This is a genomic window from Flavobacterium sp. HSC-32F16 (assembly GCF_024171645.1).
In the GTDB taxonomy this organism is placed as follows: Bacteria; Bacteroidota; Bacteroidia; order Flavobacteriales; family Flavobacteriaceae; genus Flavobacterium.
Map to the genome: position 1 here is coordinate 1 of NZ_JALKAC010000012.1, position 57,671 is coordinate 57,671.

The following is a 57,671-nucleotide window of genomic DNA, read 5'->3' on the forward strand; positions in this document are numbered from 1 at the left end:
TAATTTGTTTTAGTGATCTTTATTGTGTCAAACTGTTGCGGGCACGGATTGCAAATCCGCGCGATCGTTGCGGAGATAAATCTGCGCGATCGGGATTAAGTATAAACATGTAAACTTTTTTTTAGGACAAGACAGGGATTCATTTAAATTTTAAATTGCTTTCTGCATCAAATTGTTGTTGTTCTTTTTTACTCATTTGGCTTCTTAGGAGCTTAAGCGTATATCCTCCTTTAACAACATCGTTGTCTAAATACATCCAATCGGCCACATCATCCTTGTTTATTTCAATAAAATCGCCATTCTGAACTGCTTTGGTATATAAGGGTTCATTAGCCACAATGCCTACATAATTATTATTTGCTTTATTAATCAAAATATTTCTCACCCATAAATATTCATCTCCATTTGGGGTTTCGAATCCTTTTTTAAGCAAAAAATTTTTAAAATTTGGATTATCACTTTTTATTGCAATCTCAAATTCATTAAAAGAGGCTTTCGCCTGTCTAATGGCTTTTTTCATTTTTGTATCTTCACTTTCAACTCTATAAACGGCTGATGCTTTACTTGTGCCAGATTTTTCAACTTTATTTTTTGTCTGTGCATGTATTGCAATGCAAAACAATAAAATTAAAACTGTTATATTTTTTTTCATGATTATTTTGAATAGGGATTTAATTCTTTATAAGGATTTTTATATATGAAATTTCAATCTAAATATATCTAGTACTAACTAAATTAGGTTGATGAACTAACTTTAATTTGTATTTTCATCTGAAAGAGACATTTAATAATATTTAGTCTGCTATTATTTGGACTTCATAATTATTATAAATGCTATTTTTTTTTATAACTCCTTTAAATTTTGGTTCATAAATTAGAATAAAATTTATTGTATGTGTCTTTGATGTTTTTTTCTTTTTAAAATTTAATTTTTTAGTTCCGACATACATTTTATTAATAAAAATAGTATCTTCTTTTACTTTTCCCTCAGTAATTATCTCTTTATCGATAACTGTTATCTCCCTTTTCGCAGCTCGAGGAGCTGGAAGTGGAAATGTAAATACAATACTTTCAAGAAAATTACGATTGCTTACTTTTACTTTCTTTTCAATATCTTGTTGTATCTTAATAATGTTGTCTTCAATTTCATATTCTCCATAAACAGATATTTTTAGTATAGGCTTGTTTACTTTATTAAGAGTGTCATTTATTTTAAATTTTGAAAAATATACTGTATTATTTTCTGAATTAAAAAAATAAAGATTACGATAGTTATTTTTTGTTAATTCTGAGTATACACCATTTATTTTGAAATAACTTTGAGTTATTTTTTCTTTATTTTTTATTATTTCTTTAGAAGAATTGCAGGCGCTTATAATTAAAAATATTAATATAATTATCTGAGTTTTCATGCCATCTTTTATTTGTTCATATTGTTTAATCTTTTTTAATAGTTTAATAATAATTTTCTTCATGGCTAATACTAAGTATACTTAAAAGTTTCTGGAAATAAAATGCATCTAATATATCAATAAAAAAAAACTCCGCATTCTATAGAATACTTGGTCTTGAGATTACTTGCTTTTTTCTTCTAATAAATAAAACTCTTTTAATAATTTCCCTTCTTCAGACTGTCCTGCAAATAGGTATTTTTTAAGTCTTTCTAAGCTAACTTTATTATTTTCATCATAAACTACGTACAAGTGATGAAAAGTTGGTTTTGACTTTAATTGTATACTTATGTTATAATTTATTAAATCACGTTTATACTTGTTAAGATTTTCATCATATTTTTTCTTTTCTTCATTATATTCATTCTTATTTTGAAATTCTGAACTTAATGGTTTCTTGGGTTCTTTAGGTTTTTCAGGAAAAGCAATACTATCATGCATAGCATTAGTTGGCCAAAATGTACCAAAACCGTGTCTTGTTTCTGTAGTTAGATTTCCGTAGCTATTTGTTAAAGAAAAAGTTTCTTGTCCACGGTTTAACAACACATCAAACAATTGCTGGTAATCGTAGTTTTGAGTGCCTATTATTATATCTTCATTAAATGGATTTTTCTCGCTTGCTTTTCCATAATACATATCAACGGAGTATGCGGCATGAATAGAATTTGGCAATTTTACCTGCATATTAATTCCTGCAGACCAATATTGGTCTGAACTGTCCCGATAGCGCGGATTTGCAATCCGTGCCCTCAAAGATTGGTTTATAATTTGTTTTAGTGATCTTTATTGTGTCAAACTGTTGCGAGCACGGATTGCAAATCCGCGCTATCGTTGCGGAGATAAATCTGCGCTATCGGGTAAATTGCCTTTGAAATCAAGCCACGCATCAGAGTTGTCTTTATAATAAAAATGAATATATTGCACAGATTGTATTAAATCAGTGTGCACCTATTTCCAAACAAATTTTTGTTTTTTTTGTTGAATTTTCAGACATTCATTTATTGTGTAATTTATTGGGCAATCAAAACAGATATTCTTTATGTCTTCCTTTTCAAAAAGATTGGAAAAACTAATTTCTGTTTTTATTATGGATTTTAGCGATTGACTACAAATCAATGTAGATGGAAAAGACTCTATATCATCCCTACCTATTTTTTTGTTATATATATTATTAGAATATTTGAATTTTTTTGTTATATATAATTGTCCGTTAATTTTAGAAATAAAGAGCCAATAACTATTGCCATTATATATACTGTTAAATTTAATTATTACAGTGTTTTTATTTTTTCTTATTGTTTCTATAGTACAAATACTTTTTAAATAGTTTTGTTCTGTTTTACCATTTTGTATTCCATTTATTTGAACAGGAATCTTTATTAAAACATTTTGATCAAAGATCTTATCTCTATATATAGAATAGCAATCATCACATTCTCTACTTGTTATCTCATTAATGTTTCCTATTTTTTTTTTGTTTTCATAGACGGGAATTTTGTATTGACTTTGTGAATAAAGCTGAATAGTAAAAAGGTATAGAAAACAACACACTACTTGTTTACACATTTCTTATCATAGTTTAAAAAGTTTTTTGTCCATATAGTAAAGTTAATCCTTTCTTTCAATCCATTATCTCCGCCATTAATTGCTTTTGTAACTTCTTTGATTATTTCATCGGAAAATCCCTTATCCATAGCTGCCAAAGTTTTCTTTTGAAAAATTGTAGAATACCAGCCTGCTGAATTAAATGCATGAAATAAATCTTCAGATAATTTTTTAGCAAATATTTTTAATTTTTCATAGTAAGCCTCATCTAAACCTTTATTTCTTACTTCTAAATTATTTTTTATACAGTATTCTACACTTTCATTTATATTACCATTAGAATCTTTAGAACTATACTTTTCATATATTTGATAATAATTGGTTTCATTTATATAATCATAATATTTTAAATAATTAGAGTCATGAGTAATCTGTTTCATACCTCTTCCTTGAAAAGCTACACCTCCTCTATAATTGCTAGGAACTACAGATCTACTTTCGTATGTATATCTAAAGTAAATTGTCTCTAAATACATTTGACCAAGGAAATGAATTTTTCGTTTACATGAAGTTATTTTAAATTTTTCAAACATTTTATTCAACTCAACTGTAAATAATTTAATCTTGTTTCTGTTTTTTTCTTCATCTATTTTCCCTTCAGTAATTCTAAGAATAGAAATAAATTCCGATCCAGCATCAAAAAAAGCTTCTTTTCTTTTTTCCATCTTTTGATTGGTTCTCAGATTATATATAATTCCAATTATATCTTCTTCCGTAAAATCTCGATTACAATAGCAGGTAGAACCTGCTCCAATAGTAACCCTCCCACAATGTTCCCAGCTATCGGGCAAATTGCCTTTTAGATCAAGCCACGCATCAGAATTGTCTTTGTAATAGAAATCAATATATTTTACAGACTGCATTAAGTTTTTACTAAATACAATCTCAACAATATCGTCGTATCTTTTGACTCCTAAATCGTGTTCAACTTCTTTTTTATTATGGTTCGAAACAAAAACTTGCCCGTTTACAGCAGTTAGTTTGTATCTTAAATAACCGTCGGGATCACTTGCATACTGATGTGCTTGCTGGAGTTTAAACTTTAAAATCGTTTTTTCTTTTTTGATTGTTTCAGGTTTAAATTCAATTGTTACTTCAGATTTCTTTTTGTAAATCTCTTTTATTGCAGTAGATATCAAACTTGATTGATTTGAAGAAATTACTTTAAAATCTTCACTGCTTTGTAACTCTGCAAAAGGTACAAAGTCATAACTGCTTACATAATCATAAAAATTAATCGCCATTGCTATTTGCTTTTAATAGTTTTGCTGCAATCATTTGTATATCTCCAACTGTAGTTTTTAAAACTATTTTTGATGCACTTTTTGATATAGTTTCCTTTACTATAATATCACTGTCAGACTGCACTTTAATTGTAATATTTTTTGCTTGTTTTAGTATTGCCATAGTTTTTAATTAAAGCTTGAATTTTCTCCTGAATGTCCGTGTATGTTTTTTGCGCTGTGTATATTAACATCGTCCTGAGTTGTGCTAATATTCATTTTTCCCGCTATTTCTCCTGCTGTTCCACCTACCTCTCTTGAATAGTTTTCATCTGCAATTTCTGTGCGGTTGTCAGACTTTTCAAAAAGGTTTCCACTAGCACTTATAGTGATGTTATTTCCTGCGGTTTGTATTATATTATTGTCAGCATTAATAATAATGTCATAGCCCGCTTTTACCGTAATACTTTCCGTAGCCTCAAAAACAATATTTTTCGCTCTAATGGTAAAAGTTTCCGGCGTTGTGGCATTTATGTTTTTGTTCTCTTCGTCTAAATGAATTTCATTTCCGCTTGGGTCAGAAAGCCAGATCCCTGCTTTTTCAACGAATTTGAGCATTTGCCCAAATTTCATTTTTAAGCCTTTAATTAAATTTTTGGGATCAAAAAAATCTGGTTTTTCCATTCCGTTATAGAAACAGGCAGATACGTACGGACAGTCGGTATTACTGCCTTCAAAACTTACCTGAACTTCTTCGCCAATTTCGGGTCTGAAATAATTTCCTTTTCCTGAACCTCCATACGATTGTGCAACGCGCATCCATTCGCTTTTAGAAGCATAAGTATACCAATTGTACTGTACTTTTACACGTCCGAGTTTTTCGGGATCGTTGTTATCAATTACTTTGGCCGACTGACTTTCGGCAGCAGCAAATGCATTTACATTAGTATAATGCGGCGCCGCAACATCGGCAGGAATGGCTTTGAATTCGCAGGTGTAATTTCCGTTTACTTCAGAACGATGTACAATTTCAATTGCCAGTAAATGATGTTCTACCGTTTTGTTTTCTATGGTAAAAGTCTGGCCTAAACCTATAGGCAGGTAGGAGGTGCCGCTGTAAAATATGCTGTTGGCATCGTGCCCGGCTGTCTGCATTTTTACCATTTCTTCAATATCTTGTTTGTTTTGGGCATTGTTGGTATAAGCACCGTTTTCTAATCCCGGACGAACAATATAAGGTTGTTTAAAATTGGCAATAGAAGCAAACCTGTCCCTGCTTCCTTGTGAAGTTTTTTCGGCACCGTTTTTTAAATTAGACGCAGTAGTATAGTCGTAACCGCTAAACGAAGTTTTTTGCGAAACCAAATTGGCTTCGATACTAAAGTTATGAAGCGAGGATTCGTTTATAAGCCTGATATTGGTATTTTTTATTTTTCCGAACTGCATGCGCATTCCGTCAAAATAAAACCATTGCGCATAACGTTGAGAAAGACGTTTAAGGAAATCAAAATTGGTTTCGTTATACTGGGTTTTAAATTTAAATTCTTTTGTATAAGTAGGAACAATAGATTCACGCTGATAGAATTCTCCAGAACTTTCCTCGGCAAAAATTTCGAGCCCAATTTGCTGTAGATTTTTTTCAAGGAATATTCGGGATTTTGGCATATCGTCAAGCGTAATGGTATGACTGATTCCCGAAACCTGAAGTCCGGCCGGACTTCCGTCTTGGTCAAGAGAACCTAATTTTGTAATTCTTCCTTTTGACATGAGTCTGATGCCATTTACTTTGAAGGTAAAAATTACTTCACTGCCTATATAATTACTAAATGCTTTTTCCTGATCCTGAGGTTCTATAATAGGTTTTCCGGTGTACTGCCAAAAGAAAGAAAAATGGTGATGATCTGCCATTTTTTGAGACAGTTGAAGATTGTAATAAATAACATTTTGAGAAAAACCTTCTATCGTAATTTGTACTTGTTCTGAAAAATGTGACATGGTTTGGTGTATAAAATAAGTTTGATTTAGTTAAGTGAAATCCATTTTTTAGAAAAGTCGGCATCTCCAAAAACCAGTTGCTTAGCCGTTAATTCCATTGAAATAAGCATTGGGGTATGGGTTGTGCTCTTAAATTCTTCGTTATAAGAAATGCAGTAGGCTTTATCAAAAGTTAATTCCCTCATTTTGCTCATGGCATCTCTTCTAAAAAAAATAATTTTGCCGCTTTTGGTTAAATCACCGCTTAACATCCAGGATAAAAAACTGGTGCTTTGGCTGGCCTCGATACTTATTTTTATTGTACCTCCTTTGGCGTTTCCAACGGGTTTATTTAATCCGTCAATTTTCTGCCAGAATTTTATATTAAAATCAAGCACATTAAATTCTTCTCCGTCAATTTCTAGTTTTGCTAAAAAGCTCATTATTTATTTTTTTGATTTGATACAATAGATTGTCATTCCGGATTCGTTTTCAGAAAGGAATTAGAATATTTCTTAATAATTGCAGTTGGATTTTCTACGAAATTGGTATTCGCAGAATTTGTTATGCAGTATTGGTTATAAAATTATAGGGAAGTCAGTTATAAAATATCCCTCTAAACGGCATAAAAATATCAGAATAAGCTTTTTTTAATTTTTCAGTTACGGAAGATTTGAAAATAGACGGTTTTTAACAAAAAAACAAAACCCTCAATCTTTTTAAGATCAAGGGTTTTTAATTTTTAAAACAGCAAAATTTTATTCTACATCCAAATAAGGATTCAAAATTTCAGCCAGTTCATTGAGCCAGTAAAAGCTGTTTTCTAGTTTTAGTATTTCTTGTTGAAGTGTTTCGTTTTCTCTTATCAAACTTAACGAAACAACAAAGTTTACCTGTCTTAAGGCTTTTGCCATTTGTTCTGGCGTTACGGTTTGATTGAAAAAATTGGTAAGCCTGATTTCGGCTTCTTTTGAAAGGGTTTTGGTACTCATAATCTGTGTGTTAGGAAAAAAACCCGTGCAGCTAAGGTGTCCTACGCCACAGAGTGCGTTACGGTTGTTTCCAATACCGCCACCATACCACACGGGCAAAAACTTTTTTGATATCATTTTCTCTGGGTTTAGGACTGTAAAGATATCAAAAAATAATTTTAATTGTAAGAAAAATATTTCTTTTTAAATATTTAGTTCTAGCTCTAATTTCACAAAATCTTCTAATGAAAATGAGTGTCCTAGCCCTGATCGAAGCGGCATCCTTTTGTGTCTCGTTTCTTTAACGAGACATAAAAGATACAGCGGAGAGCAGGAATCAGCTCCTAAATAGTATTACGAATATATGAAATGAAAACTTAAGCTTCGATAATACTCAAAATTGTCTTTGGAATTTCGGCGAAAGCCTCAAAAGAATAGGGTTTTATAAGATAGGCTTTTACACCCAGATCGTCGCATTTTTCTTTGTATGACGGATTTATACTTGTGGAATACACAAAGCAGGGAATGTTTTTTAAGTCTGAATTGTTTAAAATTTGCTGTAAGGCTTCGATGCCGTCGACAATGGGCATGTTGATATCGGTCAGGATTACGTCTGGGTTTTCGTTTGCCGTGTTTTTTAGGTAATTGAGCAGTTCTTCGCCATTAGCTACAAGGCTTATTTTCCCGAAATTTGGGTTTTGATTGAATGTTTCGAAGATTACATCAGCATCATCATTATCATCTTCGGCAATTATGATATGCAGGTTGTTTTTTTGTGGCATTTTATAAAATTGGGAAGTAAAGATTAAATGTCGTTCCTTCATTCAGCGTACTTTCAACGGTAATGTTTCCGGAGTGATTTTCCATAATCTTTTTACAAATCGCAAGGCCAATTCCGTTTCCTGAATATTCGTTTCGGGCATGAAGGCGCTGAAAAATGGTAAAGATTTTAAGAAGATGGCTCGACTCCATGCCAATCCCGTTGTCTTTAATTTGAATCTTTACAAATTTAGCATTTTGATTTGGCATTTCGGCATTTAAATTTTCGGCCTGATAAATTTCTATCAACGGAGCAACGGCTTCTTTACTGTATTTTATGGCGTTGGTAATGAGATTGCCAAAAAGCTGACGGATTTGGACTTTTGAGGCTTTTATGGCCGGTAGTTTTCCTATTTGAATATCGGCTTTTTTATCGGTAATAATAATTTCGAGATCTTCGATAACTTCGGCAATTACGGATTTCAAGTCAATTTCGGTTCGTTCTTCCTGCGCCGTGTGCGACGAATACTTAACCAAATCATCAACAAGGGAATTCAATCGCAAGGCCGATGATTTTAAAACATTCATTGATTTGGCATCGGTTTCAGAAAGGTAACTTCCGTCGATTCGGTCATTGTGCATGACAATTTTCCGAAGCGGTTCTTTTAAATCGTGCGAGATTACGTGAATAAATTCTTCGAGATTGGTATTGATTCGGTTTAACTCCTTGATTTTTTCTTCTAATTCCTGCTGATGATGGAGGAGGGCTTCTTCGTGTTTTTTCTTTTCGGTTAAATCGGTAATTACAATTCCTATGGCTTCTACGGAGGGTTCCAGATCGGTTAAAGCAATGTAAGCCGGAAAAGTTTTTTTATCATTATTCGATTTAAAAAGGATTTCATGGGTTGTGATTCCGTATCGTAATGCCTGAATAAGCTGAACAAATTGCGTGGGATTATCAAAATATTCATTTAAATACGTCCCGATAATTTGTTCTGAAGGAAGTCCAACCAATTCAGAAAAATAGTCGTTGCAATATAATATTAGTCCGTTTCGGGAAATACTAAGCGCACCCTGGCCAAATTTTTCTATTAGAAGTCGATACGTATAATCGGCCGTTTCTAGGGAATAAAGTTCCGGAACTCCGTTGCTGGTTACGACCAATGCGTCAACGTCTCCTTGTTTTATGGCGTTGACAATGCTGTTAGATTCAAAAAGTTCTTCTCTTAATGATTCTATTTCTGCTAATAATGATTCTATATTTAGTTTTTTACTCTTCAAATTATTCGCCTATATTTAGTATATATAAAACCTTTGCTTTATCTGATAAATCGCCCAGAATAATTCTTCTTGGTTCTGGATAAATTTTAATTAATGTAGGAATGGCCACAATTTGATGAATTACGGCTTGTTCCTTATCACGACTGATATCTATAATTTCTAATTCGTAATTATTGTTGAGATAAGTGTCGCAGATTTTGCGTAAATTTTCGATTGCATGCCCTGATTTAACAGACATACCTGAAACAAAAAGTAAAAACTTATGTTTGGTTGTACTTGTGCCATCAGCTAAATCTTCCATAATTTAGCTGTTTATAGGTTTAATATTAAGTCCAACAAGTACTCTTTCTTCATTAGAAAGATCACCTATAATTTTACGTATAGGCTCAGGAAATTTTCTCACCAGGGTTGGTACAGCCAAAATTTGATCGCCTTCTGCCAATTGCGGATTCTTCAGCAAATCGATAATCTCGATGCTGTATTTTCCTTTTAAATGTTCTTCGGCGTATTTTTTTATGTTCTCAAGCGCCTTGATCGATTTTGGCGTCTGACCTGCGATATAGAGCAATAATTGCCATTCGGCTACTTCTTTTTTCATTTTAATTTTCTTTTTTCTTAGAAGATAGTTTTTCCTGCAATTCTTCTGTTGCTTTAAGGATACTCAGTTCTTCTTCTGCCGATTCAAATTCGGTTCTCAAGGCTTCAATATTAGCTTCAAGAACTTTTCGTTTACGTTCAATTTCTCTGTCTTTTCGGCTTATTTCATTTTGTAGTTTAATATCAGAAATGGTTTTCTTAAACTGATGTGATTTTCTTGCGGCTCCGGTCAGGATTCCCTGCGGACCTAATTCTACATCGAGTAATTCGATTCCGTTACTGGTAATCACAAATTCCCTAACCTGGTTAGAATGTCCCATTCCTCGGGCTTTGATAATGAAAATTCCGCGATTTCTTTCGCCAACGCCTTCCATATCACGAACGGTAATCCAGGTATCTACTAATGATGATACGGATTCTTCGGCCAAATCGGGTCTGAAATTATCTGTTTGTTTGTTTAATGACGTAAACATCGCCGTAATATTATTGGCTTTGAGCATATCAATTAACCTTACAAGCATAGAACGAACTTCGTGCTCGCTTCCTACTGAAATAAGATTACTAATAGGATCTATAATAATAGTGGTAGGCTGAAACTCTTTGATCATTTTTCGAAGCGTAAGCAAATGCAGTTCAAGTCCGTTTAACGACGGTCGGGAAGAATGGATTTGCAAAGTTCCTTTTTTGATATGTTTATCCAGATCGATACCAATTGATTTCATGTTTCGAACCAATTGATGCGGAGATTCTTCAAAAGCGAAATAAATCGTTTTTTCGTTCTTTTCGCATTGCTTGTTGGCAAAATAACAGGCAACGGTAGTTTTGGCTGTTCCGGCAGTTCCTGATATTAAAATGTTGCTTCCGCGATAGAAACCTCCTCCATGAAACATATCATTTAATCCGGGAACGCCTGTAGAAATAATATCTGAGGAAACTTCGTTATCGAGTTTTAATGACGTAATAGGAAGTACCGAAATACCATCTTCATCAATTAAAAACGGATATTCGTTTGTTCCGTGTGTTGAACCTCTGTATTTTACAATTCGGAGTCTTCTGGTCGAAACCTGCTCAATAACACGGTGGTCGAGAACAATTACGCAGTCTGAAACGTATTCCTCTAATCCCTGACGGGTTAAGGTTGCTTCGCCGCGTTCCCCTGTAATAACCGCTGTAACGCCTTTTGTTTTTAGCCAGTGAAATAATCTTCGTAATTCGGCTCTTAAAATTGCCTGATTATCAAGACCAGCAAACAGAGACTCTATTGTATCGAGTACAACTCGGGTTGCTTTTATAGAATCAATGGCGTGGCCTAATCGTATAAATAAACCGTCAAGATCATATTCTCCTGCTTCTTCAATTTCTGATCTTTCGACACGAACATGATCGACTACGAGTTTTTTATCTTTTTTAAGTTGTTCAAGGTCAAAGCCTAACGATTTTACGTTTAAAGTAAGATCATCCGAAGGCTCTTCAAAAGACATGAAAACTCCGGGTTCGTTGAATTCTGTAATACCTTTAATAAGGAATTGCATTGACAATAGTGTTTTTCCGCATCCGGCACCACCGCAAATTAAGGTTGGACGCCCTTGTGGGAAACCGCCATCCGTAATTTCGTCTAGTCCGTCAACTCCGGTTGGAGTTTTTGGAAATATAAAATGATGTGATTTTGTTTTTTCTTGCACGATAATAAAATTCAGTATTAACTCAAATATACGTTTTCCTACACGATTTACAATGAATTCTTATTAAGATTTAACAGCTGTTTAATGAAGTTTTAAAAATAAATTAAGAAAATTAAGCTTTAAATATGAATAAATCGGATAATTTTAACCAAATAATTGCAAAATCAATTTGAATATTTAACAGTAATTTTTCTGTTTTGACTGAAATTGATTTTTGGTAATATCTAAATGTTAAATTTTATTGATAACTCTTTTTTGATTAAGATAATAGTCTTTTTTTGAAGCGATTTAGTTGGCTTCTATAAGAGTTATAAAACCCTTTTTGACTTTCTTAAAGGAACTAAAAGACACATAAAGTGATGTTTTTTTATTGATTCTTATTTTATTTTTTCAATTTTTTAATATCTGCTTCAATTTCTTTTAGACTTTGTTCAATCTCTATATTTTTTCTTATGTCCTTAAACTTTCTAAATTCTTCTGTAGATTTATCCAGAGCCATTTGATGACTAATTTTTCCAGCATGTGACAATAATTCTCTTCCATTAAGTTGCAAAATACTATCAAGGCGTTGCGCCCAATCTCTCATATACATTGGAGTTTGCTGCTGTGCCATAGTTTCGGCGAATGCTAAATATTGCTCAACCAATAGTCCTAAAAGTTTTATTTCATCTTCATTAAGATAGTTTTTAGCTACACTTACGTCCGTTTTTTGCACTTCTTTTTCATTCTTCTTATCAAAAGACTGCATTCCTAATAGTGGTAATGAAGCATCAACTCTGCGATATATTAGTTCAGCTGCTGTATTTTGAGAGATTGCCCAAAGAAGTTTATTTTGTACTATTTTGAAAAATGAAATTGTTGTTTCATCCTTTGGATCATAATCAATACTGGTAGTGTAGATATCTTTTATTTTTTGATAGAAGAATTTTTCAGATATTCGGATTTCACGAATGCGTTGCTGCAATTCATTGAAATAATTCATAGTATTGCCCGATTTAAAGCGATCATCGTTTAAAGCAAAACCTTTAACAATATATTCTTTTAAACGCTGTGTTGCCCATATTCTGAATTGTGTTCCTTGCAGTGATTTTACTCTGTAGCCAACAGAAATTATTACATCAAGATTGTAATAATTAGGTGCTTTTTGCTGAAATTCGGAATTTCCGAATTTGTGTATACACAAGTTTTCCTGAAGTTCACCTTCTTCAAAAATATTTTTAATGTGTTCGTTAATTGTAGATTTGGCTTTACCAAATAATTGTGCCATTTGGTCTTGTGTTAACCAAACTGTTTCTTCTTCAAGCTGTACATCAATTTTAATATTACCTTCCTGACTTTGATATATAAGTATTTCCCCAGTATTCATTTATATTATTCTTTAATTTAAGATGTCATTTCTCTAATAACTGATTATCCAGAATCTAAGTTGGTTTAAAAAATTAAATGTATTTGTTTTATTGCGGATTGCGTTTCGAAATAAATTTTGGAGCTAAAGTATTAAATAATTTTCTATGATAAATTAGTAATTATTTAATTAATAAGAAAAGGACTTCTTTTTTATAAGTTCAAATTTAACTTTTAAACATTTGAGGCTCAAATTTTCGTCGCAGGTATACTCTATGATACCTCTAAAAAAGCAATACCATTTGCAATTTAACTTTGTCCCATTAATTTAAAACATATAAAAATGGACAATTTAAAAGATAAAGTAGCCGTAATTACAGGTGGAAACAGCGGTATAGGATATGCCACAGCAAAACAATTTAAAGAACAGGGAGCACAAGTTATTATTACCGGAAGAAGAAAAGAAGCAATTGAAAAAGCGGCACTGGAACTGGGCGTTACGGCAATAACTGCGGATCAATCGAGTATTTCGGACATTGAAAGTCTGGCTTTAAAAGTTAAACAGGATTTTGGTAAAGTGGATATTCTTTTCATCAATGCCGGAATTGCCGGATTAGGAAATATCGAACAAGCAACTGAAGAACAATTTGACAGTATCATGGATGTGAATTTTAAAGGTGCCTATTTCACATTAAGCCGATTTATTCCCATTTTGAATGACGGTGCATCGGTTGTTTTTCTTTCTTCGAATACTGCCAGTATGCCGGGACCGGGATCTTCAGTTTATTCTGCCAGTAAATCCGCTTTGAATTCGGTTATGAAATCAGCAGCTTTGGAATTAGCGCCTAGAAAAATTAGGGTGAATTCCATTAGTCCGGGACCAACCCAAACTGAAGTCATGAAAAAAGTTGGTTTAGATGAAGCAACCGTAAATGGTATTATGGATATTGTTATTGAGAAAGTACCTTTAAAACAAATGGGGAAATCTGAAGATGTTGCTAAAATGGTTTCGTATCTAAGCAGTGAAGCAGCAAAATTCATCACCGGAGCAGATTTCATTATGGATGGGGGAATGGTTCTTTCTTAAAGTTATGAATTATTAGTTATAAGTTATGAGTTGATTTTTTTAACCGCAAAGGACGCTATGGTTTACGCAATCCCGATAACTATCGGGAGCAAAGTTTTTTTAATCTCGCAAAGTCGCAAAGCCGCAGAGTTTTTTTGTTTCACGCAGATTTCGCAGATTTAGGCAGATTATTTTTTTAATTTTTTAATAAATAATCAATTAAAATCTGCCTAAATCTGCGAAATCTGCGTGAAAAAATCATTTTAATCCTTTTAATCTGTGGCAAAAAATAATAATCTGTGGCAAAAAAACACATAAAGATCGCAAAGCTATTACACACATAGCTTTGCGATCTTTGCGTTTCTATAAAGCCTTACGAGCCAAAAATCTTTGCGTGCTTTGCGGTTAAGTTATTCGCATTTCAAACTCATAACTCATAATTAAAAACTTCTAACTCAAACACTGTCCGTTTCACCTCAAACTTCGTCCGTTTGGACTGTTTTCTCATTTCGTAAGAAGGGTTATCGAAATACTTTTGACGAAGAAATTAACTGATATTCAAATAATTTAAAAATCAAAAAAATGAAAACACTTCAACTAAACAAGCGTAGTTTTTTAAACGCTATTGCAACTGGAACTTTTATGTTGGCTACTGCCGTATCTTTTGCACAGAATGAAACTAAAACCGATTGTAATTTAATTCGTCCATATCACATCAGCGTTTCACAAGAAGCGATTACAGAACTTCGCAATCGAGTAAATGCTACAAGATGGCCGGATAAAGAAACCGTAGCAGATCAATCTCAGGGAGTAAAACTAGAGCAGATTCAGAATCTGGTTAAATACTGGGGAACCAATTATGACTGGCACAAAACAGAAGAAAAACTAAACGCACTTCCTCAATTTGTAACCAACATCGACGGACTGGATATTCAATTCATCCATATAAAATCAAAACATAAAAATGCTTTACCGTTAATTATTACTCACGGATGGCCGGGATCCTTTTTTGAACTTTTAAAAGTAATTGGTCCATTAACAGATCCAACAGCGTATGGCGGAAAAGCAGAAGACGCCTTTGATTTGGTTATTCCTTCAATGCCGGGTTACGGTTTTTCTGAAAAGCCAAAAGGAACAGGCTGGGGGCCAGAGAAAATAGGAAATGCATGGAATGTTTTAATGAAACGTTTAGGCTACAAACAGTATGTTTCTCAAGGTGGTGACTGGGGTTCTGTAATTGCGGATGCCATGGCGCGCCAAGCTCCAGAAGGTTTATTGGGAATTCACGTAAACATGCCTGCAACAGTTCCTGCCGATGTTGCCAAAGCACTTAAAGACGGTGATCCGGCACCAAAAGGATTATCGGTTAAAGAAAATGCAGCTTTTAATTCTCTGAATAAATTATACACAAAAGGCGGTGGTTATGCCGGAATGATGGTTACCCGTCCGCAGACTTTAGGTTACGGACTTACGGATTCTCCTGTTGGTTTGGCTTCGTTTTTCCTGGATAAATTCAACGAATGGACCTACAGCGGAGGAAATGCCGAAAATTCACTGACTAAAGATGAAATGCTGGATGATATTTCGCTTTACTGGTTTACGAATACAGCCAATTCATCTGCTAATTTATATTGGGAGAATAACAACAATAACTTCAATGCTGTTGAACAAAAAACAGCCGAAATTAAGATTCCGGTTGCGATAACTGTTTTTCCGGGAGAAATTTATCAAGCACCAAAAACATGGGCTGAAAAAGCATACAAAAACCTGATTTATTTTAAAGAAGTAAACAAAGGCGGACATTTTGCTTCTTGGGAAGAACCACAATTGTTTTCAGTTGAACTTCGTGCTGCTTTTAAATCATTGAGAAAATAATCTAATATTTCTTTTTAAACACATAGAGACATAGGTTGAAAACGTGGTAAAAGGTTTTTGAAAAAATCTAGATTTTAACACATAGCTCTATGTCTGTGGTTGAAATGTTTCACGCAGATTCGGCAGATTTGAGCAGATTATATTGAATAAAAAATTTGCGTTTATCTGCTTAAATCTTTTTAAAATCTGCGTGAAAAACCCAGCAAACTATGTTTGTTCAAAACAAGTGAAACGCCTTTATAGACAAGAAAAACTATGTCCCTATGTATTTAAAAAACTAACCACTAAAAAAATAAAATCATGGAAACTAAAAAACAAAAAACTTGGGTTATAATCGCCATTATCATTTTAGGAATAATTGCTTTTCTAATTCCGAATCAAATCGCTGCCCAAACTGGAATAAAACGCACTGATTTACAAAAACACGATTTAAGCATTCCGGGAAGAGAAACCGTTCAAGCCCGAATTGATTTTGACGGACATACCGCTTTCGGAAAACATTCTCATCCGGGTGAAGAGATCATTTATGTATTAGAAGGTTCGCTGGAATATGAAATTGAAGGGCAGGCACCAGTTACTTTAAAAGCTGGAGAAGTACTTTTTATCCCCGCAGGAGTTGTTCATTCTGCTAAAAACAATACCAATAAAAAAGCATCAGAACTGGCAACATATATAGTTGAAAAAGGAAAACCGGTTTTGGTTATGAAGAAGTAGTTTCAAGTTTCAAGTTTCAGGTTGAAAAGCGAATAAGTTTAACCGCAAAGTGCGCTAAGGATACGCAAAGGTTCGCAAAGTTTTTGTTTCCCGCAGATTTAGCAAATTCGGCAGATCTGATCAAATTATTTGCAATGAATTCAGCAAAAATAATCTGCCAAATCTGCAGAATCTGCGTGAAAAAATCATTTTAATCCTTTTAATCTGTGGCAAAAGCTTTAAATAAAGATCGCAAAGCTGTGCAAAAATACTTTGCAAACCTTTGCGTATCCTTAGCGTGCTTTGCGGTTAAACTACTCACAACTCATAATTCAAAACTCATAACTCAACCATTGTCCATTTCGCCTTTTACTTTGTCCACTTCGGCTTTTTTCTCCTTTTAAAACGAGGATTGTCAAGATACCTTTGATGAAGAAATTAACTGATAATCAACTAATCAAAAAATAATAATTATGAAAACGATAGTAAAAATCAAAAACAGTATTACAAACACAGTTTTATTAATTGCCTTTCTTTTAGTAAACGCAGTATCAATTGCACAGACAGAAAAAACAGAAGGCTCACTAGGAACTTTAAAACAAATCAACGCCGGATTATTAAACGTAGGATATACCGAAGCAGGACCTTCAAACGGAACTCCGGTAATCTTACTTCACGGATGGCCTTATGATATTCACAGTTACAATGAAGTAGTGCCCATTTTAGTTTCAAAAGGATATCATGTATTTACACCTTACTTAAGAGGTTCAGGAACAACGACTTTTCTTTCTAAAGATACTTTTCGAAACGGACAACAAGCAGCTTTAGCAGCCGATATTATTGCTTTTATGGATGCCTTAAAAATTGACAAAGCCGTAGTTGGCGGATTCGATTGGGGCGCAAGGACAGCAGTAGTTATGGCGGCACTTTGGCCGGAACGTGTTAAAGGTCTGGTTTCGATAAGCGGTTATTTGGTTGTGAATCTAGAAGCTAATTTAAAACCATTACCTCCAAAAGCCGAATTAGGATGGTGGTACCAATATTATTTCGCAACCGAAAGAGGAAAATTAGGCTACAGCCAAAATACATACGAATTCAACAAACAAATTTGGCAGATCGCTTCTCCGTTATGGAATTTCGACAAAGCAGCTTACGATCAAACAGCTCAGTCTTTTGACAATCCGGATCACGTTGCAATTGTAATTCACAATTACAGATGGAGACAATCTCTTGAAGCAGGAGAATCTAAATACGATGCTTTAGAAAAACGACTTGCTGCAAGACCGGAAATTAAAGTACCAACAATCACAATAGGAAGCGATTTTGACGGTGCTTTCGCAGATGGAAAAGCATACGCTAACAAATTCACAGGAAAATACGCCCACAGAATTCTAAAAGGAATAGGACACAACGTTCCACAAGAAGACCCAAAATCATTTGCACAAGCAATTATAGATGTGGATGGCTTCAAAAATTAAAAATCAGAAATAATCTAAAATCAACAATTTAATATCTAAAATTAAAAATTATGAACACAAAAGTATTATACACAGGAAAAACACACACAACAGGTGGTAGAGAAGGCGCTTCTCAAAGTTCAGATGAACAATTGAATATCAAATTAAGTTCTCCGGGAACATCGCGTCCGGGAACAAATCCAGAGCAGTTATTTGCTGCAGGATGGTCGGCATGTTTTATTGGAGCTTTAGGAATTGCAGCTTCAAAACAAGGCGTTAAACTTCCGGCAGAAACTGCTGTAGATGCAGAAGTAGATTTATGTGTAACTGAAGGAGAATATTCTTTACAAGCACGTTTAAATATCAGCCTTCCGGGTATTGATCGTGAAACGGCAGAAGCTTTAGCAGCTCAGGCACACCAAACTTGTCCTTACTCAAAAGCAACAAGAGGAAATATAAACGTTGAGATTAATATTCTATAATTTCTAAGTTGCTTAACCTACAAGGTTTTCAAAACTTTGTAGGTTTAAATTATAGACTTTCTAAGTAAAAAAATATACCTGCAAGATTTTCAAAACCTTGCAGGAAATAAATAGGAATCATGAAAAAGATAAAAATAATAAGTGCTTTTGCGATGCTGTTTTTCTTAACCGGAAACACCATTTTCAGCCAAAGTAATCAAGATAAAAAAGGTTTTGCTCTTTTAGAATTATATACTTCCGAAGGCTGCTCGAGCTGTCCGCCCGCAGATGAATTACTGGGAAAAATTCAAAATGAATTAAAAGATAAAAATGTTTACGTACTTTCTTATCACGTAGATTATTGGGACAAACAAGGCTGGAAAGATATTTTCAGCAATGCCGATTTTACCAAAAGACAATACGATTACGCCAAATACATGGAGAAAGATCCAATTTACACGCCACAGGTAATCATTAACGGAAAAATAGATTATATCGGATCTCAGGAAACAAGTTTACGAAACGGAATTAAATCGGCACTTTCAAAACCCGCTTTTACGAATTTAAGCTTAGAAGCCACTCAAAATGCTAATGCTGTTGCTGTAAATTACAATGTAGAAGGAACTTCAAAAAACAGTCGTTTATTAATTGCTGTAGTCCAAAAAGAAGCCAAAAGCAATGTAAAAAGAGGGGAGAATGCTCACAGGGTTTTATCACATTATCAAATTGTTCGCAACCTGCAATCAGTAGATTTAAACAAAGTTAAAAAAGGAACAGCATCGGTTCATGTTCCTAAAAATTATAATGCACAGGATTTTGAGATTATTGGTTTTGTTCAGGATATGAATTCAGGGGCAATTTTAGAAGTAAAACGAGCTTAAATTTTTTTAACACATAGAGACATAGCTTTTCTTTGTCTATAAAAGGCATTTCATTTGTTTAAATACACATAGCTATGTGTGAAAATCTAGATTTTCTATTAGTTCTTTATTATTAAGAAATTAATCTATGTTTTCTATGTGTTTAAATATATTTCACGCAGATTTTGCACATTTTTTTGATTCTATTTCCACAATTTGCGAATATAAACTTTGCGCTTCTGCGACTTTGCGAGATTAAAAACAAACTTAAATTATCTGCGTACATCTGCTTAAATCTTTTTAAATCTGCGTGAAAATTTCTAATAAGCTATGTTTGTTTAAATTACTAAAACGCCTTCAAACACAAAGAAAAACTATGTTTCTATGTGTTTAAAAAAATCAAAATAAAACTATCTTTGACAAACAGGGATAAAAAACGGATACAATTATGGAAAAATCAAAACGTTTTCAGGTTTCGCTCAAAATTATTTGGGGAAGCTCAATTGCACTTGCAATTCTGGCTTCAATCCCCAAATTATTTGATGCCGATTCTACGCCTGGAGACATCATCATAAACTCTTCAATCACACTGCTGTTCTCCCTTTTTATATGGTATTACAACATTTATAGTTTACCCAAATTTTCATCACAGCGTACGAATAAAAGTCTGTTTAACTGGAAACTTTTATTGAGTGTTGTTTTGGGAATTTTGCTGATGGTGATTCTCGTAATTGCACATCAGGAACTTTTTCAGGTTTCAAAAATGGACGCGCCAATCATGTTTGAACTTCGGGGTATTTTGATCAATTTGATTGTGTATATGTTTCTGCATTTGCTTTTTCAGAATTACCAAACCCAGCAAATGGGAGTAGAGCTGGAACGTACAAAAGCAGTACATTTAGGAGCGCAGTACGAATTATTGAAGCAACAGGTAAATCCGCATTTTTTATTCAATAGTCTGAATACTTTAAAATCGATGGTTGATATGCAGGATCCGCAGAGTTCTGATTTTATCCTGAAATTATCTGATTTTTACCGATTTACTCTCGAAAGCAGAAAAATGGATTTGATTCCGTTAAAGGAAGAATTACAAATTTTAGATTCGTATGTATATCTGCTGAAAGCCCGTTTTGAAGACGGATTTGAAGTCATAAAAGAAATAGATGAAAAGCAATTCGATTGCGCGATTCCTCCTTTTTCACTGCAGTTATTGATCGAAAATTGCATCAAACACAATGTGGTTTCACTTGATAAACCTTTGAAAATTAAATTATACACCGAAAATGATTTTCTGGTAATTGAAAACCCAATTCAGTTAAAACGAGGAACTGTATCAACCGGAGTTGGACTGAATAATATCAATCAGCGTTTTCTGCATTTGGTTAACAAGGAAATTGAAATTGATAAAACCGAAGCTCTTTTTAAAGTAAAAATACCACTTATTTATGACTATCGTAATAATTGAAGATGAAGTAAAAACGGCCAAAGCACTTGGCCAGCTAATTTTGAGTATCAGACCCGATGCTCAAATTTTGTCGTATATTCAAAGTATAGACGGAGCTGTGAGTTATCTTTTAGAAAATGATCAGCCCGATTTGATTTTTATGGATATTCAGCTTGCAGATGGTTTAAGCTTTGAAATCTTCAAAAATGTAGAGGTTTTGTCGCCTGTAATTTTCTGTACCGCTTTTGATGATTATGCTATCGACGCTTTCAAATCAAACGGAATCGATTATGTCTTAAAACCTTTTTCAAGAGAAAGCATTTCACAGGCCATTAAAAAGGCTGGTGAACTGAAAAACTTCTTTCAAAGAAATAAAAAAATGATGCCCGATTTCGATTATCTCTTAACGAGAACAGGTGAAAATAAAGGAAAAAGCAGTTTTTTAGTTTTCAAAAACAATAAATACCAAACGATTCAAACAGAAAATATTGCCTTTTTCTATATCAAAAACGAAACACCAACAATCGTAACTTTTGATAAAACCGAATATCAAATCACGCAATCTCTGGATGAAGTTCATAAGCTTTTATCGGCGATTCAGTTTTTCAGAATCAACAGACAGTATTTGGTAAATTTTTCTGCAATAAGAGAAGCAGAGCATTATTTCTCAAGAAAATTAATTCTCAAACTTACGATTCCAACTGAGGAAAAATTATTGGTTGGGAAGGAGAAAGCTACGGCATTTTTGAGCTGGCTGGAGAATAGATAGTTTTTTTTAGTGGTCAGTGGTCAGTTTTTTTAGTGATCAGTTTTAGTATCAGTTTAAAGAATTAACCTAATGCAGTTTGTCATTTCGAGGAACGAGAAATCGCACACGAAACTCGACAAAGATTGGAGAATTACTGTGCGGAATATCTGGTGCGATTTTTCGTTCCTCGAAATGACAAACTGTGACTAAATCCTGCGACTGATCACTAAAAAAACTGATCACTGAACACTAAACTTTAGAAGGCGGTAACCCAAACTGTTTCTTAAACGCAAATGAAAAATGCGACAAATCCTCAAAACCCACTTCTAAATAAACTTCCGAAGGCGTCTTTCCCTTTTCTTTAATTTGATAATATGCTTCCTGTAATCTTTTCTGAATGAGCCATCGACTTGGGGAAAGATCAAAAATACGCTGAAAATCCCTTTTAAAAGTTGCCAGACTTCTTCCTGTTAAATAAGCAAAACGATCTAATTGAACATTAAAATGAAAATTCTTTTTCATAAACGCTTCCAGATCAATTTTTCCGGGTTCGTTAAAATCAAATAGGATATCTTTTAATTCCGGATTGCATTGCAGTAAAATAGTAATGGCTTCATTTACTTTTAAAGTCTGAAGTTCTTCGGTTATTAACTGATCTTCGTTAATGTATGGAATCAGCGAATTCATAAAGCTTTTTAGTAACGGAACTTCTTTTAACTGAAAAACACTTTCTGTTTCCGGGCTTTTAATCAAACTTGTTTTCTGATTGTATTGTATCGAATAATCACGAAGTGCTTCCTGATTCAGATAAATGGAAATAGACTGAAAAGCGGTATTCGGATCGGGTTGTTTTATGAATTTGATAAGTTGATTTCTTTTGATAAATCTAAAATCCCCAGGATTAAAAACATATTCTTTATTCCCGTTATTTAAAGTAAGAATTCCCGAAATCTGAAAACTCAAAACATGCTGTGCAGCAAATTGCTCGCCTTCACGATTCTGTGTGTAATAGCAGGAATAAGCAATTGGCGAGGTTTTCTGATTTATTTTTAAATCGTTCATATCACAAATTTATAAAAATTTAAGTTGGAGAATATTTTAAACACATAGAAACATAGGTTATTTTCTTAGTAAAAGATGTTTGAAAAAATCTAGATTTTCACACATAACTTTATGTTTAAAATATTTCACGCAGATTTTAATGATTTAAGCAGATATACGCAGATTTTTTTAAAATTTAATCTGCATAAATCTGCTGCCCGAGCGATAGCGAACTGGCGAAGCAAATCTGTGTGATAAACAATAAGCTATGTTTGTTTAAACAAGTGAAACGCTTTTATAGACAAAGAAAAACTATGTTCCTATGTGTTTAAAAAATTATGCGTTATAATGATCTTATTGCCATTGATATTGCATTTTGTAATTGTTATTTCTTACCAGTATACCATTTTCCCTGAGCTGTATCGAAAAAACTTCCAGAATCCTCATGATCCGTGGATAAACTTATATTCATCCATTTTTCCATTTCGTCAGTTCTGTTTTGATCAGCGTGTTGTAAAATCCCAATTGCTTCACTTCCTAAAATAAGATGCACAGGCGGATTTGGATGCGAAGCCAGATCAACCATTACTTTAGCCGCTTTTTCAGGATCTCCAACAGGAATAAAATTTCCTCCTTTAAAGAAATCGGTGCGTTGTTTCACCATTTCGTAACCTTCAATATCTTCGGCATAGGTCATTGATGCACCAGCCCAATCCGTACGGAATCCGCCAGGTTCTACGCTCGTAACTAAAATTCCAAGCGGCGCAACTTCTTTGGCTAAAGCCTCGGTAAATCCGCCAAGACCAAATTTAGCAGCCTGATACATTGTTAAACCCGGATTCCCAACGCGTCCGCCAACAGAACTGATTTGTAAAATTCGGCCAGAACCTTGTTTACGCATAAAAGGCAGAACGGCACGTGTAATTTCAATAGGCGCATATAAATTAGTTTCTAACTGACTTCTAACTTGTTCGCTTGTATAAGCTTCTGCAGCACCAATAATCCCGAATCCGGCATTATTAACCAATACATCGATTCTTCCGAAATGCTCCACGGCTTTATTTACTGCCTGATGCACTTCATCATAATTGGTAACATCTAATTTTAAAGGCAGAATCTGATCCTGAAATTTTTCTTTTAAATCATTTAACTGATTAATGTCTCGTGCAGTTGCCGCTACTTTGTCTCCGCTTTCTAAAACTGCTTCAGTAAGATTACGTCCTAATCCTCGAGAGCTTCCTGTAATAAACCATATTTTGTTCATTGTAATTGTGTTTTTAAGTTCATTACAAATTTACGGCGGGAATGGAGGTTGTTGTTTTGTTGAAAAGCTCAAAATTATTTGTTTTAAGGCTCAAGGGTGTTTTGCCACTAATGCACAAAGGCGGTAAGTTTTTTTTGCCACAGATTAAAAGGATTAAAAGGATTTTTTATTTCACGCAGATTTAAAAATATTTAAGCAGATTTACGCAGATATTTTTTTAATAATCTGTGCAATCTGCCTAATATGAGTGAAATAAAACTTAGTGCCTTTGTGTCTTTGTGGCAAAAATATTAATGTAATGCATAAGTTGCAGTATATAATTTTCTAAACATTATATAAGTAACACTTACCATTACAAAAGCGATAATCGCATCAATAGTTGCTGGAAAACCTAATACAACCAATTTTGAAAAGAAAGCGAAAATAATGTCGAAAAATACTCCCGCAAATACCCATTCTTTTAATCGTAATAACTTATTCGGAATTAATAAGGTGATGACTCCTGAAACTTTCATTACACCTAAGATGTAAATGAAATGTGCCGGATAACCTAGAAGCTGTGTAATTTCCCAAACTAATTTGTTGGTTGTCAATTCAAAAAATCCGCTGGCACCAAACCATAAAGAAGTTAAAATAATTCCTGTCCAATAAATAATTTTTGTTGTTTTTGCATTCATGATTTTAAATTTTAAGTTGTTAAACAGGACAAATTTGCGTCAACGGCAGTCGATTTCATATTCAAATTTTGGTGAAACGGACAAATTCAAATCTCAAATAGACAATCAATAAGTTCATTTGATTTTATAACTTTACAAAGATTTTCAAACCAAAATAGTCACCATTTAAAATGGAAGCCAAAACACTTTTAAAAGAACATATCGCCAAAACAGTTTCGCTGACAGAGGAAGAGTTTGATTATTTCTTTTCGCATTTCAAGCCATTATCTTTTAAAAAAGGACAAACGATTATCAGTGCAGGCGATAAAGTCGATTGTGAGTATTTTGTTATTTCGGGTTGTTTGAAAGCTTTTTATATTAATGACGAAATCAAAATGTACATTCTCCAGTTTGCGATGCCAACCTGGTGGACGTCTGATTATAATGCGCTTTACAACCAAAGTCCGGCTGCCATAAATGTGGATTGTATTACAGATGCTGTTGTGCTTTCTCTGTCTAACAGCGACCGCGAGAAACTCTGTGCCGAATTTCATCAGGTGGAGCATTTTTTTCGCTGGCGAACGAATAAAGGCTACATCGCATCTCAAAAAAGACTTTTATCTTTTATGAATAATAATGTCAAAATTCGTTACGAAGAACTTTTGGCTTTATATCCTCAATTATACAATTTAGTTCCAAAGCATTTAATTGCTGCTTATTTAGGTGTTTCCAGAGAAACTCTTAGCCGACTTTATAATTCTTGATTTTTTTAGCCCACGGATTTTACGGATTTTTTTTGTTTTGTGTAGATTTGGTTTCTCACAGATTTTCTGATTGAGCAGATTATTTTACTGCTGAGAAATATTGCCAGTGGTTTCAACCACAGGGATTTAGATTATGACAACACTTGCGTTCCAGCGGTTGAAACCGCTGGCTATGCTTTAGATTCTATATCTAAAAAAAACTTAGAACCTTAGCAGCTCAGCCCCTTAGAACCTCAAAAAAAAGAATGTGATCTACATCACGTAACCGATTTCCATAGTCGCCGTTCCTTTGTACTGTACTTTTAAATACAACAAAAAAATGGAAACAATAAATTTTGAAATCGTAAGCTCAAACAGCAGCGTAGAATGGACTGGTAGAAAAGTTACTGGTGCACATAATGGTACAATAGGTATCAAAAATGGTAATTTCATCTTTAATGATGGAAAAATAAATGGAGGAAATATTGTAATCGACACTACTTCGATTAAAATTCTGGATGTAACAGATCCGGCAACGAACACTCAATTTGCAGGACACCTTGCATCTGATGATTTTTTCTCTATCGAAAAATTCCCAACAGCAGCATTACATATTTTAAGTGTAAAAGAAATATCAGGTACAACGTATCATCTTGAAGGAAACCTGACTATAAAAGATATTACACATCTTGTTGGATTTGAAGCACAAGTAAACAATGACAACAACACCCTTTCACTTGGAGGTAAATTGATTATAGATCGTACCAAATACGATATCAAATTCCGTTCAGGAAATTTCTTCAAAGATTTGGGAGACACTTTAATCTACAACGACTTTGAGCTAGATTTTAATATCACTGCCGAAGCTGTTTTTACAGGACAATCTAAAAACTAATTATCATGCCTTACGTAAAAATCGAATTGACCCGCGAAGGAGTAACACGCGGGCAAAAACAAGAATTAATCAGCGGGATTACCAACCTGATTACAGAAGTATTAAATAAAGATCCGCATTTGACTCACGTTGTGATTCAGGAAATCGAATTAGACGATTGGGGTTATGCAGGAGAACAAGTTTCAGTATTAAGAGAAAAAGGCATAACAGCCGACAAAAAATAAGTATCATGAAAAAACAAACAATAATCGTTACCGGAGCAGCTTCAGGTATCGGAAAAGGAATCGCTAAATATTTCTTGGACAGAGGCGATAATGTGGTTATAAACTCAGTTACAGCATCTTCATTAGAAAAAACTTTCAATGAATTTGGCGCAGGCGAAAATCTGGCAATGTTTGCCGGAGACGTAAGCGATAAAAGAACAGGCGAGCAATTGGTTAAAATTGCTTTAGAAAAATTTGGTTCTGTAGATGTATTAATTAATAACGCAGGGATTTTTGCCAGCAAACCATTTTTAGAAGTGGACGAAGCGTATTTAGATACATTTTTAAAAACCAATCTAAAAGGAACTTATTTCACAACACAATCAGTAGTTCCGCAAATGCTGAAACAGCAAGGCGGAGTTGTAATCAATATCGGAACTCCATTAGTAAATCACGGTTTAGGCGGATGGCCTGCTTCGGCTCCAATTGCAAGTAAAGGTGCCATTCATGCTTTAACGATTCAGTTAGCGGCAGAATTCGGAAAACAAAACATTCGTTTCAATACCGTTGCGCCGGGTGTAATTCGTACGCCAATGCATGGTGACAACGCAGATCAAAGTGCCGGATTGCATTTATTAAACAGAGTAGGAGAGATCGACGATGTTTCTGAAATGGTCTACACAGTTGCCAAAAGCAATTTTATTACCGGATCAATCATCAATGTTGATGGAGGAAAAGGTGCAGGACACAATTTAAATTAAGGTGAAAACTATATTATTAACTGCTTTTATGCTCTGGAGTTTTCAGGGCATAAAAGCTCAAAATACTAATAAAATGGAAAATCAAATAGAAATTCAGGCCATTACCGATGCAATAGAAAACTATTATTTTAAAGGCATTTATGAAGGTGATGAGATTTTGCTTGGCAGTATTTTTCAACCCGGAACATTTCTTTTCGGAGATATAAACGGACAGCCCTATTTTAAAACTGTTGATTTGTATTTAGACGGGGTTAAAAACAGACAAAGTCCAAAGGATTCAGGAAAACCTTTTAAAGGTGAAATTCTGCATATAAGTGTTGTAAATTCTATCGCTGTAGCGGAATTAAATGTTAAAATGTACGACTTTAATTATAGGGATTTTTTATCTTTCCATAAGATTAATGGCAAATGGCTTATCGTCAATAAAATGTTGACAGATACCAATAAATAACTTAAATTTTGAAGCTATGTGGTACAATACAAAAGCTAAGGAACTGTTAGGAATTGATTATCCAATTTTACAAGGCCCTTTTGCAGGCAATTTATCAACGGTAGAATTAACGGCGACGGTTTCTAATCTTGGCGGATTAGGCGGTTATGGAGCTTACACTTTAAGTCCGCAGGAAATTTACGAAGTTGATAAACAAATAAAAGCAGCCACGGATAAGCCGTATAACATTAATCTTTGGGTTTCAGATCATGATATTCCGGATGGAGGTTTAACCGATGAACAGTTTGAGAAAACAAAAGCACTTTTTAAACCTTATTATGACGAGTTAGGAATTCCGTTACCGGAAAAACCTGCACCGTTTCAATCGAGATTCGAAAACCAGTTACAAGTTATTTTAGATGTTAAACCGAAGGTCTTCAGCTTTATGTTTGGCGTTCCTTCAGATGATGTTTTAGAACAATTTCGAAGATCAGGAATTGTTACCGTCGGCGCAGCTACAACGCTTGATGAAGCTATTTTTCTGGAAAGTAAAGGTGTAGATATGATTATCGCTTCTGGTTTTGAAGCTGGCGGACACCGACCTTCTTTTTTGACCAATGCCGAAGCATCTGTAACCGGAACTTTTGTTTTACTGCAGTTAATGCGCGAAAAAATTAAAACTCCAATCATTGCAGCTGGTGGAATTGCCGACGGAAAAGGAGTTGCCGCAGCCTTAACATTAGGCGCAAGCGCAGCCCAAATAGGAACGGCTTTTTTAGCTGTAGATGAATCGAATGCATTACCCATTCATAGAGAAATGTTGTTTTCTGACGCAGCAAAATATACAACGCTTTCACGTGCATACACGGGTAGACTTGGACGCGGAATTACAAGCCGAATTGCAAAAGATATAATTGGAAAAGAATCGAACATTCTTCCTTTCCCATTGCAGACTACTTTTATTTCTCCTTTGAGAAAAGCGGCTCTTGATCAGCAAAAATGGGATATGATCTTATTTTGGGGAGGACAAATTTCGCCAATCTTAAAACATACAAAAGCAAAGGAATTGATGTATTCATTGATTGAAGAAACTACGGCTTATTTTAATGATTTAAAATCTTAACTTTAGATTGTTTTAATTAAAAAGCTTTGGAGAAAATCACTGTAATTTCAAATCAATAATTTTAAATGAAGTTAAAGAAGAGTATTAAAATTGAATCGGCAAAAATAGGAAAGGATAAAAACCATTCTTTTATAAAATGCAACTTTAGCGTTTTAGAATTAGAAAATTTCTTGAAAAGAAAAGAATATTTTTTCAAAAGAGACGGTATTAATTCAGATTATATTCTATTGGTTTTATCTTCTCAAAATAAGGGTTATAAAATATATTTAGGAGATTCGGCTTATGAAAAATCAATTGATAAAAATATTAAATTACTTAAAGAACATGTTTTTATTCAAAACAAAAAAGTTACTTATAAAGAATATTTTGTTGTTCTCAAAAAAGATCAATTTATAGAAAATGAAGCTGTATTTTATGAATTATTCTCCTTGTTTAGTTTTTTATTGATTGCAGAATTAAAAGAAAAGCTTTCCAAAGATGATTTATTAAAAAAAATAAATAGATTTAGTCTTTATGGAATTTTCAATTTTAAACGATGGTCAGGTATTTCGAACGACCAGCTTTTTTTTGATGTTGATCATAACTTCGGAACACTAAAAAATTATGCCGTTCAGATCTAATACAAACTCATTTCAAAAACAGAAATGAGTTTTTTTTATAATTTTTCTGCAGCAAAAAAATACTATTTGCTGTTTTTTAGCAACGAAACGTATGAATTCCCGTTATAAAAAAATACTTCTTTAAAATTTACTTTATCTATAAGTGGTTAATTTATAGGTGTTTATAATTTTTCAAATAACCTTTTTAATTAAAATTTTAAAAAATATAATTTTAAATACTACTAATTCGGTAGAATTAATATATATTTGTATCACAGAAAAATTCTGAATGATACTTATCCAGAAAGACCGAGGGAATAGGCCCATTGACGTCTTAGCAACCTGTTGCCGAATAAGGTGCTAAATCCTTCCCGCCTTGCGGGACAGATAAGAAAGATTTTCCTCAAAATCTGAATAAGGGTCATCATTGTTAAAATTATTATTTTTTTAAAATGAAAACCAAACTACATTATTTACAAGCCAGTTACGAACATCTGAATTCAATTTTCGAAGAATATAGTCTTTCTGTTTTCCGAATGCGAAAACACTAAACTCCCATACATATTTCTTTTTAAATAGCATTTGCTAAAGGCCTTTTTTGCATTGGCCCAGGAATTCTTATGTTCAATCTTAAACTAAAACCAAAATGAAAAAAATCTTACTAAGCTTATTATTTTTGCTGAGTATAATACCGAGCCAGATTCTGGCACAGGACCGAACGATCAACGGAACGGTTCGTGATTCTGAAAACGGCGAGCCGCTTCCAGGCGTTACTATTGCAGCATCCGCAAGTAATAAATCTTCAATCAGTGATGCTGACGGTCAGTTTTCTATTGCTGTATCTCAAAGTGATAAAGTTTTAACCCTGAGTTATGTGGGCTACAAATCGATAGAAAAAAATACAAATTCTTCTTTTTCCGATGTTCGTTTAACTTCTGAAAACACCACTTTAAAAGAAGTTTTAGTTGTAGGTTACGGTACACAGAGTAAAAAAGAATTTACGGGTGCTGCAGCCAGAGTAACTTCTAAAACTATTAAAGATATTCCGGTTCAGAGTTTTGAGCAGGCACTTATAGGAAAAGCTTCGGGAGTAAATGTTTCTACACCAAGCGGTGTTCTAAATGATGCTCCGGTAATTCGAATTCGCGGCGTAAATTCCATTTCGTTAAGTACTTCTCCTTTAGTGGTTATTGATGGAATTCCGGTAAATACAGGAGATGTTTCTACAACCAATTCAGTTGCCAACAATCCGCTGTCTGATATTAATCCGGCTGATATCGAATCCATTGATATTTTAAAAGATGCGGCGTCAACTTCTATTTACGGTTCACGTGCTGCCGGAGGTGTCATTTTGGTGACAACCAAAAAAGGAAAACAAGGGAAAGCAAAAGTAACTTATGATTCATGGATTGGAATCACTAGAGCAACAAGACTTCCTGATCTTTTAAACAATACACAATATGAAGACATAAAAAACGAAGCCGTTTTAAACAGTAAGATATTAACCGGAAACGAAAATAATACTGCTGTTGCATCAGCGCTTTTCTTTCCGTCTTTCAATGCTGATGGTTCCAGAATAAACACTAATTGGAAAGATCAGGTATACCGTGATGCAGTTTCTCAAAATCATAACATTGGTATTTCTGGCGGAACAGATAAAACAAGATATTATTTCTCAACCAACTATTCAAAACAAGAAGGAATTACAAAGGATAATGAGTTTGAAAGAAAAGGCGCAAGATTCAATATTGACCATGATGTAAACAGCTGGTTGAAATTAGGCGGAAATCTTTCTTATAACAACACTTTTAATCAGGCGCAAAATACAGGTTCATTGAGCAGCAGCGGATTGTTGTTAATTGGTGCGGCACGTCTGGCTTTTGCACTGCCTCCAAACGTTTCTCCATACAATGCAGACGGTTCTTATAATTTAAGTTCAACAGGAACAGCAAGTCCGGGAAATAATTTGTTTACCAATACTTTATGGCATCCGGGAGCTTTGTTTGAAAACAGTAAATACACCAGTTCAAACGATCATTTTGTTGGAAATGTGCATGCAGCGATTACTTTTTTTGAAGGTTTTAAATTTGATTCTAATTACGGAATCGACAGGCTTCGTTCTGAAAATATCACGTATTTAAGTCCAAACCTTGGATCTTCGGCTTTTGCTACGGGAGGTTCTTCAACCAATATTGCAGCTTTAAGAAACAATTACAATTTTACAAACAGCTTATCATTTGACAGACGTTTTGGCGAAAATCATCATGTTGCAGCGCTTGCAGGTTATGATATTCAGAAATTTGAAAATTCTTCTTGGGGAGCCAATCAGACGAATGTTTCAGATCCGTTTTTTGAAAATTATCAGGGAACCTGGGGAACTATCAGATCATCTGGAAACAGTTTGTCAGAAAGACTTTTTCTTTCTTCCTTCTTCAGATTATCGTATGATTATGCAGGAAAGTATTTCATTACTGGAAACTTTAGAAAAGACGGAAACTCAGCTTTAGGAGTGAATAACAAATACGGAAACTTTGGCGGTATTTCTGCGGGATGGTCGGTAAGCGAAGAAGCTTTCTTTAAAAACAGCGGCATTATCGATTATTTCAGTTCACTTAAATTAAAAGGAAGCTGGGGAAGAGTGGGTAACGGAAATCTTTCATCAGCGTATGCCTCACAAAATTTGTATGGCGCATCTATTTACGGAACCGCTTCAACCTGGGCCATTTCTCAGGCTGGAAATGAAGATTTAGGCTGGGAAACAAGTGACCAGACCAACATCGGACTTGAAGCAGGTTTCTTTAAAGACAGATTACAGTTAACCGCAGATTATTTCAACAATAATGTAAACGGATTAATCTTAAGCACACCACAATCGCCGTCAAAAGGAATTCCCGGCGATGCTATTCTTTCAAACGTTGGATCAATGTACAATCGTGGTATTGAATTAGGTTTGAATGCTTCAATCGTAAATAATGAAAATTTTCAATGGAAAGCCTCTTTCAATTATACTCACGTAAAAAATAAAGTTACGGCTCTTGCCGAAGGAAATACAGACATTATTGGCTATACGCAGGTTACTACAGAAGCTAATAATATTACCAGAGTAGGTTATTCTGCCGGAAGTCTTTACGGAGCAGTAAGTGCAGGAGTAAATCCTGATAATGGGCGCAGAATTTTCATCAATAAAAATGGAGAAAAAGTACAATACAGTGCCGCAGTTCCTTCGGGACAAAGCAACTGGACATATTTAGACGGATCTACAGCAGGAGCAATTACAGTAGCCGATTATCAGGTTTTGGGTAACGCACTGCCGGTTTGGTATGGAGGTTTAACAAATAACTTTCAATATAAAGCATTCGATTTTACAGTAGGGTTCACTTATTCTGGAGGAAATAAAGTAATGAACAATACGAGAGGAACCCTTTTAGATCAGCGTTTTTACAACAATTCAACAGATGTTTTAAACCGATGGACAACACCAGGTCAGGAAACTAATATTCCGAGATTGGTTTACAACGACGTTATTTCAAACGGATCAAGCGGATTTGCTATTTCTGATAATGCAGAAAAAGCTGATTTCTTAAGATTGCAGCAGTTAGCGGTTGGTTTTTCTCTTCCAAAAAATATTTTGGCAAAAGCAGAATTATCATCGGTTCGATTGTATGTGCAGGCAACCAATCTTTTCCTGATTACATCTTACACAGGCTCTGATCCAGAAACGTCATCAAACGGAGCTTCAACAACTTCTATGGGAGTCGAAAAGAATTCAGTTGGACAGGGAAGAACATTCACATTTGGTCTTAACGTCGGTTTTTAATCTCTAATAAAAATTACAATGAAAACATATTTCAAATCATATAGAAAACCCATTGTTACATTATTGCTGTTGTCGAGTATTGTATTTACTTCCTGCGAAAACAATGAAGATTTAAACATAGCACCGGAAACCACAGTTTCTGACAAGGATATTTTTAAAACTCCGGCAAGAATTGAAGGTTTGGTAAACGGAATTTACAAAGCATTTAAAGGAGCCAGTTTATACGGAGGAAGAATTTTATTGTATCAGGATCAGCGTGGTGAAGATTTTATCAATATTACGGCTAATAATTTTACAGGTTACGAAAGCTGGAACAATTCATACAGTTCGGGTTCAAACGACATTAACAACCTTTGGGGACAAGCTTATTCTGCAATTAATAATGCCAATATTTTAATTGAAGGTTTAGCAGTGAACCAAGGCGTAATTACAGAAGAAAAAGCAAGACAATATATTGGCGAGGCAAAATTGGTTCGTGCATTGGCTTATTATACTTTGGTGATCAACTTCGGACAGCCTTATAATAAAGATGCTGGTGCCTCAAAAGGAGTTCCGCTTCGATTAAAAGCTGAAACCGGAACAGCCAATAATGATTTAGCAAGAAGCTCTGTGGCAGAAATTTATACGCAGATATTAAAAGACTTAGATGAAGCCGAAGCCGCACTGCCGCAGAGTTATGCTACTGCCGATTTAAATACGACAAGAGCACACGTAAGCACAGCAATTGCTGTAAAAACAAGAGTTTATTTAACACTCAACAATTGGGCAAAAGTAATTGAAGAAGCGGCAAAACTGGCACCGCAGAGCCAAGCGCCGTTTTCTACAACTGCCAGCGAGGTTAAGCATGTATTACAGCCGGATATTACCGTAATTTTTTCTTCTAATTATGCAACAGTTGAATCTATTTTCAGCATTCCAATGAGTAGTTTGGATTCGTATACAGGGCAATCTTCAATAGCGTATATCTACAATACCAATTTAGAATATTATCTAAATCCAACGGGAATTTTTGGTGATGCACAATGGAGAACTACAGATAAAAGACGTGATTTAACTAGAACCGTTTCGGGAAAACAATACTTTAAAAAATACGCCAAGCCATCACCGTTCTTAGATTACATTCCGGTAATACGATATTCAGAAGTATTACTGAATTATGCTGAGGCAGCTGCCAAAACCGGAAACCTGACATTGGCTGCGAATCTTTTAACAGCAGTTCACCAGCGCTCTGATGCTTCTTATACTTTTCCAGTTTCAGTGACGTCAGATCAAAATCAATTGATTCAGGCTATTTGGAAAGAACGCCGAATCGAATTATTAGGAGAAGGATTCCGCGGACCGGATTTATTAAGAAACTTAGAGACGCTTCCGGCAAAAGGAGACAGCAAATTGCAGACTCCGGCCGTAACACCATCTGATGCTAATTATATTTTTCCGCCTGCTAATACAGAATTGGCAGCCAATAAATTATACTAATCTAAACCACAATAAATACTAATATTAAAATCAAATAAGATGAAAAAGATACTGTTAGGTTTTGCTTTATTTCTTGCAGCTGCCCAAACTCAGGCACAAGAAAGTAATTTACAATTAAAAGGAACTGTTGTAGATACAGTTGCACAATATGTTTATCTGCAAAAGTTTCATAATAAAATGTTTACGACCATTGATTCGGTAAAAGTAAAAGACGGAAGTTTTAGTTTTAAAACTAAAGTTACAACTCCGGAATTATATGGTTTAAGTGTGAATACAGCGAATATTCCGCTTTATGTTTTCCTTGATAAAGGACCAATTAATGTAAAATTAAGTCCGAAGAAATATTACAGCGCTTCTGTTGTAGAAGGTTCAGAATCTCAGAATTTATTTGAAATCTATAAAAAAACAAAAGATGTAGAAATCAGTAAATTCATTACAGAGCATCCTAAATCTATTGTTTCGTCTTATGTGTTGTACAGAAACTGGTCGTACAGATTATCACCGGAAGAAATTACAAAAAATATTGCTCTTCTTGATAAAAGCCAGCAGAATACCACTTATGTGAAAGAATTAAAAGAACTGGTTACTGTTTTAAACGGATTAGCGGTTGGAAAAAAAGCCCCTGATTTCACAGCTCCTGATCCGGAAGGTAAACCAGTTCGTTTTTCAGAAAACTTAAAAGGCTACACTTTAGTTGATTTTTGGGCTTCATGGTGCGGACCTTGCCGAAAAGAAAATCCAAATATTGTAGCCGCTTATAAAGAATATCATGATAAAGGTTTCAACATTATGGGAATCTCTCTGGATAAAAAGAAAGAAAACTGGGTAAAAGGAATTCAGGATGATAATTTGACCTGGCTGCACGTTTCTGAGTTAACATATTGGAACAGCACAATTGCGAAGTTATACGGAGTAAGAGCAATTCCGGGAAATTATTTAGTGGATTCAAAAGGAATAATTGTAGCGAGAAACCTTCGCGGAGAAGATTTACAGACAACGCTTAAAACGCTTTTGGATAAGTAATATGTTTTTTTGTCATTTCGAGGAACGAGACTCGAGCGATAGCGAACAGGCGAAGCAAATCGCACTCGTAAGTCGACAAAGATTTACCGACAATTAGGGATGGATTAACTAGTGCGATTTCTCCCTGCGGTCGAAATGACAAACTAAACGGAAAATATTGTTATGAAAATGATTGTACTAGCCCCGATAGAAGTGGAAATCCTTTTGTGGTCTCGTTTTTTAACGAGACCACAAAAGATTGGAACGGATAGCGGGATTAGCTCCTGAAAAAAAGATTTGGTTTTATCATAGAAATCAAAATGACAAACTGAACGATGTTTGTTTGGATAAATAAAATGCCTTTAGAGACAAAAAAACTATGTCTCTATGTGTTTAAAAAACAAAACAATACTCATAAAAAATTAAAGAATAATAAAAATGAAAACGAAATTATTTTTTTCAACCGCTGTATTACTTGCTATAACAACAAATGCACAAGTAAAAAGTAGTTTTAAAGGACAAGATCCTATTACGGCGGTTTCGACCGTAACGCGTCCTGTTCAAAAACAATGGAAAGGCGTTTTTGATAAAACAGGCGATGAAGTTTTCTTTGGGAATGATTTTGCGGGAGCAAGACTAAACGGCGTTGTAAAATTAGACGACAATACTTTCAGTGTTTTGATTACGCCCGAAAATGCGCCAATAAACGGAAGTCCGTGGTATGCTTTTAAAGTCTGGTCAAAAAACGATAAAGAAATAAAAATTCGTTTTGATTATCCTGCAGGAGTTAAACACCGTTACAATGCAAAAACAAGTGCCGACGGAAAACAATGGAAAGCTTCTGAAAACGGAACTTTCGTAAAAAGAGAAAAAGATTCCAATTACGTTTTAACAGTCAAAGTAAATAAAGATACCACTTGGATAGCCGCTCAGGAACTTAAAACTTCCAAAGAAATAAACGAGTGGATTTCGACTTTAAAAAATAAAAACAATACAGCCGAAGCTTCAATAGGTTTAACTGCCGAGGGAAGAAAAATTCCGGTTTTTAGTATTGGAAATCCGGCTTCAAAAAGTAAAATCCTGATTTCGGGCAGAAACCATCCGCCGGAAGTTACGGGACATTATGCTCTTGAAGCTTTTGTTGAAAGTTTAACAGCCGATACGCCATTGGCAAAAAAGTTCAGAAAGAAATTTGAAGTGTACGTCATTCCTCTGCTGAATCCCGATGGCGTTGACGGCGGTTTTTGGAGACATAATTCGGGCGGAATCGATTTAAACCGCGATTATAATGAATTCAATCAGCCGGAAACAAGAGCGGTTCGCGATTTCCTTAAAAATGAAATTAAAGACGATAAAAAGCTGTTCTTTTCAATTGATTTTCATTCGACACACGATGATATTTATTATACCGTTGATCCAAATCTAAAAGGAAATATTCCGGGTTTTGTGCCAAATTGGCTCAACAAAGTTAAAGACGGAATTCCGGGTTATACACCTCACATAAAGCCATTGTATTTCAAACCGCCAACTTTTACGCTATTCAGTTATTTGTTTGAAACCTATAAAACAGAAGCTTTGGTTTTTGAAATCGGAGATAATACACCAAAAGATTTCATTAAAAAGAAAGGCGGAGTTTCGGGAGAAGAATTCATGAAACTGATATTAGAAAACGTTAAAAACTAAAAGTAAATCGAGATGATCAAGAATAAATTATACATAACTCTTGCTTTAATTGCTTCTGTCTGTTGTTTCAGCCAGCAGAAAAAAGAACTCATTCAGGTTACTGATCTTTTAAAAATCAGAACCGTTGGTGATGTTGAGGTAAGCAAAGATGGACAAAATGCTGTTTTTACTGTAAAAAGCATCATTAAAAATCCGGAAAATGCATTAGATTACGATTACGACACACAACTTTGGATTACTAAAACGTCTAAAAACAGTGTGCCAAGACAATTGACTTTCGGGAAAGAAGGATCAAGTTCTCCCGTTTTCAGTCCTGATGGAAAACAAATCGCTTTTACAAGAAGTATAAAAGGAAAATCTCAAATATTCCTTTTTAAGGTGGATGAAGGCGGAGAAGCCGTTCAGTTAACCGAATCCAAATACGGCGCCGGAAACCCAAAATGGAGCCCGGACGGAAAACAAATTTTGTTTACTGCATCGATACAAATCAATGAATTGGTTAAAGATTCGGTTTTAAATCCAAAAAAAGAATTGCCTATTTGGAGTTTTGAAAAACCCGGATTTACTGCGAATGAAAATCTGAAAATCAACAAAACCAAAGCAGATCCAAACGGAAATATCGAAGCAGTCAGAGCGTATTTGGAAAACAATGAAAAAGACAAAAAAGCAAAAGTAGTTGACAAACTGCAATTTCAAACTGAAACCGCAGTAAGCAGTGAATTACGTTTTTCTCATATTTTTATTATTGATGCCAAACTGGGCGCAAAAGAAAAAGCGGTAACAAAAGGCTTTTATTCGCATTCAAATCCTTATTTCGTAAACAATTCCAAAATTGCTTTCAACGGAAATATCAATGAAAAAAGACATCCGGACAGAGTTTTGGAAAACAGAATTTATACAATTAATACCGACGGTACAAATGCTGCCGAAGTATTAGGGGCAGAAAATATTGTGTTTCAGCTTTTAGCCGTTTCGCCTTCAGGAAAACAATTGGCGTATCAGGAAAGCATTATCAATAATTTATCGGTTCCGGTTCTTAAAATCTTCAATTTAGAAAATCCTTCGGCTAAAAGTAAAGTGATTGATTATGATCGAAATAATAATAATGTTCGATTTTCTAAAGATGAAAAACAGCTTTATTTTACTTCATCAAGCAACGGCGGATATGTGCTTTGCACGGTGCCGTTAAACACTCTAAAAGTAGAAACACTTTCTTCTTTTGATCAGGGAATTACTGATTATGACTTCAATAACGGCATTTTGGTTTTTGCTAAAACCGAGGTCAAAAATCCATCAGAATTATATGTTTCTGACCTCAAATTAAAAGATCCCAAATTAGTATCAGAATTCAATACAGGCTGGCTTCAGAACAAAGAAATCAGTTTTCCGGAAAAAGGGACTTTTACAAACGAAAAAGGATTGGAAATTGAATATTGGATCACAAAACCTACTCGTTTTGAGCAGGGTAAAAAATATCCGTTATTAACAGAAATCCACGGCGGTCCAGCATCAATGTTTGGACCCGGTGATGGAAGTATGTGGCTGGAATATCAGTTTTTTGCTGCTCAGGGATATGGTGTTTTGTATAGTAATCCAAGAGGATCTTCGGGCTATGGAGAAACATTCCTGAGATCTAATATTAAAGATTGGGGACCAGGACCATCAAGCGATGTTTTAACTGCTTTAGACAAAACCGTTGCACAAGGCTGGGCAGATACAACTCGATTATTTATTACAGGAGGTTCTTACGCAGGATATTTAACGACATGGATTATCAGCCACGATCAGCGTTTTAAAGCCGCTTCAAGTCAACGCGGGGTTTATGATCTGGGAACTTTTTTTGGAGAAGGAAATGTATGGAGAATGGTTCCAAGATATTGGGGCGGTTATCCGTGGGAAGAAGAAACAAAAGCCATTTTAGAACGTGAGTCGCCGTTAAATTATGCACAGAATATCAATATCCCGTTTTTGATTATTCACGGAGACAATGATTACAGAACCGGCGTTACACAGAGCCAAATGTTGTACAAAACCCTGAAAGTTTTAGGAAAACCTGTAGAATATGTAAGACAGCCGGGTGCAAGCCATGAAATAACCAGAAGCGGAGACAATCGCCAGAGAATTGACCAGCTTTTAAGAACTTTTGAATTCTTTGAAAGATTCAATCAATAATAAATTTAGTTAATTAAAAATGATAGGGAAATGAATGCTATTGAGACAAAAACAAAACCAATTGAATTAGAAAGCTATTTTTCTAAATTTAGAGAAAATACAGTAGGTACAGATCATACTTTTAAATCGGTTTATGGAAAACAAAATCTGCTTTATGCAGATTGGGTTGCCAGCGGAAGATTATACGTTCCAATCGAGGATATTATGCTTAATAAAATCGGACCGATGATTGCTAATACGCATTCACTTTCCAGTCAAACCGGAAAAACTTCTACTTATGCTTACCAATATGCCAGAGATGTTATTAAGAAGTCGGTTAATGCCAGCGAAACCGATGTTTTAATTACAACCGGAACCGGAATGACAGCTGCTTTGTCGAAACTGCAGCGCATCATGGGACTTCGTACTTCTGATAATAGTTTATCTGCCGCTTTGAATGATTATGAAGACAAACCCGTTGTTTTTATTACGCACATGGAGCATCATTCCAATCAGGTTCCTTGGTATGAAACCAATGCGGAAGTGGTGATTTTGCCTGCAGATGAAAACAATTTAGTTGATCCCAAAATTCTTTCTGAGGAAATTAAAAAATATGCGCACAGAAGCTTAAAAATAGGTTCGTTTACAGCCTGTTCAAATGTTACGGGAATTATTACGCCTTATCACGAACTGGCCAAGATTATGCATCAAAACGGCGGACTTTGCTTTGTTGATTTTGCAGCTTCGGCGCCGTATGTTAAAATCGATATGCATCCAAAAGATACGGAACAGCAGTTAGATGCTGTTTTCTTTTCGCCTCATAAATTTTTAGGCGGACCAGGAACTTGCGGTGTTTTGGTTTTTAATGAAAAACTATATAAATCTGGTTTTCCGGATAATCCCGGCGGTGGAAATGTAAAATGGACGAATCCTTTAGGGAAATATTGTTACAGCGATGTCATAGAAGTTAGAGAAGATGGCGGGACGCCAGGATTTCTGCAAGTAATAAGAACTGCCTTAGCTTTAGAATTAAAAGATAAAATGGGAGTGGAGAACATCAAAAACAGAGAAAGAGAACTGCTTGATCTTTGTTTTTCAAGACTTCAAAAAATAAAAGGTTTGTCCATTTTAGGAGATTTAACAACAGAAAGAATTGGTTGTGTTTCTTTTGTAATCGAAGATATTCATTATAATCTGATTGTAAGGCTTTTAAATGACCGTTTCGGAATTCAGGTTCGCGGAGGCTGGTCATGTGCAAGTACTTACGCGCATTATTTGTTCAATATTAATGAAAAGAAATCGGAAGCAATTACAAATGAACTTTTAGAGAAAAACCAAACCAATAAACCGGGCTGGGTGCGTTTATCTCTGCATCCGATTATGAGCAATGATGAACTTGTATTTGTGTGTGATGCGATTGAACAAGTAACTTTGCATTACAAAAAATGGCAGACAGAATATGAATATAATTCGGCGACGAATGAATTTGAAAACCCTGAAATTAAAGAAAATATAGCCGAAGAAGTAAATGAATGGTTTAAGTTAGTTTAATTATTAAACCCGACATGTTTTTAAAACCTGTCGGGTTTCTAAACGAAAATGATTTGAATAATTTATTTAAGGGACTCAATAATTTTCTCTCGATGTGACAATCCCCAGTTTACTAAGGTTTCCGTTACCGGAAGCACAGATTTTCCATATTCTGTAATCGCATACGCCACAGTTGCAGGTTTAGTATCTTGCTCCGTTCTGCTGATCAATAAATTAGTTTCTAATTCTTTAAGTTCTTTACTCAGCATTTTTGCCGATATACCGCCTATTTCGCGCTGCATCTTTTTAAAATGAATAACCTGATGCGTTCTGTTGGTTAAGAAACGTAAAATCATCAGTTTCCATTTACCGCCTAAAACGTCCAGACTATCGCGCATTGCCATAAGTTCTTCAGAGCAGTTTGCTTCTCGAATTGTTCCATTATCATTAATTTTTGCCATACTAGTTTCTATTTGGTAACCGGTTACCTCGGGTTAACCCATAACAAAAATAGAACATAGCGTCCATACTTTTGTATACTAAAATAATAAAAATGAAAGCAGTTGTATTACAGGAAAATCGTGAATTTCGACTAGAAAATGTCGTTATTCCAATACCTCAGGAAAATCAGATTCAGGTTAAAATAATGGCTTCAGGATTTAATCCAATTGATTATCAAATGACAGAAGACGGATCTGAAAGAAAGCTTTTGCATTCTCCAATTCTGGGCCGGGAATTCTCAGGAATCGTTTCAGCGATTGGGAAAAACGTAACTCATTTTAAAATTAGTGATGCCGTTTTCTGCGGATCAGGAAGTATGGGATCTAACGGAACTTACGCCGAATACATTTGTGTTCCTGAAGAAATCGCAGTACACAAACCTTCGAATATTTCTTTTGAAGAAGCGGCGGCAATTCCGTCTGCAGGATTAACCGCGTTACAATCGTTTAATCGCATGAATGCCAATTTATATGATTCGATATTAATTACAGGCGCCGCGGGCGGAGTAGGGAATATGCTGGTAAAATTACTGCTTGCCAATGGTTATAAAAATGTAATTGTTACTGCCGGCAATGAAAATAGCAGTAATGCTTTAGTTGGTCTTGGCGTAAAGCCTGAAAAAATCATCAACTATAAAAAAGATAAAATCTACGAAACCGCACTTTCTTTAAATGAAAATAAAAACTTTGATTTTGTTGTGGATTTAGTTGGAAACAGCACTGCTGAAATTGGCGCAAGACTCTTAAAAACGAACGGTGTTTATGTAGATGTAACTAATTTTTCAACGCCAGAATCTCGCGGGATTCTTTTTAGTAAAGGTGTCTCAATCTTCAATATTTCCAATTATGCATACGGACTTGAAAAGCGATATGATTATTACAAAAACGGGCTAAATCAATTAAAACTTCTTTTGCAAAATGAAATTATTACACCGCCGGAAATTCAAATTATTGGAGGTTTAGTAACAGAAACGGTTACAAAAGCATTGACTATTTTAAGAGAAAATAAAACGGAAGGCAGAAAATTAATTATGCAAATCAACCAAAAATAATTATTGCCAATATTTGTCATTCCAAGGAATGACAAATAACAGCAAACTATGTTTGTTATAAGCTAGTGAAACGCCTTTGTAAACAAATGAAATCATACAAATATGAAAACAATTCCAAGACGCATCGTAACAGGTTTACGCGATGGGAAATCAATAATTGAACAAGACAATATCGTAACCAATGTATCAGAACATTTTCCGGGTTTGATTATTTCTGATATTTGGTCAACAGACAGTATTCCGGCAAAATTTGAGGAGAAAATTATTGAAAATACCGCTTTCCCAAATACACCCAAAAACGGAAGTTATTTTCGTTATGTACAAATTCCTCCCGATAAAGATTTAGGAATAGAAGCGCCACAGGGTCAGCCGCATCCGTTGATGCATCAAACCGATACTTTAGATTACATCGTCATTTTGTCAGGCGAAATTTATTTGATTGTTGATGAAGAAGAAACACTTTTACAGGCCGGAGATATTGTCATTCAAAGGGGAACCAATCATGCGTGGAGTAATAGATCTGAATCGGCCTGCATTCAATTAGCTATATTGCTGGATGCCAAAGTTTAAATTGAAGAAAATAAAACTGTAAAAGGAATCGATATAGTAATCTACTATTTTGATAGGTTAATAAAAGTTTTGTGTTTTATGCATAAAAATTAAAATTATCTGTTTAAATTTGCAACCGCAATGAGAAACAAGAACCAGAATTTGAATTATTATTATAGCAGCAGTATGATGTGCTGTACTCATGGTATGAAATTCACTGATCTGGCTTATATATAAAATAATACTATTTATTTCAAAAAGCCTTTCATGAAGATTTGAAAGGCTTTTTTGTTTTAAAATTTGAATTTGAACAAATGATTGAATTAAAAAATGTTACCAAAACTTTTCATCAGAAAGACAGGGTTGTTGCAGCCTTATCGGATGTTTCGCTTACCGTTCCGCCGGGGAAAATCTTTGGCGTAATTGGAACTTCGGGAGCAGGGAAAAGTACTCTTATTCGATGTGTGAATCTTTTGGAAAGACCCACTTATGGAGAAATTATCGTAGACGGAAAAGCTTTGATGCAGCTTTCAAACGCTGAATTAGCAATTGAAAGAAGACAAATTGGAATGATTTTTCAGCATTTTAATCTGCTTTCTTCCAGAACTGTTTTTGAAAACGCAGCTTTTCCGCTTGAATTAGCAGGAACTCCAAAAGGTGAAATCAAAACGCGTGTTATGGAATTACTGCAATTGGTTGGTTTAGCCGAAAAAGCAAATGATTATCCGGCAAGTCTTTCCGGAGGACAGAAACAAAGAGTGGCGATTGCCAGAACTTTGGCTAATAATCCAAAAGTTTTATTGTGTGATGAAGCGACAAGTGCTCTTGATCCGGCTACAACGCGTTCTATTTTGAATTTGCTGAAAGATATTAACCGTCGTTTAAATATTACCATTTTATTGATTACGCATCAAATGGAAGTTGTAAAATCAATTTGTGATGAAGTTGCGGTAATCAGCCACGGAAAATTAATAGAGCAGGGCAGTGTAGGCGAAATTTTTGCTGATCCAAAACATGAATTGACAAGAGAATTTATTGCTTCGTCACTTCATTTGGAAATTCCAGCCGTGTATCAGGATAAATTGCAAAAGACAGATAACGGAAGTTTAAATCCTTTATTGAAGCTTGAAATGACCGGAAAATCAGTTAATGAGCCTGTTATTTCAGAGGTTTCGAGATTGTTTGATACCAATTTCAAAATTGTAAGCGCACAGATGGATCAGGCGGGAGATGTGAATTTTGGCGTGATGCTGATTGAATTATCAGGAAAACGCGAAAACTACGACGCCGCGATTCAATATTTTATTTCAAAACATATTAAAACAGAAATTATAGGTTATGTCTGATTCTCTAATTGAATTATTATTAAAAGGAACCTGGGAAACCATTGTGATGACATTTGTGTCGGGCTTTTTTGGTTTTCTAATCGGACTTCCAACGGGAGTTTTGCTTTTCCTTACCCGAAAAAATCAAATACTGGAACAACCGGCTTTAAATAGAACTTTATCGGTTTTGGTAAACGTTTTTCGTTCTATTCCGTTTATTATTTTAATCGTTTGGATGATTCCGTTTACACGTGCCATTGTGGGAACTTCTATTGGCGTAAGCGCTGCTTTGGTACCGTTGAGTATTGGCGCGGCTCCGTTTATTGCGCGTCTGGTTGAGAACAGTTTATTAGGACTTCCGTCAGGATTAATCGAAGCGGCAAGAGCTTTAGGTGCAACACCTTTACAGATTGTATATAAAGTATTACTTCCAGAAGCTTTGCCTTCTTTAATAAACGCAGCATCGATTACCTTAATTACCCTTGTAGGTTATTCTGCAATGGGCGGAGCAGTTGGAGCAGGCGGTTTAGGACAAGTAGGATATCAGTATGGATATATTGGTTATGATGCCGTAACGATGAATTCGGTTTTGGCTTTATTGGTGCTTTTGGTGTTTCTGATTCAGTTTACCGGAGACGCTTTGTCAAAACGATTCGACCACAGGTAATTATCAATTAAAAATTAGGAATTAAAAATTAAAATAGAGTATTATGAAAATAAATCTTTTAAAAACAGCCGGAATTATTGCTTTGTCACTTGTTGTGGCTAATTGCGGAAAAAGTAAAGAAAACGATCCACATTATATTAAAGTGGGAGTTGCGGCCGGACCTGAATTAAAAGTGGCAGAAGCAGCTAAAAAAGTAGCAAAAGAAAAATTTGGACTTGAAGTTGAATTGGTTTCTTTTAACGATTATGTAGTTCCAAACGAAGCGCTGAATCAAGGAGATATTGATGTGAATGCTTTTCAGCATAAACCCTATTTAGATGAGCAGTCAAAACAACGTGGTTATAAATTAGCTATAATTGGAAAAACATTTGTTTACCCGATTGCAGGTTATTCTAAAAAAATCAAAAGCCTTTCGGAATTAAAAAATGAAAGCACGATTATTATTCCAAATGATCCAACAAACGGAGGCCGTTCTTTATTACTTTTAGAGAAAAACGGTTTATTAAAATTGAAAGAAGGTGTTGGATTATTACCTAAAGTAACAGATATAGTAAGTAATCCTAAAAACTTAAAAATATTAGAGTTAGAAGCTCCTCAGTTACCTCGTGCTTTAGACGATGCAAATGTTGCTGTTGCTATTATCAACAATACTTTTGCTTCTCAGGCCGGATTAGTTCCGTCACGTGATGCTTTGTTTGTAGAAGATAAAGATTCACCTTATGTAAACTTAGTAGTAAGCCGTGAAGACAATAAAAACGAAGAGAAAGTAAAACAGTTTTTACAAGCTTTCCAATCTGCTGAAGTAGAAAAAGCAGCGGAGAACGAATTTAAAGGCGGTGCTGTTAAAGGGTGGTAATTTTTAGTTATGAGTTAGGCTTTGCTTATCTCTGATTTAATAAAATTTAAAAGGCAGATGAATTATTTCATCTGCCTTTTTATTTGATAAATAAGCTGGTTTAAAATGAATCATGAGTTATCTGGTTTTTAAAACTTATTACTCATAACTTTCTTTAAAATCTTTTATATTCTACACCGTGTTTATCAGCATAAGGTATAAGCAAATCCATTACTTTTTTGTATTTTTTATCCAGTTCGATGCCTTTTGTATCGTCAAGCTGTTTTGCCGCAAGATTGATTTCTTCCTGACTTTTTCCGTCATCAATCATTTTGGCAATTTTTGGGAAATCATTGGTTTGAATTTCCTGTGCATATTCAAATAATTCAATTCCGGCTTTAATAATTGGTTCTGTTTCATCGGTTTTGCTTAGGGCATTAATTTTTTTGATGTCTTCTTTGAACGTGTTTCCGTAATAAAAATTAACAGCTTCGACACAATTAGAAGAACGCATCGATTTTTGATCATCGGCAAGGGCCTGTAAACTTCCATCTTGTTTTTGCTGATAGTATTCTTTAAAAACACGCTCAAAGCTTTGCGGAATTTTATTGGCATTTAAACCAATTAGTTCAAAAACTCTGTTTGGAGAACTGTCTGTAAAAAGATTACATGAAAGTAAAAGGCTTGAAATAAATAATAAGGCAAAAATTTTCTGGATTTTCATATATAAAAATAATTAAGATTGTACAGATTGAACAGACGCTATCAGCTGATTTAATTTCGACAGGATATAGTTTTCATAGTCGGCTTGTTTTTGATCGCTTTTTCTGCCTGAGCTGAAGTTTTCACTGATGAAATAGTTTTTGATAAAATGACTTTTTCTGGCACCTAAACTATAATGCCAGCTTCCCATTTCAGAACTTACAAAGATAACGGCTTCCTCTAATTTCATGATTTTTTTATCAGGTAATAATGGTGTTATTTTGTAAATCGCATTATTTCTGCGGTCAAAAGTATACCTGATTCGGGCTCTGATGTAAATATCATACAAACTATGCAGTATGCCATAAGCTAATAAGATGTAAAGAGAATAAAACCATACTTCGCCCAGTCTTTCTTCAAAAATTGGCAGTACAATTGCTGCAGTGATAATACCAGCCAAAAACCACTGCGATATTTTTTGCAGCGGTTTAACAGGCTGGAATGAAAAATAATGGGCTGATTCTGTTATATTATATTTTTCACGAATGTTCATTGCTTCTTAGTATTTCATCAATTTCATTGGCCAGATTTTGAATTTTTCTGCTGGTAAAAGCTTGCGCAATCATGACACATTTTTCCTTTCCGTCTTTTAAATAATAGGCATTCAGAGAAGTATTTGTAGTAATCATATATTGCGTAATACGTACTAATTCGAAGTTTTGAAAATCTTTCAACGGAATACGAACCAACGGATTTATGAAACCAATTTTTGCGGTTATTTCTTTTCTGTCCATGTCAATACTCACGTGTTTCATCCAAATTGAAATAAAGCACAAAACAGCGAGAATACCAAAAATCCAAAACATAATCATTTCGGTGAGCCATAGACCAGCTGCAGCAAAAGCCGCCATTCCTGCGCTCACTATGATCCCAAAACCATATTCTCTTTTCATGGTATATTGACTGCCGTTTTTTTCAAAATATTTTAAATGCGTCATTATAATTTATTGTATGGTTACACCATCTATGATTATGAGGCTACAATACAAAGAAAAATAAGAGCTAGAATAATCTCCGGTAAGCTGATCGCTTAAACTGTCTAATTTAGCTCCTTTAAATTCAAATTTTCTCGCTGGCGTTTTTCCATACGTATCCACCATTGTAATTTGCCCGTCAAGACCGTTTTTACTGGTTGCAAAAGCACGTAGTAAATTAATATCCTGTTTTTCAAAATCAAGAGAGAAATAATAGCTTCTGTTATCTGTTTTATCTTCAGGATCTTTATAATTGGTTCCTTTCGTAAAGGAAACCGTAGCCGAACGTATAGGAACCGTAATCGTTTTGTTTCCGTCTTTTACCGTGATTTCAATTTTTGTGCGTTTATCATCACTTTGCCCAAACGAAATTTGTGTTAGAAAACAAAAGCAGATTACTAGTAATGAAAGGATTTTCTTATTCATAATAAATTTGATTTTAAAATTATTTTATACAGCAAGATTACTTCATACTAAATCCATTAACAATTACGAATTGGTAAATGGAGCGTTTAGATTTTTATTTGGTTAATTTTGAAATATATCAGGAACAATGCGGTTTTACAGCTTTAAATTAAGAGGTTGTAAGTAAGAGTTTTATCCTTTAAAAACACATGTAAAATGTTTGGTTTGTATATTGACAATTTGTACTTTGCCGTCAATTACCACTAATTATGCTTCGAAAAATTACAATCACTCTTCAAAATTTCAGAAAACAAAAACGGCTTTTTTATGTTTTGTTTTTGTTTTTATCGGCATTCAAAATTCAGGCGCAAAATATTTCTCCTATCGAAAAAATGGCAGCAGAAGGATATGCCAAACGTTTTTCGGATACCGTTTCCTCTCTAAAAATTCAGAAACAGGCACTTAATCTCGCTCAAAAAAATAAGAACAAAGAAGACGAAGTAATTTGCTATTCTTATTTGGCACTGACCCAAAGGCGGTTACTTCATTTAAAAGAATTTATGCATTATGCGGATACGGCTTTTTATCTTTCACAAAATATAACAAAGATTAGGGTAAAAGCTCATGCATCAGTAGCAATGGGAGCTTTAAAATCATATATTGAAGATAAGCCCCAGGCACTGAATTATTTATTGGAAGGCTATACATTATTTTCTAAAGTCAACGCGCACGATCAATGTGCTAAGATTGCTTCGGATATTTCATATTTGTTTTCTCCGGCATCACCAACCAAAGTTGAAAAATATGCCAGAGAAGCCATGATTCATGCTTCAAAATCAGGAGATCCTGAAAGTCAATTGTATGCAAGACTGGCTTTTGGAAGTTTTTTAACCGATAATTTAGAAACAGAAGGAATAGGAGAATGGGAAACGGCAATAAATTTTTTTAAGGAAACGGTTTCTTTAACAGAAGCGAATGCAGATAAAATTGTGAGCAAAAGCAACATTGGAATTGCTTATGTAAACTTGGCTGATCTTTATACAAAGGGACCAAAACCCATAGATGAAAAAGCTTTTTTGATGAATCTGGAAAAAGCAGAGAATATTGCCAAAAAGTACGATGTAAAAATTATTCTAAGAAGTGCCATTGGTCTCAAAGGGTATTATTTTATGCAAAAGGGTGATTATATAAAAGCGGAACTTCTTTTTATTGAAGGAATTAATTATCAAAAAAGCCTGCCGTATACAGACAATTATCTTTTTGCCACTTTTTACAGCTGTTTAAAAGATGTTGCGGTAAAGAGAAAAGATTTTCAGGCGTATTATGGTTATGATACACTTTATTCAAAATTCACACAGTTAAAATATAAGGAATCAACACAGGCGCTGCTTCAAAATGCAGATGCCCGGTATGAATCTTCTAAAAAAGCAGAAAGAATCAAACAGCTGGAACTAGAAAATGAACTGGAACAGAAAAATAAACTGTTAGGTTACGGTATTGCGGGAGTATTGTTAATTGGTCTTGTATTTATGTTTCGTTCGTATTATTACCGCCAGCGTTATTATCAAAACAGAGAAGATTTTCTACAGCAGGAACAGGTTCATAACGAACTTAAAATGCAGCTGATGGAAAAAGAAACCATCGAAAATCTGGCGGCACGATTGTCTCTCGAAAGAAGATTACTGCGTTCGCAAATGGATCCGCATTTTATTTTTAATGCTTTAGGGAATATCCAAAGTATGATTTTACAAAAAGATACCATTCCTGCGGTTTCATATTTAAATAAATTTGCGAAGCTGACAAGACAGGTTTTAGAGCAGTCGAGAAAAGAAACCATTTCGCTTGAAGAGGAAATCAGCACTTTAAAAAATTATATCGAATTGCAGCAGCTTCGTCTAAATAATGGTTTTGATTATATTATTAAATGTGATGAAAATGTTGAAACTGATGTTTTAATACCGCCATTATTGATTCAGCCGTTTATAGAAAATGCAGTCGAACATGGTTTAAAGCCCCAGGAAAACAGCGTAAAGGGTTTGATCGAAATTTATTTTAAAGAAGATGAAGAACAGCAGAGTTTAATCTGCACAATAAAAGATAACGGAATTGGATTAACGGCTTCGCGAAAGTTAAAAATAAACGATACACATCAATCACTTTCGACCACAATTACTGACGAAAGATTGTCTAAAATGAAGAAAGAAAATCCTAATGCCGGGTTTGCAATTAAGGAACGTGATCCTGAAACGGATAATCACGGATGTATAGTAATTTTAAATATCCCCATTTTATCATGATTTATAAAACGATAATTATTGAAGACGAACATCGGTTAAGAGAGGCTTTGTCGATTATGCTCGAAATGGTTTCAGGTGATACTATTCAAATTGTGGGTTATGCCGAAAGTGTGGCCGAAGCGGTAAAATTGATTGACAGATTAAAACCTGATTTGGTTTTTATGGATATTATGCTGAAAGACGGAACCGGTTTTGAAGTATTGCAGCAAATTTCGTTTAATTCGTTTCATTTGATATTTACAACGGCTTTTGAACAGCACGCCATTAATGCATTTAAATACAGTGCTGTAGATTATCTCTTAAAACCAATTGATCCGCAGGAATTAAAAACCGCCATAGAGCGTATTGCTATTCTTGAAGAAAGGGTTTTAGAAAAACAGCAGATTACAGAATTACACTCGAATTTATCCAAAAATCCTGACCGACTTGTTCTGCCTACGCAGGAAGCGATGTATGTTGTGAAATTAGAGCAGATTTTGAGATGTGAAACTTCAGGTTCGTATACGACATTTTTTCTAACAGACGGGAGAAAGATAATGATTTCTAAACCTTTAAAGAATTATGAGGATATTTTGCTTCCGCCAATGTTTTTCAGGGTTCATCAATCGCATTTGATAAATACAAACTCGATTTTGAGTTATTCCCGCGAAGGAATGGTGCATATGAACGATAAATCCGTTGTGCCTATTTCGAGAGGAAAGAAAGAGCAGTTTTTTAAATTAATGAAAGATGAAATTTAATTTTGGAGAGTTCCTGACGGTTTATGTGTTCAATTTATTCAAATACCAATTAAAAGTTACCAATGACAAAGTGATGGTTTGGGCGCTGTTATATTGTATCTATTTTTGACCCGTAACAAATAATAGAACCATGAATAATAAAACTTTATCAATCCTGAGCTACGTAACCATTATTGGCTGGATCGTAGCCTTTGTACAAAGCAAAGACGCATCGCCAAAAAGTGATCTTGTAACCTATCACCTTAAACAAGGTTTTGGAATTTTTCTTTTCTCCTTAGTGGTGAATATTTTACTTTCGGTTATAGTTACAATAGTGCCTTCGCTTTACTTCTTAAGCTACATTGGTTATGTGATTTTCATTTTATGGATTTTCGGAATCATTAATGCTGCAAATGAACAAAAGAAACCCATTCCGGTTATTGGGCAAATGTTTGAAGGCAGGTTTAATTTCATTAACTAAGACTTCTATTTTACGCTTTAGGAGTGTTTTTTTGATTTTTTGAATAGAATTATTCTCTTTAGAGGATAATAAAAACAGATCAGTTCTATTGGGTTTAACTTGTAGTTCTCTCCATCATGATGCTGAGATGTTTTAGAATGCGGCACGAAATGCTGAAAAGAGTTCTGATTGGAAAGAGACAGTTTTAAACTGTCTCTTTTTTTTTATTTTAAAATTAATGACAAAAAAGGCATTTTATAATTTCTTTCAGTAGGATTAGCATACATTCACATACTGTCAAGTTGTTTTTTAGTTCTTGAAAATGGCAGGCTGATGTTTGGTTTGATTAAAAAGTATTGTGTTATTTTTGTTATTTTAACACTTTTTGTAATATCTTTTTAAAATCGTATAGTTAAAATTTTTAATGTTAATTTTTTTTATAAAATTTTGTTTTTAGTAATTCTTTTCCTAACACCAATTAAATAGTATATATTTGTTAGAGAAAATTCCAAATCAATAAAAATGCAGAACAACTTACTAAGCGGCCTCAAAGAGCACGAAAATAAATTACTAAAAATATGGTCTCAACTTTTAATAGAAGGCGGATCTGATGATGGAGCAGTAGAAGAAGAAGAATCAAAAGAATTTGCTTCATTATTTTTAAATGCTTTAGTTGTTTCAGGAGATTTGAAAAATTCGGAAGAATTTGAGAAAGTAGAGGACATTATTGTTGGGATTGCATCTTCAAGAGGAAAACGCGGCTTTTCTCCAAGAGAAAATGCACAATATCTTATAACTTTTAAACAAGCCGCTTCACAAATTCTTTCAGAGTTAATAAAAGAGCCTGCAAAATTATATGATGCAAACTTACAGCTGAATTCAATTTTAGACAATATGACCATCTTAACTTTCGAAGCTTTCATGCGAGGAAGAGAAGATGTTATATCAAGACAAGTTGATGAAATTAGCGAAATTTCGACTCCTGTAATTACAGTTTGGGAAGGTGTTGTTGCTTTGCCTATCATTGGAACTTTAGATAGTTCAAGAACACAAATTGTAATGGAAAATCTTTTACAGCAAATTGTAGATACCGGCAGTTCAATTGCGATTCTTGATATTTCAGGTGTGCCTGCAGTAGATTCTCTTGTTGCTCAGCATTTAATAAAAACGGTAAGTGCAACTCGATTAATGGGAGCAGAATGTATCATAAGCGGTATTCGTCCGGAAATTGCACAAACAGTAGTACATTTAGGAATTGACCTTACAGGTATTATAACCAAAGCATCACTTGCCAGCGCACTTAAAACGGCGTTTGATATGTTGCAGCTTACAGTTGTAAAGAGAAAAATATAGATTAGATTTTTATTATCAATATGGAAAGAATTCCTATACTTAAAATGGGAGATTTCCTGCTGGTTACGATACAAGTAGATTTGTACGATCAGCTGGCAGAAAATCTTGAATCAGACTTAATCAATGCTATTAGTAAAAATAGTTCAAAAGGTGTACTAATTGATATATCGGCAGTTTCTATAATTGATTCCTTTATGGGTCGTATTTTAGGAAACATAGCTGTAATGTCGAAAATAATGGATGCACAAACAGTAGTTGTAGGAATGCAGCCTGCTGTAGCAATAACATTAGTTGAATTAGGATTATCTTTAAACGGAGTTATAAGTGCCTTAAATGTAGAGAAAGGCATGGATCTACTGCGCTCAAAAATGCATATTAGCGAAAATGAAGAGCAGGATTATGACGACGATAACGAATAACAAAGAAGAAGCTTTTATTGTAAAAGAGCAAGATGTTGTACCGTTACGCAATAGAGTAAAGGAGTACGGCGTAAAAATTGGTATGAGCATTTTAAATCAAACCAAACTGATTACTGCAACCAGTGAACTTGTTCGTAATTTATTGAAATATGGCGGTGGCGGCAAAGTTATTATAGAATCCGTCAGTAATGGCCGTGATAATGGCGTGCGCGTAACCTTTATCGATAAAGGTCCCGGTATAGCAGATGTAGGATTAGCTATGAAAGATGGATACAGTACAGGAAAAAGCTTAGGCTTAGGATTACCTGGCACTAAAAGACTTGTCAATGAATTTGATATTAAAACAGAACTTGGAAACGGTACAACCGTTACTATAATAAAATGGAAAAATGGGTAATACGTTTTCCAGTTACAAAATTGATGACCGAAGCCTTATTGCTTTTATAAAAAGAGAAATTCATAACCTTGCACTTCAATTAGGATTTACTACTCACAGAGCTGGTGAAACTGATATTATTGTGGCAGAATTAACTTCGAATCTTATAAAATATGCAAACGGAGGAGAGCTGCTTTACAGAGCCAATGTAGAAGAAGGACAAAATGAAATAGAAATTTATTGTCTGGATAATGGAATTGGAATTGAAAATCTTTCCAAAATTATGAATGATGGGTATTCGTCATCGAATACGCTGGGACATGGCTTGGGATCTATTAAAAGGTTAAGTAACGATTTTCAAATTTATTCAATGAAAAATTGGGGCTGTGTGCAGTATGTAAAAATTTGCGAACAACCTGATTTTCGTTTACCGCCTTTGCAAAAAGGACTAAATAATGCAGTAATTGCTGTAAATTATCCGGGTGAAAAAGTTTGTGGAGATGCTTATCATATTAAATTTTTAAAAAGAGGTTTTCAGATATTTGTTGGAGATGGTTTAGGTCATGGAGAAAATGCAAACGAAGCAGTTCAGCTCGCTGTTAAAGCTTTTAAACAGTCAGTAGAGTTTGAACCCGATGCTATTTTAAGAGATATTCACAGCGTAGTAAAAAAAAGCAGAGGATTAGTCGCGACCATAGCTTCAGTAGATTATAAATCAGAAATTTGGAGTATTTGCGGTATCGGAAATATTAATACTCGTATTTACAACGGATTAGAAAATAAAACATACACACCGTATAATGGCATTATAGGCCATAATATACCTCGTACTTTAAATAATACTATTGTTCCTTACAAAAAACATCAGATTATTGTAATGCACAGTGATGGCTTGCGTACCAGATGGAATTTAAACGATATGACTTCTATTTTTAAACAAAGTCCCAATTTAATTGCATCTTCTTTACTAAAGGAAAATATAAGAGGAACAGATGACGCAACGATTCTTGTTGGAAAAATAATTTAAGAACCATGAAAGAGATCATAAAAATTAATCTTGATAACGAAATGGACTTAATTTTAGCCCACAAAAGATGCATGAAAATTGCTGAAATGTGCGGTATGCCTTCTTCTTTTCAAACTAGATTTTCGACAGCAGTTTCAGAAATTGCAAGATGTTCTATTGCAAAAGGTAAGGACTCTTTGCTTGTACTTGGAATAAATGTTATAAAAGCTGCTCATAAAGAGATAGTGGCTATTATTACAGATACGATAGATTTAAAAAACTGTAATCCGGATGCCTTTATTTATGCATCAAAAATTTCTGGAAATATCGAATATAGTTTTTATAACAATCAATCTACAACAAAAATTAGTCAGCTCGTGGCATCTCCCGGATTGCTTTCGGAAGCTAAAATAAAAGGTTTAATTGATTATTTTAAATTTGAACCGCCTTTGTCTCCTTACGACGAAATCAGAAAGAAAAATATAGAACTGATTGCGCTTTCAGAAAAACTCGCCGAAAGTGAAGATAAATACAAACAGTTAGCCAATACCATTCCTATTTTAATCTGTGTAATCAATGAGCGCAGCAACGTTCTTCTGGCAAATGAATCACTTGAAAGTTTTTTAGATTTTCCACTTTTGGCTTTTGATAAAAAAAATCTAAATAATTTTGTACATCCAGATGATATTCAAGGCGTTTTAGATGGCTGGAATAAAGCAAAAGCCAATCGTTCTGTATTTTCAGGAGAAATGCGAATTAAAAGTAATTCAAATTACATATGGCATTTGGTTTCGATATCTCCAAACAGAGCAGAAGATGGAACTTTTAGCAGCTGGCTTGTTTATTTTGTGGATATTCATGCACAAAAAATGATTGTTGAAACACTTAAAGATAACTCTGAATTGAAATTGATTCAGAAAGAACTGGAAAGCGCCAACTCAAAACTGGTTTTTAAAAATAAAGAACTAGAACAATTCGCCTACATTGCCAGTCATGATTTGCAGGAACCACTTCGAAAAATTATGATAATGCTTTCACGCGCGGGACAGCATTTGAGCGAAGATCAAAAAAAGGAATATTACTTTGACAGAATAACTCTCGCGGCAGGAAGATTGTCTAATTTAATTACAGATGTACTTAATTATTCGAGAGTAGATAATAAAAACCAGCAATTTCAGGAAGTAGATCTTCAGGGAGTTCTCACTGAAATTTTGGGTGATTTAAGTCTGGTGATAGAAGAAAAGAATGCCATAATTAACATCAATCCGCTTCCTAAAGTTTTTGGACTCGATACTCAGCTTCGACAATTGTTTTATAATTTAATTAATAATGCACTTAAATTTAATACTTCTCAGCCGTCTGTAACCATTTCTTCGGCAGAAAATGCGCATAATAATCAATTGGCGGTAACAGATAATTATCATATCATTTCAATCGAAGATAACGGAATTGGTATGGACAGCCAATATTCGGATAGAATTTTTGATATGTTTCAACGTTTGCATGAACGTGATAAGTATGGAGGAAATGGTATAGGACTTGCTTTATGCCGACGAATTATTGAAAATCATAACGGAATTATTGATTTTACAAGTAAACCAGGAGAAGGAACTATTTTCTGGATTTATCTTCCAAAGAAATAAATTTGATATTATAATCATATTAAAAAGCCTTTAAAGTTTGATTTTAAAGGCTTTTTAATTGAATATTATTTCTGGATTATGCAGTAAAATTTAAAGTTTCTATTTCTGATAAATCATCGTTGAACTTTACAAAACTGGCAGGAAATCCTGCCTTTATCTTTCCAATTTTATTTTCCAAACCAATGGCACTTGCCACCCTCGATGCAGCCATTTTTAGTGCTTCATCTGCAGAAACATTTAAATGATTATAAGCGTTTTGTACAGCTTCAAGCATCGAAATTGTGGCACCGGCTAAGTTTCCGTCTTCGTTTCTGTAAAAACCGTTTTCTAAATGGGCATCAAAATTATCCCATTTAAAGTTTTCGACTTTACGTCCCAGAAAAGTAGCATCGCTGATTAAAAAGAATTTTTCCTGTTTAAGTTTGTACGCCACTTTTGCGGCAGCATAATCGCAATGCGCACCGTCTAAAATTATAGGAGCATATACCTTTTCATTTTCAAAAACAGCACCAACCAAACCAGGTTCACGATGGCCAAACTGTGTCATGGCGTTAAATAAATGGGTAACGAGATTAATTCCTTTAGAGAAATAATGCTGTGCTTCTTTATAACCCATTGTAGAATGTCCTGCTGAAATTGTTATGCCGCTTTCAAGAAGCATATTTAATTGTTCATCAGTAAAACATTCCGGAGCAATGGTAATTACCTTTATAACATCTTTTCCGTATTTGATAATCTCTTCAAGTTCCGCATTTGTTGGTGTACGAACCTGATCAATACTATGTGCACCGCGTTTTAAAGGATTTAAAAATGGCCCTTCTAAGTGCATTCCAATTACACCATTATTATGTTTGTTTATGTAATCACGAGTGGCTTCAATTCCTTGTAAAATAGTTTCTTTAGATGATGAAATTAAACAAGGAAGTACGTGTGTCGTTCCATATTTTAGACTTGAATCGTAAATATCCTGAATCGTTTCTTCGTTGGGACTCTGGCTGAAATAATGTTTTTCTCCTCCGTTTATCTGAATATCTATAAAACCGGCACCAATATGTTTTCCTTGCAAATCGATCGATTCAATATCATTTGGAAGCTCTTTTTGTATCGAAAGAATAGTTCCATTCTCGATGATAATGATTTGATTCTCGATTATTTCCTCACCAGTATGTATTATGGCATTAACAATTGCCTGTTTCATTTTTGTTTTTATGTAAATATTATTATGTAAAGGTATAAATGTGACCACAATCTTTTCTATAAATTTAATTTAAAAGCGCAATTAATGGCTTAAAATAGAAAATGAAAATATATTTTTTGAGGACTAATAATTAGTTTAAGAAAGGATAATTATTTAATAAATCAAATGCTTCAATTGATTTTGATGTGGGAACTATGTAAATTTAAAATGGAATTATTTCAATTATATCGCGGCGGGCATAGTAACTTGACCTTTTAAACAACAAT

At 34.3% G+C, this 57,671-nt stretch carries 58 protein-coding genes and 1 riboswitch; of the genes, 34 read left to right on the forward strand and 24 right to left on the reverse strand.

All coding sequences use genetic code 11. From position 1 onward, the window contains the following. Window positions 1-139: 139 nt before the first annotated feature. From L1276_RS23510 to rhuM, 15 genes are all read right to left on the reverse strand, one after another. Window positions 140-652, reverse strand: coding sequence for a DUF2314 domain-containing protein (locus L1276_RS23510; RefSeq protein WP_253792094.1), 513 nt, complete (start codon window positions 650-652; stop codon window positions 140-142). A gap of 142 nt (window positions 653-794) precedes the next feature. Then, window positions 795-1,475 carry a hypothetical protein gene (locus L1276_RS23515; RefSeq protein ID WP_253792096.1) on the reverse strand — a complete coding sequence of 227 codons (681 nt, stop codon included), beginning with the start codon at window positions 1,473-1,475 and terminating at the stop codon, window positions 795-797. A gap of 99 nt (window positions 1,476-1,574) precedes the next feature. Next, the gene (locus tag L1276_RS23520) at window positions 1,575-2,204 is read right to left on the reverse strand and encodes a hypothetical protein (RefSeq protein ID WP_253792099.1); all 630 of its coding nucleotides are present in this window, start codon (window positions 2,202-2,204) and stop codon (window positions 1,575-1,577) included. A 195-nt stretch (window positions 2,205-2,399) separates the two neighbouring features. Then, window positions 2,400-3,017: a hypothetical protein gene (locus L1276_RS23525; RefSeq protein WP_253792101.1), complete on the reverse strand. Its 618-nt coding sequence runs from the start codon at window positions 3,015-3,017 to the stop codon at window positions 2,400-2,402. Continuing rightward, entirely contained in the window at window positions 3,002-4,300 is a 1,299-nt protein-coding gene (locus L1276_RS23530; protein ID WP_253792103.1) for a hypothetical protein, read from the reverse strand. Before L1276_RS23530 ends, L1276_RS23525 begins: the two co-directional genes overlap by 16 nt. After that, entirely contained in the window at window positions 4,290-4,463 is a 174-nt protein-coding gene (locus L1276_RS23535; RefSeq protein WP_253792105.1) for a hypothetical protein, read from the reverse strand. Before L1276_RS23535 ends, L1276_RS23530 begins: the two co-directional genes overlap by 11 nt. Before the next feature lie 5 nt (window positions 4,464-4,468). Next, window positions 4,469-6,274, reverse strand: a complete 1,806-nt coding sequence (locus L1276_RS23540; RefSeq protein ID WP_253792106.1) for a type VI secretion system Vgr family protein — start codon at window positions 6,272-6,274, stop codon at window positions 4,469-4,471. 26 nt (window positions 6,275-6,300) lie between these two features. After that, window positions 6,301-6,696: a type VI secretion system tube protein TssD gene (tssD, locus tag L1276_RS23545; RefSeq protein WP_253792108.1), complete on the reverse strand. Its 396-nt coding sequence runs from the start codon at window positions 6,694-6,696 to the stop codon at window positions 6,301-6,303. 315 nt (window positions 6,697-7,011) lie between these two features. Further along, complete coding sequence (locus L1276_RS23550) at window positions 7,012-7,362, reverse strand: hypothetical protein (RefSeq protein ID WP_371924220.1); 351 nt, start codon at window positions 7,360-7,362, stop codon at window positions 7,012-7,014. A 239-nt stretch (window positions 7,363-7,601) separates the two neighbouring features. Beyond that, entirely contained in the window at window positions 7,602-8,006 is a 405-nt protein-coding gene (locus L1276_RS23555; RefSeq protein WP_253792111.1) for a response regulator, read from the reverse strand. Window position 8,007: 1 nt separating this feature from the next. Then, complete coding sequence (locus tag L1276_RS23560; RefSeq protein ID WP_253792113.1) at window positions 8,008-9,264, reverse strand: ATP-binding protein; 1,257 nt, start codon at window positions 9,262-9,264, stop codon at window positions 8,008-8,010. A 1-nt stretch (window position 9,265) separates the two neighbouring features. After that, window positions 9,266-9,565, reverse strand: coding sequence for a circadian clock KaiB family protein (locus L1276_RS23565; RefSeq protein WP_253792115.1), 300 nt, complete (start codon window positions 9,563-9,565; stop codon window positions 9,266-9,268). A 3-nt stretch (window positions 9,566-9,568) separates the two neighbouring features. Next, window positions 9,569-9,862, reverse strand: a complete 294-nt coding sequence (locus tag L1276_RS23570) for a circadian clock KaiB family protein (RefSeq protein ID WP_095927489.1) — start codon at window positions 9,860-9,862, stop codon at window positions 9,569-9,571. Window position 9,863: 1 nt separating this feature from the next. After that, the gene (gene kaiC / locus L1276_RS23575) at window positions 9,864-11,543 is read right to left on the reverse strand and encodes a circadian clock protein KaiC (RefSeq protein WP_253792117.1); all 1,680 of its coding nucleotides are present in this window, start codon (window positions 11,541-11,543) and stop codon (window positions 9,864-9,866) included. A 382-nt stretch (window positions 11,544-11,925) separates the two neighbouring features. Beyond that, on the reverse strand, window positions 11,926-12,909 hold the full coding sequence (gene rhuM / locus L1276_RS23580) for a RhuM family protein (RefSeq protein WP_253792120.1): 984 nt from the start codon (window positions 12,907-12,909) through the stop codon (window positions 11,926-11,928). A gap of 321 nt (window positions 12,910-13,230) precedes the next feature. Here rhuM and L1276_RS23585 point away from each other — a divergent pair, with 321 nt between their 5' ends. From L1276_RS23585 to L1276_RS23620, 8 genes are all read left to right on the forward strand, one after another. Beyond that, window positions 13,231-13,974 (forward strand): SDR family oxidoreductase, encoded by a 744-nt coding sequence (locus tag L1276_RS23585; RefSeq protein WP_253792123.1) that lies wholly within the window; start codon window positions 13,231-13,233, stop codon window positions 13,972-13,974. A 561-nt stretch (window positions 13,975-14,535) separates the two neighbouring features. Further along, a complete protein-coding gene (locus L1276_RS23590) occupies window positions 14,536-15,828 on the forward strand; it encodes an epoxide hydrolase family protein (RefSeq protein WP_253792124.1) in 1,293 nt (430 codons plus the stop codon). A gap of 300 nt (window positions 15,829-16,128) precedes the next feature. Continuing rightward, window positions 16,129-16,542 (forward strand): cupin domain-containing protein, encoded by a 414-nt coding sequence (locus L1276_RS23595; RefSeq protein ID WP_253792126.1) that lies wholly within the window; start codon window positions 16,129-16,131, stop codon window positions 16,540-16,542. Window positions 16,543-16,994: 452 nt separating this feature from the next. Next, window positions 16,995-17,999: an alpha/beta fold hydrolase gene (locus tag L1276_RS23600; protein WP_253792128.1), complete on the forward strand. Its 1,005-nt coding sequence runs from the start codon at window positions 16,995-16,997 to the stop codon at window positions 17,997-17,999. Between the two features lie 50 nt (window positions 18,000-18,049). Continuing rightward, entirely contained in the window at window positions 18,050-18,460 is a 411-nt protein-coding gene (locus L1276_RS23605; RefSeq protein ID WP_253792129.1) for an organic hydroperoxide resistance protein, read from the forward strand. 119 nt (window positions 18,461-18,579) lie between these two features. Continuing rightward, window positions 18,580-19,320, forward strand: a complete 741-nt coding sequence (locus tag L1276_RS23610; RefSeq protein WP_253792131.1) for a thioredoxin family protein — start codon at window positions 18,580-18,582, stop codon at window positions 19,318-19,320. Window positions 19,321-19,747: 427 nt separating this feature from the next. After that, a complete protein-coding gene (locus tag L1276_RS23615; RefSeq protein ID WP_253792132.1) occupies window positions 19,748-20,764 on the forward strand; it encodes a sensor histidine kinase in 1,017 nt (338 codons plus the stop codon). Then, window positions 20,745-21,512 (forward strand): LytTR family DNA-binding domain-containing protein, encoded by a 768-nt coding sequence (locus L1276_RS23620; protein ID WP_053472760.1) that lies wholly within the window; start codon window positions 20,745-20,747, stop codon window positions 21,510-21,512. Before L1276_RS23615 ends, L1276_RS23620 begins: the two co-directional genes overlap by 20 nt. Before the next feature lie 228 nt (window positions 21,513-21,740). Here the strand turns inward: L1276_RS23620 and L1276_RS23625 are convergent, their stop codons facing one another. The 3 genes from L1276_RS23625 to L1276_RS23635 all read right to left on the reverse strand — a co-directional run bounded on the left by L1276_RS23625 (window position 21,741) and on the right by L1276_RS23635 (window position 24,473). After that, complete coding sequence (locus tag L1276_RS23625) at window positions 21,741-22,553, reverse strand: AraC family transcriptional regulator (RefSeq protein ID WP_253792133.1); 813 nt, start codon at window positions 22,551-22,553, stop codon at window positions 21,741-21,743. Between the two features lie 364 nt (window positions 22,554-22,917). Next, on the reverse strand, window positions 22,918-23,796 hold the full coding sequence (locus L1276_RS23630) for an oxidoreductase (protein WP_253792136.1): 879 nt from the start codon (window positions 23,794-23,796) through the stop codon (window positions 22,918-22,920). 290 nt (window positions 23,797-24,086) lie between these two features. Next, complete coding sequence (locus tag L1276_RS23635) at window positions 24,087-24,473, reverse strand: DoxX family protein (RefSeq protein WP_253792138.1); 387 nt, start codon at window positions 24,471-24,473, stop codon at window positions 24,087-24,089. A 170-nt stretch (window positions 24,474-24,643) separates the two neighbouring features. On the opposite strand from L1276_RS23635, the gene L1276_RS23640 reads away from it, so the two are divergent. From L1276_RS23640 to L1276_RS23700, 13 genes are all read left to right on the forward strand, one after another. Then, window positions 24,644-25,216: a Crp/Fnr family transcriptional regulator gene (locus tag L1276_RS23640; protein WP_253792140.1), complete on the forward strand. Its 573-nt coding sequence runs from the start codon at window positions 24,644-24,646 to the stop codon at window positions 25,214-25,216. Between the two features lie 319 nt (window positions 25,217-25,535). Continuing rightward, window positions 25,536-26,090, forward strand: coding sequence for a YceI family protein (locus L1276_RS23645; RefSeq protein ID WP_253792142.1), 555 nt, complete (start codon window positions 25,536-25,538; stop codon window positions 26,088-26,090). Window positions 26,091-26,095: 5 nt separating this feature from the next. Further along, the gene (locus tag L1276_RS23650) at window positions 26,096-26,314 is read left to right on the forward strand and encodes a 4-oxalocrotonate tautomerase family protein (protein ID WP_012025971.1); all 219 of its coding nucleotides are present in this window, start codon (window positions 26,096-26,098) and stop codon (window positions 26,312-26,314) included. Between the two features lie 5 nt (window positions 26,315-26,319). Continuing rightward, window positions 26,320-27,054: an SDR family NAD(P)-dependent oxidoreductase gene (locus L1276_RS23655; RefSeq protein ID WP_253792144.1), complete on the forward strand. Its 735-nt coding sequence runs from the start codon at window positions 26,320-26,322 to the stop codon at window positions 27,052-27,054. Window positions 27,055-27,127: 73 nt separating this feature from the next. After that, window positions 27,128-27,505, forward strand: a complete 378-nt coding sequence (locus tag L1276_RS23660; RefSeq protein ID WP_253792146.1) for a nuclear transport factor 2 family protein — start codon at window positions 27,128-27,130, stop codon at window positions 27,503-27,505. Between the two features lie 16 nt (window positions 27,506-27,521). Continuing rightward, entirely contained in the window at window positions 27,522-28,607 is a 1,086-nt protein-coding gene (locus tag L1276_RS23665) for a nitronate monooxygenase family protein (protein ID WP_253792148.1), read from the forward strand. 65 nt (window positions 28,608-28,672) lie between these two features. Next, window positions 28,673-29,227 carry a hypothetical protein gene (locus L1276_RS23670; RefSeq protein ID WP_253792150.1) on the forward strand — a complete coding sequence of 185 codons (555 nt, stop codon included), beginning with the start codon at window positions 28,673-28,675 and terminating at the stop codon, window positions 29,225-29,227. Window positions 29,228-29,499: 272 nt separating this feature from the next. After that, a riboswitch (SAM riboswitch) is annotated at window positions 29,500-29,600 on the forward strand. Window positions 29,601-29,852: 252 nt separating this feature from the next. After that, a complete protein-coding gene (locus L1276_RS23675; RefSeq protein WP_253792152.1) occupies window positions 29,853-33,023 on the forward strand; it encodes a TonB-dependent receptor in 3,171 nt (1,056 codons plus the stop codon). Window positions 33,024-33,041: 18 nt separating this feature from the next. After that, complete coding sequence (locus L1276_RS23680; RefSeq protein WP_253792154.1) at window positions 33,042-34,499, forward strand: RagB/SusD family nutrient uptake outer membrane protein; 1,458 nt, start codon at window positions 33,042-33,044, stop codon at window positions 34,497-34,499. Window positions 34,500-34,538: 39 nt separating this feature from the next. Further along, the gene (locus L1276_RS23685; RefSeq protein ID WP_253792156.1) at window positions 34,539-35,522 is read left to right on the forward strand and encodes a TlpA disulfide reductase family protein; all 984 of its coding nucleotides are present in this window, start codon (window positions 34,539-34,541) and stop codon (window positions 35,520-35,522) included. Window positions 35,523-35,939: 417 nt separating this feature from the next. Next, window positions 35,940-37,184 (forward strand): M14 family metallopeptidase, encoded by a 1,245-nt coding sequence (locus L1276_RS23690; RefSeq protein WP_253792159.1) that lies wholly within the window; start codon window positions 35,940-35,942, stop codon window positions 37,182-37,184. 12 nt (window positions 37,185-37,196) lie between these two features. Beyond that, complete coding sequence (locus tag L1276_RS23695; RefSeq protein WP_253792161.1) at window positions 37,197-39,356, forward strand: S9 family peptidase; 2,160 nt, start codon at window positions 37,197-37,199, stop codon at window positions 39,354-39,356. A gap of 30 nt (window positions 39,357-39,386) precedes the next feature. Further along, window positions 39,387-40,886 (forward strand): aminotransferase class V-fold PLP-dependent enzyme, encoded by a 1,500-nt coding sequence (locus tag L1276_RS23700; RefSeq protein WP_253792163.1) that lies wholly within the window; start codon window positions 39,387-39,389, stop codon window positions 40,884-40,886. A gap of 62 nt (window positions 40,887-40,948) precedes the next feature. On the opposite strand, the gene L1276_RS23705 is transcribed toward L1276_RS23700, so the two are convergent. Next, window positions 40,949-41,326, reverse strand: a complete 378-nt coding sequence (locus L1276_RS23705) for a helix-turn-helix domain-containing protein (RefSeq protein WP_253792165.1) — start codon at window positions 41,324-41,326, stop codon at window positions 40,949-40,951. A 92-nt stretch (window positions 41,327-41,418) separates the two neighbouring features. On the opposite strand from L1276_RS23705, the gene L1276_RS23710 reads away from it, so the two are divergent. The 5 genes from L1276_RS23710 (at window position 41,419) to metQ (ending at window position 45,814) form a co-directional block, all read left to right on the forward strand. Continuing rightward, the gene (locus L1276_RS23710) at window positions 41,419-42,417 is read left to right on the forward strand and encodes an NADP-dependent oxidoreductase (protein ID WP_253792167.1); all 999 of its coding nucleotides are present in this window, start codon (window positions 41,419-41,421) and stop codon (window positions 42,415-42,417) included. Between the two features lie 102 nt (window positions 42,418-42,519). Beyond that, window positions 42,520-42,987: a cupin domain-containing protein gene (locus L1276_RS23715; protein ID WP_253792169.1), complete on the forward strand. Its 468-nt coding sequence runs from the start codon at window positions 42,520-42,522 to the stop codon at window positions 42,985-42,987. A gap of 293 nt (window positions 42,988-43,280) precedes the next feature. Beyond that, a complete protein-coding gene (metN, locus tag L1276_RS23720; RefSeq protein WP_253792170.1) occupies window positions 43,281-44,312 on the forward strand; it encodes a methionine ABC transporter ATP-binding protein MetN in 1,032 nt (343 codons plus the stop codon). Beyond that, window positions 44,305-44,958, forward strand: a complete 654-nt coding sequence (metI, locus tag L1276_RS23725; RefSeq protein ID WP_253792172.1) for a methionine ABC transporter permease MetI — start codon at window positions 44,305-44,307, stop codon at window positions 44,956-44,958. Before metN ends, metI begins: the two co-directional genes overlap by 8 nt. Before the next feature lie 43 nt (window positions 44,959-45,001). After that, window positions 45,002-45,814, forward strand: a complete 813-nt coding sequence (gene metQ, locus L1276_RS23730; protein WP_253792174.1) for a methionine ABC transporter substrate-binding lipoprotein MetQ — start codon at window positions 45,002-45,004, stop codon at window positions 45,812-45,814. Window positions 45,815-45,968: 154 nt separating this feature from the next. On the opposite strand, the gene L1276_RS23735 is transcribed toward metQ, so the two are convergent. From L1276_RS23735 to L1276_RS23750, 4 genes are read right to left on the reverse strand one after another with little or no spacing between them, the layout of a single operon-like run. Further along, entirely contained in the window at window positions 45,969-46,517 is a 549-nt protein-coding gene (locus L1276_RS23735; RefSeq protein ID WP_253792176.1) for a hypothetical protein, read from the reverse strand. A 12-nt stretch (window positions 46,518-46,529) separates the two neighbouring features. Next, on the reverse strand, window positions 46,530-47,048 hold the full coding sequence (locus tag L1276_RS23740; RefSeq protein ID WP_253792178.1) for a hypothetical protein: 519 nt from the start codon (window positions 47,046-47,048) through the stop codon (window positions 46,530-46,532). Next, a complete protein-coding gene (locus L1276_RS23745; RefSeq protein WP_253792180.1) occupies window positions 47,035-47,493 on the reverse strand; it encodes a hypothetical protein in 459 nt (152 codons plus the stop codon). Before L1276_RS23745 ends, L1276_RS23740 begins: the two co-directional genes overlap by 14 nt. Window positions 47,494-47,499: 6 nt before the next feature. Beyond that, entirely contained in the window at window positions 47,500-47,955 is a 456-nt protein-coding gene (locus L1276_RS23750; protein WP_253792182.1) for a hypothetical protein, read from the reverse strand. A 371-nt stretch (window positions 47,956-48,326) separates the two neighbouring features. On the opposite strand from L1276_RS23750, the gene L1276_RS23755 reads away from it, so the two are divergent. From L1276_RS23755 to L1276_RS23790, 8 genes are all read left to right on the forward strand, one after another. Then, window positions 48,327-50,231 carry a sensor histidine kinase gene (locus L1276_RS23755; RefSeq protein WP_253792184.1) on the forward strand — a complete coding sequence of 635 codons (1,905 nt, stop codon included), beginning with the start codon at window positions 48,327-48,329 and terminating at the stop codon, window positions 50,229-50,231. Next, window positions 50,228-50,971 carry a LytTR family DNA-binding domain-containing protein gene (locus tag L1276_RS23760; RefSeq protein WP_253792186.1) on the forward strand — a complete coding sequence of 248 codons (744 nt, stop codon included), beginning with the start codon at window positions 50,228-50,230 and terminating at the stop codon, window positions 50,969-50,971. The genes L1276_RS23755 and L1276_RS23760 overlap by 4 nt, the downstream gene beginning before the upstream one ends. Window positions 50,972-51,101: 130 nt before the next feature. Beyond that, a complete protein-coding gene (locus L1276_RS23765; protein ID WP_253792188.1) occupies window positions 51,102-51,431 on the forward strand; it encodes a DUF4870 domain-containing protein in 330 nt (109 codons plus the stop codon). 501 nt (window positions 51,432-51,932) lie between these two features. Beyond that, a complete protein-coding gene (locus tag L1276_RS23770) occupies window positions 51,933-52,763 on the forward strand; it encodes an STAS domain-containing protein (RefSeq protein WP_253792191.1) in 831 nt (276 codons plus the stop codon). A 20-nt stretch (window positions 52,764-52,783) separates the two neighbouring features. Then, the gene (locus tag L1276_RS23775) at window positions 52,784-53,182 is read left to right on the forward strand and encodes an STAS domain-containing protein (RefSeq protein ID WP_253792193.1); all 399 of its coding nucleotides are present in this window, start codon (window positions 52,784-52,786) and stop codon (window positions 53,180-53,182) included. After that, a complete protein-coding gene (locus tag L1276_RS23780) occupies window positions 53,163-53,579 on the forward strand; it encodes an anti-sigma regulatory factor (protein WP_253792196.1) in 417 nt (138 codons plus the stop codon). Before L1276_RS23775 ends, L1276_RS23780 begins: the two co-directional genes overlap by 20 nt. Beyond that, complete coding sequence (locus L1276_RS23785) at window positions 53,572-54,585, forward strand: ATP-binding protein (RefSeq protein ID WP_253792198.1); 1,014 nt, start codon at window positions 53,572-53,574, stop codon at window positions 54,583-54,585. The genes L1276_RS23780 and L1276_RS23785 overlap by 8 nt, the downstream gene beginning before the upstream one ends. A 5-nt stretch (window positions 54,586-54,590) precedes the next feature. After that, the gene (locus L1276_RS23790) at window positions 54,591-56,207 is read left to right on the forward strand and encodes an ATP-binding protein (RefSeq protein ID WP_253792201.1); all 1,617 of its coding nucleotides are present in this window, start codon (window positions 54,591-54,593) and stop codon (window positions 56,205-56,207) included. Window positions 56,208-56,283: 76 nt separating this feature from the next. Here the strand turns inward: L1276_RS23790 and nagA are convergent, their stop codons facing one another. Then, on the reverse strand, window positions 56,284-57,405 hold the full coding sequence (nagA, locus tag L1276_RS23795; RefSeq protein WP_253792203.1) for an N-acetylglucosamine-6-phosphate deacetylase: 1,122 nt from the start codon (window positions 57,403-57,405) through the stop codon (window positions 56,284-56,286). Between the last annotated feature and the right edge of the window lie 266 nt (window positions 57,406-57,671).

Coding starts and splice junctions, on each gene's coding strand:
- L1276_RS23585 (WP_253792123.1), top strand. CDS start 13,231: ATGGACAATTTAAAAGATAAAGTAGCCGTAATTACAGGTGGAAACAGC.
- L1276_RS23745 (WP_253792180.1), bottom strand. CDS start 47,493: ATGACGCATTTAAAATATTTTGAAAAAAACGGCAGTCAATATACCATG.
- L1276_RS23635 (WP_253792138.1), bottom strand. CDS start 24,473: ATGAATGCAAAAACAACAAAAATTATTTATTGGACAGGAATTATTTTA.
- L1276_RS23565 (WP_253792115.1), bottom strand. CDS start 9,565: ATGGAAGATTTAGCTGATGGCACAAGTACAACCAAACATAAGTTTTTA.
- L1276_RS23680 (WP_253792154.1), top strand. CDS start 33,042: ATGAAAACATATTTCAAATCATATAGAAAACCCATTGTTACATTATTG.
- L1276_RS23665 (WP_253792148.1), top strand. CDS start 27,522: ATGTGGTACAATACAAAAGCTAAGGAACTGTTAGGAATTGATTATCCA.
- L1276_RS23770 (WP_253792191.1), top strand. CDS start 51,933: ATGCAGAACAACTTACTAAGCGGCCTCAAAGAGCACGAAAATAAATTA.
- L1276_RS23515 (WP_253792096.1), bottom strand. CDS start 1,475: ATGAAGAAAATTATTATTAAACTATTAAAAAAGATTAAACAATATGAA.
- nagA (WP_253792203.1), bottom strand. CDS start 57,405: ATGAAACAGGCAATTGTTAATGCCATAATACATACTGGTGAGGAAATA.
- L1276_RS23790 (WP_253792201.1), top strand. CDS start 54,591: ATGAAAGAGATCATAAAAATTAATCTTGATAACGAAATGGACTTAATT.
- metN (WP_253792170.1), top strand. CDS start 43,281: ATGATTGAATTAAAAAATGTTACCAAAACTTTTCATCAGAAAGACAGG.
- L1276_RS23650 (WP_012025971.1), top strand. CDS start 26,096: ATGCCTTACGTAAAAATCGAATTGACCCGCGAAGGAGTAACACGCGGG.
- L1276_RS23535 (WP_253792105.1), bottom strand. CDS start 4,463: ATGGCAATACTAAAACAAGCAAAAAATATTACAATTAAAGTGCAGTCT.
- L1276_RS23600 (WP_253792128.1), top strand. CDS start 16,995: ATGAAAACGATAGTAAAAATCAAAAACAGTATTACAAACACAGTTTTA.
- L1276_RS23670 (WP_253792150.1), top strand. CDS start 28,673: ATGAAGTTAAAGAAGAGTATTAAAATTGAATCGGCAAAAATAGGAAAG.
- L1276_RS23750 (WP_253792182.1), bottom strand. CDS start 47,955: ATGAATAAGAAAATCCTTTCATTACTAGTAATCTGCTTTTGTTTTCTA.
- tssD (WP_253792108.1), bottom strand. CDS start 6,696: ATGAGCTTTTTAGCAAAACTAGAAATTGACGGAGAAGAATTTAATGTG.
- L1276_RS23570 (WP_095927489.1), bottom strand. CDS start 9,862: ATGAAAAAAGAAGTAGCCGAATGGCAATTATTGCTCTATATCGCAGGT.
- L1276_RS23630 (WP_253792136.1), bottom strand. CDS start 23,796: ATGAACAAAATATGGTTTATTACAGGAAGCTCTCGAGGATTAGGACGT.
- L1276_RS23775 (WP_253792193.1), top strand. CDS start 52,784: ATGGAAAGAATTCCTATACTTAAAATGGGAGATTTCCTGCTGGTTACG.
- L1276_RS23625 (WP_253792133.1), bottom strand. CDS start 22,553: ATGAACGATTTAAAAATAAATCAGAAAACCTCGCCAATTGCTTATTCC.
- L1276_RS23540 (WP_253792106.1), bottom strand. CDS start 6,274: ATGTCACATTTTTCAGAACAAGTACAAATTACGATAGAAGGTTTTTCT.
- L1276_RS23645 (WP_253792142.1), top strand. CDS start 25,536: ATGGAAACAATAAATTTTGAAATCGTAAGCTCAAACAGCAGCGTAGAA.
- L1276_RS23780 (WP_253792196.1), top strand. CDS start 53,163: ATGACGACGATAACGAATAACAAAGAAGAAGCTTTTATTGTAAAAGAG.
- L1276_RS23660 (WP_253792146.1), top strand. CDS start 27,128: ATGGAAAATCAAATAGAAATTCAGGCCATTACCGATGCAATAGAAAAC.
- L1276_RS23740 (WP_253792178.1), bottom strand. CDS start 47,048: ATGAACATTCGTGAAAAATATAATATAACAGAATCAGCCCATTATTTT.
- L1276_RS23525 (WP_253792101.1), bottom strand. CDS start 3,017: ATGTGTAAACAAGTAGTGTGTTGTTTTCTATACCTTTTTACTATTCAG.
- L1276_RS23590 (WP_253792124.1), top strand. CDS start 14,536: ATGAAAACACTTCAACTAAACAAGCGTAGTTTTTTAAACGCTATTGCA.
- L1276_RS23710 (WP_253792167.1), top strand. CDS start 41,419: ATGAAAGCAGTTGTATTACAGGAAAATCGTGAATTTCGACTAGAAAAT.
- L1276_RS23595 (WP_253792126.1), top strand. CDS start 16,129: ATGGAAACTAAAAAACAAAAAACTTGGGTTATAATCGCCATTATCATT.
- L1276_RS23655 (WP_253792144.1), top strand. CDS start 26,320: ATGAAAAAACAAACAATAATCGTTACCGGAGCAGCTTCAGGTATCGGA.
- L1276_RS23610 (WP_253792131.1), top strand. CDS start 18,580: ATGAAAAAGATAAAAATAATAAGTGCTTTTGCGATGCTGTTTTTCTTA.
- L1276_RS23765 (WP_253792188.1), top strand. CDS start 51,102: ATGAATAATAAAACTTTATCAATCCTGAGCTACGTAACCATTATTGGC.
- L1276_RS23620 (WP_053472760.1), top strand. CDS start 20,745: ATGACTATCGTAATAATTGAAGATGAAGTAAAAACGGCCAAAGCACTT.
- L1276_RS23605 (WP_253792129.1), top strand. CDS start 18,050: ATGAACACAAAAGTATTATACACAGGAAAAACACACACAACAGGTGGT.
- L1276_RS23530 (WP_253792103.1), bottom strand. CDS start 4,300: ATGGCGATTAATTTTTATGATTATGTAAGCAGTTATGACTTTGTACCT.
- L1276_RS23700 (WP_253792163.1), top strand. CDS start 39,387: ATGAATGCTATTGAGACAAAAACAAAACCAATTGAATTAGAAAGCTAT.
- L1276_RS23705 (WP_253792165.1), bottom strand. CDS start 41,326: ATGGCAAAAATTAATGATAATGGAACAATTCGAGAAGCAAACTGCTCT.
- metQ (WP_253792174.1), top strand. CDS start 45,002: ATGAAAATAAATCTTTTAAAAACAGCCGGAATTATTGCTTTGTCACTT.
- L1276_RS23675 (WP_253792152.1), top strand. CDS start 29,853: ATGAAAAAAATCTTACTAAGCTTATTATTTTTGCTGAGTATAATACCG.
- L1276_RS23690 (WP_253792159.1), top strand. CDS start 35,940: ATGAAAACGAAATTATTTTTTTCAACCGCTGTATTACTTGCTATAACA.
- L1276_RS23695 (WP_253792161.1), top strand. CDS start 37,197: ATGATCAAGAATAAATTATACATAACTCTTGCTTTAATTGCTTCTGTC.
- rhuM (WP_253792120.1), bottom strand. CDS start 12,909: ATGAATACTGGGGAAATACTTATATATCAAAGTCAGGAAGGTAATATT.
- L1276_RS23785 (WP_253792198.1), top strand. CDS start 53,572: ATGGGTAATACGTTTTCCAGTTACAAAATTGATGACCGAAGCCTTATT.
- L1276_RS23615 (WP_253792132.1), top strand. CDS start 19,748: ATGGAAAAATCAAAACGTTTTCAGGTTTCGCTCAAAATTATTTGGGGA.
- L1276_RS23510 (WP_253792094.1), bottom strand. CDS start 652: ATGAAAAAAAATATAACAGTTTTAATTTTATTGTTTTGCATTGCAATA.
- L1276_RS23555 (WP_253792111.1), bottom strand. CDS start 8,006: ATGCCACAAAAAAACAACCTGCATATCATAATTGCCGAAGATGATAAT.
- L1276_RS23685 (WP_253792156.1), top strand. CDS start 34,539: ATGAAAAAGATACTGTTAGGTTTTGCTTTATTTCTTGCAGCTGCCCAA.
- L1276_RS23550 (WP_371924220.1), bottom strand. CDS start 7,362: ATGATATCAAAAAAGTTTTTGCCCGTGTGGTATGGTGGCGGTATTGGA.
- metI (WP_253792172.1), top strand. CDS start 44,305: ATGTCTGATTCTCTAATTGAATTATTATTAAAAGGAACCTGGGAAACC.
- L1276_RS23735 (WP_253792176.1), bottom strand. CDS start 46,517: ATGAAAATCCAGAAAATTTTTGCCTTATTATTTATTTCAAGCCTTTTA.
- L1276_RS23640 (WP_253792140.1), top strand. CDS start 24,644: ATGGAAGCCAAAACACTTTTAAAAGAACATATCGCCAAAACAGTTTCG.
- L1276_RS23760 (WP_253792186.1), top strand. CDS start 50,228: ATGATTTATAAAACGATAATTATTGAAGACGAACATCGGTTAAGAGAG.
- L1276_RS23755 (WP_253792184.1), top strand. CDS start 48,327: ATGGCAGCAGAAGGATATGCCAAACGTTTTTCGGATACCGTTTCCTCT.
- L1276_RS23715 (WP_253792169.1), top strand. CDS start 42,520: ATGAAAACAATTCCAAGACGCATCGTAACAGGTTTACGCGATGGGAAA.